We start from the raw sequence: 53,983 nt of genomic DNA on the forward strand, positions 1-53,983 counted from the left end.
CGCCGGGGGGCAGGGCGAAAAGGCATTCGATCTTGTTGCCATGGGGGTAGGCACTGCCGAAGTGGTCGGAGGCGAAGGGCAGGATCTCTGCCCCGAGGGTCTGAAGCAAGTCCCGCACCGCGGGGTTGGACATGCGCGGATCGTCCTGCCAGCGGGCGCCGGGCTGCGGTTCGGCCACGAAGAGGCGACCCGAGAAGGCCGGACTGCGGGCCCGCAGGGAGGCGGCGAAGAGCGCGGCCTCGTACTGCAGGCGGCCGGATTGACCGACGATGACGATGTTGAACTTCTGCGGGCTGGTCATGGATGGGTTCGCCTGGGATCAGCGTGGGACAGCGGGTTGCGGGCGGGCGCACCCCGGGGGGACTATAGCGTTCGGCGTGCCCGGCAGAAAGGCCGAGCCGTGGTGCGGGGCGCTGCGGGCCGGCGCCCGCCGGCAGGTTGCCGCAGGGCATCGTTGCGTGAAGTTGACGCATTCGCAAGCAGTTACGGGCGGTGCCCGGGCCGTGGGCGAAAGATGCCCCGGGGCGGCAGTATCCTGCGGTCGCCACCTTTTTGAGCCTGCGGGCCCGGATGGTCCGATCCCGACCGGGTCTTCCGCCCGCGTGATGCTGCCGAGGCATGCCGTTCCGGCGTCTTCTTGCGCCTCTTCCGGGTTGCAAGCGCTTCGGGACTGCCGATATAGTTACAGTATAACATATCAGGAGTGCGAAAATGCCGGCGAAAGACGACAGATTGCCCGTCACCGTTCTCTCGGGGTTCCTTGGTGCCGGGAAGACCACGCTTTTGAACGCGGTGCTGAACAACCGCGAGGGGCGCCGGGTCGCCGTGATCGTGAACGACATGTCCGAGGTGAACATCGACGCGGACCTGGTGCGCGACGGTGGTGCGGACCTGAGCCAGACGGAAGAGAAGCTGGTCGAGATGACCAACGGCTGCATCTGCTGCACCCTGCGCGACGACCTGCTGATCGAGGTGCGGCGCCTGGCGGCGGAAGGGCGGTTCGACTACCTGCTGATCGAGGGCACCGGGATCGCCGAGCCCCTGCCGGTGGCCGCGACCTTCGAGTTCCGCGACGAGCGCGGGCAGAGCCTTTCGGACGTGGCGCGGCTGGACACGATGGTGACGGTGGTCGATACGGCGAACCTGCTGAACGACTACGCCAGCCATGATTTCATCGCCGACCGCGGTGAAAGCCTGGGGGCGGAGGATGAGCGGACGCTGGTGGACCTGCTGGTCGATCAGATCGAGTTCGCCGATATCGTCATCCTGAACAAGGTGAGCGATGCGGGGCCCGAGAAGCTGGACGCTGCGCGCAAGATCGTGGTGTCGCTGAACCCCGATGCCCAGATCATCGAAACCGATTATGGCCAGGTGGCGCCGGGGCGGATCCTGGATACCGGGCTGTTCGATTTCGACACCGCCCATGAACACCCGCTCTGGGCAAAGGAGCTTTACGGGTTCGAGGATCACGTGCCGGAAACCGAGGAATACGGTGTTTCCTCCTTCGTCTACCGCGCCCGCAAGCCGTTCCATCCGCAGCGCATCCACGATGTGCTGAACGGGGCGCTGCCGGGGGTGATCCGCGCCAAGGGGCATTTCTGGATCGCGACGCGCCCGGAATGGCTGGCCGAATTCTCCCTCGCCGGTGCGATCAGCAGTGTGCGTCCGCTGGGCATGTGGTGGGCCACCGTGCCCGAGGACCGTCGCCCGACCCATCCGGAGGCGCTGGCCTACCTGGATGCGCATTGGGAGGCACCCTACGGGGACCGTCGCCAGGAAATCGTCTTCATCGGCACCGGAATGGACCGAGAGGCGATCACCCGGGCGCTGGATGGCGCGCTTGTGCAGGGCGATACCGGCTTCACGCCCGAAGCCTGGGAAGACCTTCCCGATCCCTTCCCGCTGTGGCGACGTGCACCTCAGGCGGCATGATGCTGTCCGCTGCACTCACGGACATAGATGCGGTCAGCATCGTTGAAGGGACCGGCGCGGAGATCCTTGGATCTGTTCGCGACCGGGGGTGCGCTGCCGTCTTTTGGCAGGGCATCCCCGGTGAGGGCGTGATGGAACAGGGGGCTCCGGCGGCTGGCCGGGCCCTTGGTTGGGCCGTCGGAGGGCGTGCCCGGCAAAGGGGGACGGCATGAACGCAGGGGCAAAGGCGCCGGGCCAGGGGGGGCGGAATGCGCGCAGCAGCCTGAAACGGCGCGTCCGGCAGGGCGACCCGATGGCGAAATACGACCGGTTGCCCTGTGAATTGCGCCGCTGGCTGGCCCAGGCGGCCCTGCCGTGGTCGCCGCGTTCGGCCCTGCGCGCCTGGGAAAAGTCGCTGGAGCGCAGTAATGGCGACAGCGCCCTGGCGCAGGATCTGCTGTCGCGCATCGAGGCACGGCAGTTGCAGCGGGATGCGCAGCGGATGTGGGGTCAGGGCCACCCTTCGGCCTGAGCCTGCCCGGGACGGCTTGCCTTCCGGCGGCACAAGCTGTCAGCCTGTGGGCAGCACGCATCCCGGAGCAGACCCTTGCTGATACATGTCGGGCAGGACCGCAGTGCCGCGGTCGACCTCAAGCTTGCGATCTGGCTGTCGCTGGTCGCGGGGGCCGTCAACGCGGCCTCGTTCCGGGCGCTTGGCTATTTCTCTGCCAACATGACCGGCAACCTGTCCTCGCTTTCGGATTTCCTGGCGCTTGGCCGGCTGCGGCTTGCCCTCGGCTTCCTGGTGCTGATCACGGGCTTCGTCCTGGGCGCCTTCGTGTCCGGCCTGCTGATCGAGGTGGGGCGGCGCCTGCGCGTTCGGGGCATCTATTCGCTGAGCATCCTGCTGGAAGCCTGCCTGCTGCTCTTGCTGGCGGGGGCCGAGCTGGCCTGGCCCGACGTCCTTGGCGCGGGCCTGCTGATGACGGGGCTGAGCTTTCTGATGGGGTTGCAGAATGGCGCCTCCACCCGGATTTCGGACGGGCGGGTGCGCACCACCCATGTGTCCGGCATTGCCACGGATATCGGGCTGGGCGCGGCGCAGTTGCTGGCGCGGGGCGGCGATGAGCAGCGGCAGGTCCTGACCTCCCGCATGCTGCTGCATGTCACCACGCTCGGGGGTTTCTTCCTGGGCGGGGTGCTTGGCGTCTGGTGCTACGAATGGGCCGGCGCGGTGATCTACGCGGTGGTGGCGCTGGTGCTGTTTTCCATCGCCTTGCCGGGGCTGCGCCGGGCAAGGCGCGGCGAGGTCTGAGCGCGGCCGGGCCTGTTGCCCCGGCCGCGCCCCGGTTCCCGGGTCAGAGGATGTTGCCCTGAAGCGTGTAGCAGATCGCGCCCAGCAGGTCGTCGGGCATGCGCGCGCCCCGGCCTGCGGGGTTGCCTGCCAGCAGGTTGGCGATCTTTTCCTCCGCCACGGCGGGATCGGACTGGTAGGGGATGGTTTCCACGAAAAGGCCGTTCTCGTCGAAGAGCATCACGTAGGAGGTATGGGCCATGGTGTATTCCCCCCCGGCGAGCGGCATCCGGACGGCGTAGATGTTGAAGGCATCCACCGCCTTTGCGGCCTCGGCAAAGCTGCCGGTGACGCCCACCACGCCCGGCACCCAGGAGGTGTAGTCGGTCAGCAGGTCCAGGGTGTCACGTTCCGGATCGACGGAGACGAAGTAGACCTTCAGCTTTTCCGCTTCCGGCAGGTCCTCTTTCCAGGTGGAGATGTCGCCCATCGTGGTGGGGCAGACGTCGGGGCAGTGGGTGAAGCCGAAGAAGACGGCAGAGGGGCCCTGTGCCAGGGTGTCCTGGGTGAAGGTGCCGCCATCGGTCATCTGCAGGGTGTAGTCGCCACGGCCCAGCAGGGCGGCCCGGTTGGCCTGCAGTTTCGGATCGATGACGAAGGCCCCGAAGACGGCGAGGATGGTCAGGATGGTGAGGCCCAGGGCGACGGTCTTGCCGGTAAGTTTCATCGCCGGCCCTCCGATGCGCAGAGGCCCGTCACGCAGGCTGCGGGCTGGGGGATGGTGTGGGGGAAGCTGGGCACCTTGAGCCCGGGGAAGCGGGTCTGGTGGAAATGGGAAGGCATGTCTGTACTCCGATAGGAACGGCGCGGGGCGCGTCGGGGAAGGCTGGGGTCAGGCAAACCGTGGCGGAGCGCGGGGCGCGAAGGCGTGATCGAAGGCCGCCGGGCGGCGTGGGGTGGGGCCGGCAGGGCGGGCGGGCAGACGGGTCAGCAGCCGCCCGATCGTCAGCGGACGTTTCGGGGCCGGGCTGCCGGGCATCTGGTGGCAGAAGGGGCAGTGGTGGCGGGCATGACCCGAGGGTGGCGTCGTGTCGTCCGTGCCTGAGTGGGGGCCGTGGCTCAGGTGGCGCGCGCCCGGGTGGGTGGCCGCCATCTGCATCGCGGCCCCGGCTGCCGCCATTGTCCGGCCCGGGGCCCGGTCCGGTGCCATGTGCATGGCCGACACGACGCTGGCCAGGATCAGCAGCAGCGACAGGACCAGCGGACGGAGAGCGCGGGACGGCGAGGAAAACATGCGCCTGCTATCGCAGGGATGGCCCGCTGCGGAAAGGCGGGCTGGGCGGTGCAATTTGTCGCATCAGCGCGCTGTGCGGGGCGGATCGGGGCGGATAGTGCGCCCTCAGGATCCGCCCTGTTCCAGCAGGTCGCGCACCGCCGCGTTCTGCGTGGCGTAAAGGGCGTTGATCCCGTCCTGGCGTTCGCGAACCTCTGCCGGCCAGGTCGACTTGATGTAGGAGAGCACATCGAGGATTTCCCGGTCGGAGAGGTCCTGGCCGAACTGCGGCATGTCGCTGCCTTCGAGGCTGCGGCAGAGGGCTGCGACCTCCCCCGACTTGGTGAGTTCGAACAGGGCGAAGTCGGGATGCTGCCAGGTGTGTCCGCTGCCGTCATGGGGCGGTGCGATCTGATCGGCCCGGGCGGTGGGGGGCGCGGCATCGGCGCCCAGACCACCATGACAGGCGGCGCAATCGCTTTGGTACAGGGCATGGCCACGGGCGACGGTGGCCGCATCATCCCAGCTGAGAAGCTGCGGCGCGTCCCCGGTGCTGCGCAGCGCCAGGGTCACGCCGGTGGCGACGCCGATTGCCACCACGCCGGTCACGATCAGGGCCACTCTTGCCTTGCTGTTCATCTGGTCACTCCCGCAGTCGGCCCGAAGGTAGAGCGGGGCAGGGGCTCCCGCAATGTTGCGGTGCAAACAATCCCTGGCCCGGGGCCGTGGCGCGGCGCGAACGCCCGGCGTTTCGGCAGGTGCGGGCGGAAATACGGGGGGAATGCGGGGCGGAATTATGGGGACGGAAAACGGTCAGGCCCGTCAGTTGGCGGCAAGGACCGGAGCGCAGGATGGCGCCAGGCCGAGGCGACCTTTCAAATGCCTGCAAAAGACGAAGCGTTTGCCGCGCTTCGGCCCCAATTTCGGTCCGGATCGGGCGCCTGTGTCCGGCACCCCGGGGCAATCGGAGGTGCCCATGATGCCGGTGCAGATTTCTCTTTCTTCCACGCCCACGGATCACGTCGTCAGCACGGATCATTTCGGGACGAATTACCTGGCGAACCGCCAGAACCATGACCAGTCGATCGAAGGCGAGGGCGTCTTCGACGAGGCGGCGGCATGGACCGAGGTCAGCGACCTGCGCTATCCCGGCGGGACCCTGGCCGAGAAGTTCCTGGACCTGTCGGACATGCGCCATTTCGAACCGGGGGCGACCTCTGCCATCGAGGCGCGCAATTTCGCCGACAGCGGCGAGACGACGATGCTGACCCGGCTGGGCACGCTGATGGATTACGCCGCGGCCGAGGGCAACACCGTCACGGTGGTCCTGCCGACGATCCGCTACATCGAGGCGCTGACCAGCGGCGATCCGGCCGCCGTGGCGGCGGTGGAGGCAGAGGTGAAGGCCTTTATCGCAGAGGCCATGGCCCATCCCAACGGGGACGTGATTTCCGCTTTCGAGATCGGCAACGAGTTCCCCTCCTGGATGGAGGGGCACAACGGGGGCGAACTGGAAAGCGTGCGCGACTTCGCCATGCTGGTGCGAAACTTCTCCGTCTGGATCGACGAGGCACTGACGGAGCAGGGGGTTACGGGCGGTGAGGCCCCGGACATCCTGGCCCAGTCGGCCTTCTTCAAGTACGGCGAAAAGGGCAACGACCCCTACCTGCGCAGCCTCTTCGACGAGGACCTGGGCGAGGATTACGCCCATGTCGAAAGCGTGGCCGACTTCGTTTCGGCCATCGACGGCGTGGCGAACCATTTCTACCCCGACACCCCCTGGGACGATACCTCCAACGGGCAGGAGAACATCGAGAACGACCTTCGCGTCCTGCAGGACTGGCAGGAGGCCTTCGACGATTACGCCGCCACCCACGGGGGGCAGGCCGTCGACCTGCGCCTGCTGGCGTCCGAATGGAACCTGAAGAACGGGGCCTTCAACGACGGAGAGGTCGCGGGCGTGCAGGCGGCGGTCGGGGTGGTGTCGATGTTCCACCAGATGGTCTGTGGCGGGATCGACGGCATGCAGGCCTGGCCGATCCTGCAAAACAACAACAGCACCTTCGTGTCGGGCAACACGGTGGAGGAGATCGAGGTCAGCTTCACCGGTGCGGCCTTCACTCTGATGCGGTCGCTGCTGCCGGGTATGACGGCGGATGACGCCGTGACCGACTACGACACCGATGGTGACGGGGATCCGGATCTGTTCATCTATCGCTTCGTCCAGGACGGCAAGGTCCTGACATTCGCAAGCAGTTCCAGGAACATGGACGTCAGCCTGGACTTCGCGGACTACGGGCTGGACCGGGACACGACCCAGGTGCATATCGCGCGCCTGATTTCCGACAGCGGCGATGCCCTGGACGAGGACGGCAGCCCGATCCTGCGGATCGACGGCACGCAGGTTCTGTCGGGCAGCGACACTTCGGTCGAGCTGTCGATGAATGCCTGGGAGCTGGTCCTCTTGTCCATCGACGAGGAGGCCGCGCCCTGTGACGACATGCGCCAGGGCAATGTGACCTTCGAACTGGGGACGGCGGATTTCACCTTTTCCCCCTTCGACGACTACCTGCGTGCCGCCGGGGGTAGCGACCTGGACGGGGTGGAGGGGGGCAACGTCATGGTCGGGTCCGGCTATGCCGACAGTTTCCAGATGTTCCCCGGGCTGATCTTCGACGGGGGGCGCGGCGACGACCTGATCACCGGAACCGCGCAGGACGACCTGGCCTTCGGCAGCGACGGGGACGATGCGATCGCCAGTGAAACCGGCGCGGACAGCCTGTTCGGCGGTGACGGGGACGACCGCATCTTCGCGGGCAGCGGCGACGATCTTGTCCGGGGCGGCAACCAGGAGGATCGGATCTACGGCGATGACGGCAATGACGTGCTGCATGGCGATGCCGGCTTCGACCTTCTGAAGGGCGGCGACGGCAATGATGAGCTGTTCGGCGGGCACCAGGCCGACAACCTCTATGGCGGCAATGACAATGACCTGCTCTACGGTGAGGAGGGCAATGACCGCCTGTTCGGCGATGCCCATCAGGATCGTCTGTTCGGCGGGGATGGCAACGATGCGCTGTTCGGCGGGGCCGGCTTCGACCGGCTGGATGGCGGGCAGGGCAATGATGCGCTTTATGGCGGGGATCAGGCCGACAACCTTCTGGGGCGCGATGGCAACGACATGCTGGACGGCGGGCGCGGCTTTGACCGGCTGTTCGCCGGGGCGGGGGAGGACACGCTGTTCGGCGGTGGTCAGACTGACGCGCTTTTCGGGCAATCCGGGGATGACGTTCTGTCGGGCGATGGGGGCAATGACCGGCTCTATGCCTGTGTGGGCAACGATCAGCTTTTCGGTGGGGAGGGTGACGACCTGCTGCATGCGGGCGCGGGGTTCGACCGGCTGGAAGGCGGCGCGGGCAACGACACGCTGATCGGTGGGTTCAACGCGGATACCTTCGTCTTTTCCGGGGCGTTCGGGGATGACCGGATCAACGATTTCCAAGTGGGTAACCCCTACGAGATCATTGATCTGACGGGCATTCCCGCGCTTGGCTCCTTCGCGGAGATGATCGAGAACCACGCGACACAAACCCGGGACGGTGTGCTGCTGCAATTCGACGGATCGGGCAGCATCCTGCTTTGCGGTGTCAACGTCGACGAACTGAGCGCGGAAAACTTCCTCTGGTAAGGGCGGGCGCGGGCGGGTTTTACCAGGTTGTTGCGGGGGCCATTGCGCGCGGGGGCCTGGGTGGGGAAGGCTGCGGGGCGGTCTGTCTGGACACTAGATTTCAGCGCCGCGGCCTGCCGCAGCTTTGATTTCACACCGCTTTTGGGGAAGTGGTGGGCGACCCTGGAATCGAACCAGGCATGGGTCTCCCCGGCGGAGTTACAGTCCGCTGCCGCACCTTGCAGCTCGTCGCCCTGATCTTCCGAGGCAGCGCCCCGTTCGACCGTGAGCGGGTGATTACCGGGGCAGCCGGGGGGCGTCAACAGGAAAATCCCACTTCGTGAGCTTGCGATGTCGATGGGGGCAGCGTAGGAGGCCGGGACCCTGTAGAAAGGGAAAACGGCCACGCTGCACCCTGTCGGTATCACGTCGGTATGACGTCGGTATTGCAGCGCAGAAACCGGGCCGGAAGATCGGTCGCGCCCCGGGCGCGGCGCACAGCCATGGCAGAGAGTCGGGAGATCGATGATGAAGAAACCGCAGTGGGTCATCGACAAGGAAAAGGCAAAACGCGCCGCTTCGGCGGAAACGGTGTGGCTGTTCGGCCTGCATGCCGTGCGCGATGCGCTGCTCAACCCCCGGCGGGAAAAGCTGCGCCTCGTGGTCACCCGAAATGCGCTGGACAAGCTGTCAGAGGCCGTGGCCGAGGCGGGCATCGAGCCCGAGATGAGCGATCCGCGCAAGTTCGCCGCCCCGATCGACCCGCAGTCCGTCCACCAGGGCGCCGCGCTGGAGGTCAAGGGCCTCGACTGGGGCAGCCTCGAAGATGTCGCGCTGAGCGGGGAGGGCAAGGGCGCCCCCCGGCTGGTCCTGCTGGACCGTGTCACCGACCCGCACAACGTGGGCGCGATCCTGCGCTCGGCCGAGGTATTCGGCGCCCGGGCTGTCGTGGCACCGCGCCACCACGCCGCGCCTGAAACCGGCGCCCTGGCCAAGACCGCTTCGGGCGCGCTGGAACGCCAGCCCTACCTGCGCATCCGCAACCTTGCGGACGGGATCATTGAGCTGAAGAAGATGGGCTACCTGGTCCTTGGCCTGGCGGGCGAGGCAGAGCAGACCATCGAAGAGGCGCTGGAAGGCCGCCGTGACCGTCCCGTGGCGCTTGTGCTGGGGGCAGAGGGCCCGGGCCTGCGCGAACGCACGCGGGAGGTCTGCGACGCCCTGGTGCGCATCGACTTCGCCTCCGACTTCGGATCGCTGAACGTCTCGAACGCGGCGGCGGTCGCGCTTTACGCCGCCCGCGGCTGACTGGGCCGGGGCATGATGGGGCCGATGAATGATTGGTCCGATGAATGATTGGTCCGGGGAATAAAACCTGAAGCGGGCGTTTGGCGCCTGCAATTTAGGGTTTTGTTCACATTCATATTACAGCCTCTTCATGTCCGGTACGGCCACCCTACGTATCGTACAGAGGCACCGGCCTGGAACGCTGGTGTTTCCTTTCACTGTCCCTCGTTCCGTACTGGCGCCCAGGTTCGTCCTGGGCGCCTTTTTCTTTCCGCCGGTCCCCACGGGCAGACGTACAGCCGCCTGGGGGGACTTGTGGCGGGCCGCGCGGGGCGGCAGTGTCGGCCGAACCGCAAGCGGGCGGACCAGAAGAGGAGCAGGAGAATGGAGATGACCGACGCGGAGCTGAAGCGGATCCTGTCGCAGGTGAAGGTGATCGCGCTGGTGGGCGCCTCTCCCAACCCGGCGCGGGCCAGTCATGACGTGGGGCTGTTCCTGACGATGGTGGGCTACCGGGTCATTCCGGTGAACCCGGGCCATGCCGGCAAGCAGATGTGGGGAGAGACGGTGCGCGCCGACCTGGCGGAGGTCGCGGAGGAGGTCGGGCAGATCGACATGATCGACATCTTCCGCCGGTCGGAGGCCGTGCCCGGAATCGTGGCGGAGGCCCTGCAGGCGCTGCCGGGGCTGAAGGTGGTCTGGATGCAACTGGGCGTGATCAGCGAAGAGGCCCGCAGCATGGCGCAGGACAGGGGCCTTGATGTGGTGATGGACCGCTGCCCGAAGATCGAATACCGGCGATTGATGAGCTGAAGCACCTGCGGGAATGGCCCGGGGCGCCAGGCCACCCGGGTCGCAGGCTCAGCCACTTGGGCTCAATCCTTCGGGTTCAATCCTTCGGGCGGCTCGCCTTTTCCGTCACGCCGGAGGTCCCTTCGCGGCCTTCCAGCACGGCCATCACGGCAGAGAGCGGCACATCGCGCGCCGCCAGCATGACCAGCATGTGATAGAGCACGTCGGCGCATTCGGAGGCCAGTTTCTCCGGATCGTTGCGCACCGCCTCGATGATCGCCTCGACCGCTTCCTCGCCGAACTTCTCGGCGCATTTTTCCGGACCCTTGGCAAAGAGCTTCGCCGTCCAGCTGCTTTCGGGATCGGCGCCCTTGCGGCTTTCGATGGTGGCGGAAAGGCGGGACAGGACGTCGGTCATTGCAGTCTCATGGGGATGCCCGCGGCGGCCATGTGTTCCTTGGCCTCGCGGATGGTGTGATCGCCGAAGTGGAAGATCGAGGCAGCCAGCACGGCAGAGGCGCCGCCCTCGGTCACGCCTTCGACAAGGTGGTCCAGGGTGCCGACGCCACCCGATGCGATGACCGGCACGGAAACCGCGTCGGAAATGGCCCGGGTCAGCGGCAGGTTGAACCCGGCGCGGGTGCCGTCGCGGTCCATCGAGGTCAGCAGGATTTCCCCCGCGCCCTTGGCGGCGACAAGCTTGGCGAATTCCACCGCGTCGATGCCCGTGGGCTTGCGCCCGCCGTGGGTGAAGATCTCCCACTTGCCGGGGGCCACGGTCTTGGCGTCGATGGCGCAGACGATGCACTGGCTGCCGAAGTGGTCGGCGGCGCGGGCCAGGACGTCGGGGTCGGCCACGGCGGCGGAGTTGAAGGACACCTTGTCGGCGCCCGCCAGCAGCAGGTTGCGCACGTCCTGCACGGTGCGGACGCCGCCGCCCACGGTCAGCGGGACGTAGCAGTTCTCGGCCGTGCGGGTGACCACGTCGAACATCGTGCCGCGGTTCTCATGGGTGGCATGGATGTCGAGGAAGGTGATCTCATCCGCGCCGGCCAGATCGTAGGCCTTCGCGGCATCGACGGGATCGCCGGCGTCGCGCAGGTCGACGAAGTTGACACCTTTCACCACGCGGCCGTCGGCCACGTCGAGGCAGGGAATGATGCGGGTCTTGAGCATGGCGGTCTCCCGGGTCGTCGTGGGCGGTTTAACCCGCGACGGGGCCGGGCGCCAGAGGAGAAGGCCGGCCCCGTCAGGCCGGGCGGCGCATGCGCGTGTAGCCTTCCATGCCGATGGCCGCCAGCAGCAGCACCGGTCCGAAGATCCCGTAGCTGGCCAGCGACAGCACCAGCACGGGCTTCAGCATGTTGAAGACCGATTGCAGCCCTCCGGCGCATTGATCGAAGCCGTTGACGAAATTGCCGATGCAGATGAACTGGGAGGTCATCATGAGAGAGTTGCAGGTGGCGAAGAACAGCCCCGCGATCCACAGCAATTTCGCGGCAAACCTGTTGCGCATCAGGTAGCTGAGGCCAAAGGCCGCCAGAGGCGGCAGGATCAGGACGAGGACCGAGTGCATGTTCAGTCTTCCTTGATTGCAATTTCGTTCTTCGATGTCTCGTCTTCGACGGTTGATGCCAGCCAGGCCGGTAGCTCGATATCCGGGGTGGGGCGCAGCATTGCAACCACGAAGAAGGCGAGCAGCAAAGTGGCGGAGAATGGCAGGATGGTCCAGTACCCGTTTTCCGCGATGAATTTGACCACGGTGGCGAGGCCCTGCGTGCTGAGGCCGAAGAAGTTGCAATCCGACAGGTCGTCGGTCTTGAGCTTGCAGTCGACATAGGAGCGGCCGGACTTCCCGTAGATCGCGCGGCAGACGAACCAGACTGCGAGGGGTGTCATCCAGAGATAGGTCATGGCCATCAGGACCGGGTCGTGGCGTGTCTTTCGGCGGGGTGCGGGGGCGTCGGCGGGGGTGTCGATCTGCGGGCCTTCGGGAATGGTCATGCGGGCGGTCCTGTTCTGAAATGGCGTGATGAAATGCGAAAAGGTGCTGAAATCGGGCGAAATGACCCTGTTCAAACCCTATCTGATCGCCTTTGCGACGCACGCGACTTTCCCGGCCCGGCCCTGAAATGCCGGCAGGCGCCCCGGCCTGCGGTGCAAAAGAATGCAGTTTTGCCCATGTCCGATATTGCCCAAGTCCGATCATGCCCGTGCACGACGCCTCCGGCAGGCCGAAAGCCACGCCCGAAACTTCAACGGGCGCGGCGTCTGCGGAGGAGCGTTTCAATGCAGAGGTAGATCAGCAGGCAGAGGCCCACGCCGGATATGGGAAGGCTGATCTGCATGAACCACCCCGAAACGAATGCGGAATAGAGCCGTTCGCCGTAGTCGATCCCGTCGACCACGCAAGGCTAGCTGGCCGCCTCGTCCAGGCGGCAGCCGTGCCGCTTCGCGAAATCCACCGACCAGAGCACCAGGGCCAGGGGCACCAGCCCAAGCCCGATCATGGCGGGGGCCCATGGCGGGGGCCAGGACCCGGAGGGCCCGGTCCCGCCAGCCGGCCTTCATGCCTTCATGACGTCCAGCGCCTGCGCCAGGTCGATGGCGCCGTCGTAAAGCGCACGGCCGGAAATCGCGCCGTTCAGCGGGGCGCCGCAGGCCTTCAGCGCCTTCAGATCCTCGATGGAGGAAACGCCGCCAGAGGCGATCACCGGGATCGACACGGCATTGGCCAGGTCCGCCGTGGCGGGGATGTTCGGGCCCTGCATGGCGCCGTCACGGTTGATGTCGGTGTAGATGATCGCGGCCACGCCCGCATCTTCGAAGCTGCGCGCAAGGTCGGTGACCATCACGTCGGTCTCCGTCGCCCAGCCCTTGGTCGCCACGCGGCCGTCGCGGGCGTCGATGCCAACGGCGACATGGCCCGGAAAGGCCTTTGCCGCCTCGCGCACCAGCGCGGGGTTTTCCACCGCCACGGTGCCCAGGATCACCCGCTGCAGGCCCTTCGACAGCCACATCTCGATCGTGGCCATGTCGCGGATGCCGCCGCCCAGCTGGGCCGGCACCTTGCAGCGCGAAAGGATCTGCTCGACCGGGGCGGCGTTCACCGGGCTGCCGGCGAAGGCGCCGTTCAGGTCCACCAGGTGCAGCCATTCGCAGCCCGCCGCGACAAAGCTTTCCGCCTGCGCGGCGGGATCTTCGTTGAACACGGTGGCCTTTTCCATGTCGCCCTTGAACAGGCGCACGGCGTTGCCGTCCTTGAGGTCGATGGCAGGGTAGAGGATCATCGGCGGGCCCTTTCTTGAGTTGCCTCAGGCTTATGCACGGGCCGGGCAGGAATGCAACGCGGCAGGCGGTTTCGCGGCGGCGCAGCGGATGCGGCAGCAGTCTTGACGTTTACGTCAAGTCACGGCGGCGGCCCCTTGCAAGGGCAGGGGACGGCGCACAGGATGGCGCCCAGGGAAGATGAGGAGAAAGGGAGGAAACCCCATGTGGAAAGCGATTGCGGCGGCCGCAGTTGTCACCTTCGGCGCGGGCACAGCCATGGCCGATCCGGTCGAAGGCATCTGGAAGACCCAGGTTGATGACGGCGCCTACGCCTATGTGACCTTTTCGCCCTGCGGCGGGGCCTATTGCGGCGTGATCAGCCGCACCTTCAACGGGTCCGGCGAATACGAGAGCGAGAACAAGGGAAAGCCCATCGTCTGGGACATGCAGGTCGAAGGCGGCGGCAAATACGACGACGGCAAGATCTGGCAGCCCTCGACCGGCAAGGTCTACCGTTCGAAGATGCAGCTGGAGGGAGACGTGCTGCGGGTTGCGGGCTGCGTCGGGCCGATCTGCAAGAAGCAGACCTGGACGCGCGTGAAGTGATCGTTTCGGTGGCAGCAGGGCGGGCGCCTGCGCTGCCTGCCGCCGCAAACCTTCCCTGAAAAGGCAAGTTTCTGCTGGAACCGGGATGTCCCGGGATCTGTTCTGCATTTGGCAAGCATTTGTGCTTAGCTTGTCTCAGCCGACACCGGGATGGGAGTGGACCTTCCGGTCGCCGGTCATCCCGAAGGGGTGGCTTGGCCTGTCGGATGATCGCGAACGGGACCTTCCAGAAGGGAGAATGAACGGTGATCTGGGGATATCTGGGGCAGGTTGCGGAACGCAGCCGGGACCGCATTCGATTGTCACGCCGCATTGGCATGTCACGACGGCGGCTCGGGGGGATGGGCATCGGGATCGGGGGCGCGGCAACGGCGCTGGCCGTGCTGCTGCCGCTTCATCCGGTCTATTCTGCCAGCAGCGCGCAGGAACCCGTCGTCGGCACTTGGGCGTCGCCGCCGGATCGCAAGGGGCAGACGGGATATGTCGTCGTGCGCGACTGCGGCGCGGCCTATTGCGGTAGGCTCGAACGGGCGTTCAGCCCGGACGGGCAGGAAATCGTCACCAAGGCCGTGGGGCAGATGGTGCTGCGCGACATGGCCCCCGTCGCCGCGGGCGACTACCAGGGCCAGGTCTACGTGCCGCTTCTCGACAAGGTGGTCGAGGCGCGGGTGCAGGTGACGGGTGATCAGCTTTCGGTGCGGGGATGCGCCGGGATCATCTGCAACAGCCAGGTCTGGCACAGGGTCGACTGACCGGAGAACGGGCCGGACGACTGGCTGACCCCGGACCGCAAGGATGATCTGCGGTGAACAGGGTCGAACAAGGTTTCAGGGGCGCCCCGAAAGGGGTGCACGGGACGGAAGGCGGTGCTTCGGCGCCGCCTTCTTTTTCGCCGGGTGTCCCCTGTCATTTCGAACCGGGAACGGCGTGGGGACGCCCCGGTTTGGGGGCGGACAATCAGGACCCGAAGAACCGGACCTGAGGGTCAGGGTTTCCAGGTCAGAAAGTTGGCGATCATCCGCAGCCCATTGGCCTGGCTCTTTTCCGGGTGGAACTGGAAGCCGAGCATGGTGTCGCGCCCCACGATGGCCGTGACGGGCTGGCCGTAGTCGACATGGGCGATACGCTGCGCGGGGTCGGAAACACTCATGTGGTAGGAGTGGACGAAATAGGCGTGATGGCCCGTTTCGATCCCCTCCAGCACCGGGTGCGGCCGGTCGATGACCAGGTCGTTCCATCCCATGTGCGGCACCTTCAGCCCGGGATCGGTCGGGGCGATCTTCGTCACCTCGCCGTCGATCCAGCCAAGGCCGGGGGTTTCCTCGTACTCATGCCCCACCCGCGCCATCAGCTGCATGCCGACGCAGATGCCCAGGAAGGGGCGCGCCTTGTGCTCCACCGCCTCGGTCAGCGCTTCCAGGACGGAACCTTCGCCCGCCCCCGCCAGCGCGGCCCGGCAGGCCGGGAAGGCGCCATCGCCGGGCAGGACAATGCGATCCGCCCGCGCCACGTCCTCGGGCCGGGAGGAAACGATGACCTCCCCCGCGCCAACTTCCTGCGCCATGTGCTGAAACGCCTTCTCGGCGGAGTGCAGGTTGCCGCTTTCGTAGTCGATGAGAACGGTGAGCATGGGGAAGCCTTTCGTGATCGGGGCCGTTGGTGGCCCGGAACAGCGGTGGGGTCAAGTCCGGTCGGCACGTCCTGCCTGCAAGTCCTGCCTTCGGGGGCCGGGCGCCGCGACAGACCAGACAGGTCAGCCGCGGGTCAGAGCGTGCCCTTGGTCGAGGGGATGGCGTCGGACTTGCGCGGGTCGGGTTCCAGCGCCACGCGCAGGGCGCGGGCCACGGATTTGAACGCGGCTTCGGCGATGTGGTGCGAATTCAGCCCGTGCAGCTTGTCCACGTGCAGGGTGATCCCGCCGTGGGTGCTGAAGGCCTGGAAGAATTCCCGCACCAGTTCGGTGTCGAAGGTGCCGATCTTCTCGGTCGGGAAATCGACGTTCCACACCAGGTAGGGGCGGCCCGACAGGTCCAGTGCGGCGCGCACCAGGCTGTCGTCCATCGCCAGGTGGCAGTCGCCGTAGCGCCGGATGCCGCGCTTGTCGCCCATGGCCTTGGTCAGGGCCTGGCCAAGCGCGATGCCCACGTCTTCGACGCTGTGGTGGTCGTCGATGAAGGTATCGCCCTTGCAGGTGACGGTGATGTCGATCAGCGAATGCCGCGACAGCTGGTCCAGCATATGGTCGAAGAAGCCGACGCCGGTGTCACATTCGTACTGGCCGGTGCCGTCGAGCTCGATCACGACGTGGATATCGGTTTCCGCGGTGGACCGCGTCACTTTGGCGTTGCGCATGGAAGCCTCCGGGTTTTCGGGGGCTTATAGGCCGGTCCGGTACCCCTTGGGAAGAGCGCAGGTGCCGGTGAGGCGCCGCCGCGCTCAGTTCAGGCGACCCTGCGGCCCTGTCATGTTGCCAGCGTGGTGGCTGGAGAGGTCTGCGGTCAGGGTGTCGGCCTGGATGTGGGCCTGTGTGTCGGCCAGTGTGCCGGGCAGGGTGAACTCCACCGTGGTGCCGCGCTCGGCGCCGTTGTCGCGCAGGGCGATGGTGCCGCCCAGACGGGTGACGATGCGGCGCGAAAGGGACAGCCCCATGCCGGACCCTTCGCAGCTGTCACGCGGCTGCAGGGTGCGCAGCAGGTCGAAAACTGCCTCCCGGAATTTCTCGGGGATGCCGGGCCCGTCGTCGCGGACCGACAGCTGCAGCAGACCGGCAGCCCCGGGGGCGACCTCGATCGCTATGTGACCCTCCGCCCGGTCGTGATGCTTGATGGCGTTGGACAACAGCGCCGCCAGCAACAGCGCCAGCTCGTTGAGCGGGCCGATCACGCGTGCCGTGCCCGGGTCCCCCAGGGTCGGAAAGGTCAGGGTGAACCCCTCCGGCAGTGGCGCAAGGCGCAGCGCGCGGTCCAGCACCTCGTCCAGGCCGTGTTCGACCGACGGATCGGCCCGGCGCCCGATGCGGGAATAGTCGCGCAGGTCCAGCAGCATCCGGTCGCACCGCGCGGCCTGGGTCGTCAGCATCTGCAGGTGACCATCCAGCACGCCCTTCCGGTCGGCGGGCAGGGGGCCCAAGTCTTCCGCGATCCATTCCGGGATCGTCTGGAAGGCGCGGAAGGCCGCGCGCAGGTCATGGGTGACGATATACAGGAATTGCTCCAGCTCCGCCTCGGCATCGCGGGGGGGCGTGGGGGCTGTGCGCGGATCCGTGGCGTCGGGCGCGGGAAGGGGCTGGCTCTTCATCATGCGGACTGTCTAGCGCCCCGGGGCGAAGCGGCGGTTAACCGGCGGGCGCCCACAGGGCCGGAGCAGGGGGAAAGTCGCGAAAATTCAATGTGAATCCGCAGAAGGCGGCGATGGAGGATTAAGGGATTGGCAAGCCTGCCGCATCAGGCTGTGCGCGGGATGAGAACCGTTTCAGGAGGTCGGGTGATGGAGCTGCACGGGAACAAGGGAGAGCCGCTGCCGGAGCCGGTACCGCAACCGCCGAAGGATCCCCGGACATCGGTCTACGCCACCCCGCCGGAGCCGGAGCAGACGCTGATCGACGTGCTGGTGCTGGATGACAGCCGTTTCGACGCCATGCAGTTGCAGCGCGAATGCCGTTCCACCGAATTGCCGGTGCGCGTCACCATTGCCACGGGGATCGAGGAATTCCGCCGTCTGCTGCATGCGCGGCGCTATCACGTGGTCTTCATCGATTACATCCTGCCGGACGGTGACGGCCTGCTCGCCCAGGAAATCCTGACCTCCGAGGAAAAGAACGGGCTGGCGCCGGTGGTGATGATCAGCGGCGAGGCCCGCCATGACGTCGCGGTGGAGGCGATCCGCCGTGGCTGCATCGACTACCGGGCCAAGTCCGATCTGAACCGGGATGCGCTGAAGGCACTGATCCTGCGCGCGCTGGAGGAGGGCAGCAAGCTGGCCCAGGCCACCCTGCAACGCGCGCTGGAAGTGCAGCGCGACGAGATCGTCAGTTCCATCCGCGACATCCTGCGGGAGGAGCTGAACCTGGGCGCCACCGGGCACCACGACGCCGGTGCGACGACGCTGCAGATGCTGCGCGCCTATGGCCTGGTTCCGGAGGCTTCCCCGGGCGACTGGTCCGACCTGATGGAGGAAGAGCCCGATACCGCCTTTGTCTTCCGCAAGCACTGAACCACGGATCGGCATGACACGGGCCGAAATGACACGGGTCGAAATAACACAGGCTGAAATGACACGGGCCAACATGAAAAGACCCCGCCGCCTTCCGGCCGCGGGGTTTTCCGTATCTGCGCCGCGCCGGTCGCCCCGGCGCGGATCCGCCCCCGGGATCACAGGTAGCCGCGGGTGCGGTAGGTCTCCAGGATCTTCTCGATCGCCAGGTCGTTGATGGGCTTGGTGAAGAAATGCTCCACGATGCCGCTGGCCTGGGACCGTTCCAGGTCCCGCTCGTTGTCGGAGGAGGAAAACAGCGCGACGATCTGCGACGGCGGGTTGGCGCAGCGCCGCTTCAGCTCCTCGATGGTTTCGAAGCCGTTCAGCTCCGGCATGTTGATGTCGAGCAGGATGAGTTCCGGCGGCAGGGCGCAGTCGGTCGGCTCCGCCCGGTCGGCGGAAAAGTAGCGCGCGATGAACTCGGCGCCGTCGGCGGCCTCGTCCACGGGGCTGAAGTTGCCATTCTTGGCCAGGCGTCGCCGCGCGATGTAGCGGTCCGAGGCCACGTCGTCGACGATGTAGGTTCTGATCATTGGGGAGTCCTGTCAGGGATTTGAAGGGTGAAGCTCGTCCCCTGGGGAGAGCTTTCGAGCGTGATCTTCCCGTCGAGCCGCCGAACATGTTTCTGCACAAGGGCCAGCCCCAGCCCGTGGCCGCTGCTCTTGGAGGAGCGGCGAAACATGTCGAAGACGCGGGTTTGATCCGCCTGCGGAATGCCGATGCCGTTGTCGCTGACCGTCAGGGTCAGTCCCTTGGCATCGGTGGTGATGCGCAACGCGATCCAGGAATAGTCCTTCTCGGGATCCTGGAAGCGGCAGGCATTGGAAAGGAGGTTCTCGACCACCGTGACGAGGGTCGGACGTTCGACCGAGAGGACGGCGGACCCCCGGGCGGTGATGCAGAAGGCGGGCTTCGGCTTGCCGTCGCAGGACAGGTCGTCCCAGATGCTGCGGGCGACCTCGGTCAGGTCGATCTCTTCCTCCGGAATGGCATCAAGGCCGGCGCGGGCCAGGGTCAGCACCTGTTCGACCTTGCGGATATTGCGGCGGGAGGTGGCCAGGGCGTCGGCGATGTTGCGGCGGCATTCTTCGGTCTCGCCATCGGCCAGGTCTTCCAGGCACAGTTCCAGCAGGCCGGCGATGGTCGCAAGCGGCGCGCGCAGGTCATGGCTGGCGGAATAGGCGAACTGGGTCAGCTCCTCGTTCAGGGCCGACAGCCGCGCATTGCGCTTTTGCAGTTCCAGTTCCTGCGCCAGGATATCCGTCATGTCGACCAGGGTCGCCATGGTGCGGGGCGCATCGCCGCCGGTGATCGGGGTCAGCGCGATATGCACCGGCGTCTCCCGCCCATCGAGTCCCTGGATATATAGGGCGCGTCCCTCCGTCATTGTGCGGGGCCTTGGCGCGGCCAGGTAGCTTTGGCGATAGACCGAATGTTTCAGCCGGTGATCTGGCGGGACCAGGCTGTCGACGTTGCGGCCCACCAGCTCGGCCGACAGGCCGCCCAGCAGGCGGCAGGCCTCGGAATTGACCAGTTCGATCGTGCCGTCGGGCGCCACCAGCACCATCGCCGTGGCGGAGGCATCCAGCGCATCGCGCAGGCGCTTTTCGTTCAGGCGGCGGTCGGTGATGTCGGTGACGGTGGTAAAGACAAAGGTCTGCCCGCCCACGCTGACCGGGGACAGGGCGACCTCGACCGGAATGAAGCTGCCATCGGCGCGCTGGCCGAAGACATGGCGATCCGCGCCCATCCGGCGGCGCTGGGGCACCGACTGGTAGGCTTCGCGCAGGATCGGGTGCCGGTGCTGCGAAGACAGCGGCACCAGCCGTTCCACGGGGGACTGGGTCAGGGCGCCCGAAGGGTAGCCGAACAGCGATTCCAATGCGCCGTTGGTGATGCGGATATGGCCGCAGGGCCCCATCAGCAGGGCCGGCACCGGGCAGAGCTCAACCGCAAGCTTGTAGCGTTCCAGCTTGGCCAGGGGGACCTCCGCCGCGACCTGCGCGGCGTCCTCGCCCGGTCTGGCGGATGCCGTCAGGGGCATATGGTCCTGTTTCATTGCATGTCCCTCGGCTCGATCATCGGGGCGGTCAGGTTGGATCATTTGGTCGATTGGGATTCGACCTTGGGGGCGATCGGGGGCCGTTCAGGCGCCGATCTCGGGGGTGATCACAGGCCCGGCGCGATCCGCCCCATGCCCGGGGTCACTCAGCGGTATTTCCTGCCCGGGACGGCGACGCGGCCTGCGCCCGCTTCCGGCGCGGGATTCCCCGCGGTGACCGATGCATTCAGCAGACCGAAGGTACGGTTCGGGGCCTTTACTTTGCGTTAAAATGCACCGGCGAAATGACACTTTTTTCACACCTGTCGGCAGGCCCAGCTGAAGGGCCCAACTGAAGTGTCCTGCTGAAGGGAACGGCGCCACCACCGGCCTGACGCGGCGACAGGCCCCCGGGCCCGGGCGCGTTACAAAACTATAATAAATCCGATACAAATCCGTCTCCCTTCGCTCCTACGGCTGCTGCGTGGACCAAGGGGATGACGACTTGCTGCGTATCGAGCATCTGACAAAGAAATTCGGCCGGAACATCGCGGTGGATCGCGCCACGGTGACGGTGGAAAAGCCGATGATGATCGGCATCATCGGCCGCTCCGGCGCCGGGAAATCGACGCTTCTGCGCATGCTGAACCGGCTGGAAGATGCCTCCTCCGGCAGCATCAGCTACGACGACCGGGAGGTCAGCAGCCTGACCGGGGCCGACAAGCGCGCCTGGCAGGCCGACTGCGCGATGATCTTCCAGCAGTTCAACCTGGTGCCGCGGATGGACGTGGTCTCCAACGTGCTGCACGGCACGCTGAACCGCCGTTCCACCCTGACGACGCTGTTCAACCTCTACCCGGCAGAGGACATCCACCGCGCCATCGACATCCTCGACCGGCTGGGCATCGCCGAACATGCCCCCAAGCGGGCAGAGGCGCTTTCGGGCGGCCAGCAGCAGCGCGTGGCGATTGCCCGCGCCCTGATGCAGGACCCGAAGATCATCCTGGCGGATGAACCCATCGCCTCCCTCGACCCGATGAACGCCCAGGTGGTGATGGAGGCGCTGCGCCGCATCCACGAGGAGGACGGCCGCATGGTCATCGCCAACCTGCACACCCTCGATACCGCGCGCCGCTACTGCGACCGCGTCATCGGCATGCGCGCGGGGCGCATCGTCTTCGACGGCACCCCCGAACAGCTGACCACCTCCATGGCCCGAGAGATCTACGGCGCCGACGCGAGTTTCTCGGAAGAGGCGACCTCGACCGAGATCGACGCGATCGACCGACGGGCGGCGCAGGACGCCGCAGCCAAGGTGATCGCCTGACACGACCCCGAATTTCATCTGCCCCGGAGGATTAGGGACACCGGGGCCCATCCAAGGAGCTAGACAAGATGAAACACCTGATCGCGGCCGCCCTGGCCACCACCGCCCTGGTTTCCGCCGCCTCCGCAGAGGATATCACCGAGTTCCGCCTCGGCATCCTCGGCGGCGAGAACGCCCAGGACCGCATGACCTCCAACCAGTGCTTCGCCGACAAGATCGCCGATGCCCTGGGCGTCGAGGTGAAGGTCTTCACCCCGGCCGACTACAACGGCGTCATGCAGGGCCTGCTGGGCGGCACCATCGACGCGGCCTGGATGGGCGCCTCCTCCTACGCCGGCACCTACATCGCCGACCCCGACGCGGTTGAACCCGTCCTGGTCAAGCAGAACCTCGATGGCTCCATCGGCTACTACTCCATCGGCTTCGCCCGTGCAGACAGCGGCATCACCTCTCTCGAAGACCTGAAGGGCAAGAAGTTCGGCTTCGGTGATCCGAACTCCACCTCGGGTTACCTGATCCCCTCGATCGAGATCGCGGAAGCCGGTTTCGACATGACCCCCGGCACCTACTTCGGTGACGTCGTCTTCACCGGCGGCCACGAGCAGACCATCGTCGCGGTCAACAACGGTGACGTCGACGCGGGCGTGACCTGGGCCGACGGCCAGGGCAACTGGGAAGATGGCTTCAACTCCGGCGCGCTGCGCAAGGCGGTTGATGCGGGCCTCGTCGACATGAACGACCTGGTGCAGATCTGGCAATCCAAGATCATCCCCGAAGGTCCCTTCGTCATGCGCAAGGCCCTGCCGCAGGACGTCAAGGACAAGGTCACCCAGCTGACCGCCGACCTGTGGGAAACCGACCCCGATTGCGCCTACGGCGTGGCCGCCGGCGACGCGAAGGACTTCATCCCGGTGACCCATGCCGAGTATGAATCCATCGTCGCGGCCCGCCGCTCCAAGATCAACTGATCTTGACCGAAACGAGGGGCCCGTCACATGGCGGGCCCCTTCCACGTCCGGGACCTTCCATATCCGACCATGCCTGATTTCACCGCTTCGCCCCCGCCGGGCGCCTCCACCGCGGACATCCGCGAGAGCTACATGGCGCAGACCCGCCGCAAGCGCCTATACGGCGCCGTGCTGCTGGCGGTCTTCGTGGCGCTCATGGCGAGCGGCTTCATCACCGCAGACGACCGCAACGCCGGCGGCTTCTGGGATGGCCTGCACCAGATCGGCGACTTTCCCGCCGCCGTGCTTTCCGAAGCGGCCGAGAAGATCGCGGAGCTGCCCGCGAACCTCGTCACCTACTTTCCGGCCCTGATCGAAACGCTGAACATCGCCGCCGTGTCGACCCTGATCGGGGCGGCCGGCGGCATCGTCCTGTCGATGCTGGCCACACGGGGCCTCGCGCTCTGGCCGCGCATGATCCCGGTCTGGCGCCGCATCATGGACGTGATGCGCGCGGTGCCCGAAATCGTCATCGCCCTGATCCTGATCTTCATCCTCGGCGGCGGCCCGGTGCCCGCGATGATCGCCATCGCCTTCCACACCGTCGGCGCCCTGGGCAAGCTCTTCTCGGAAGTGAACGAGAACGCCTCGCTCAAGCCGGTCGAGGGGCTGACCTCCGTCGGCGCCAACTGGTCGCAGCGCATGATCCTCGGCGTCATGCCGCAGGTCGCGCCCAACTACCTCAGCTATGCCCTGCTGCGGTTCGAGATCAACATCCGCGCCTCCGCCATCCTGGGCTTCGTCGGCGCGGGCGGCATCGGTTACGAGCTGAAGAACGCCATGGCCTGGGGCATTGGCCGCTATGACGAGGCGGCGGCGATCTTCCTGCTGCTCTTCGTCACCATCGTCGCCGTCGACCAGCTGGGCAGCTATTTCCGCGACCGCCTGACCCATGGTCGCAAGGATGTCCGCAAGGGGGAGCTCCTGGCATGACCATGACCGCCGACGCCACCACTACCCCGGACCTGAAAACCCAGGCCGAGGCGCTCTTTCGCACCAAGCGGCTCTGGTCCTTCGGCCTGCCCGCGCTGGTGCTGGCCTATCTCCTCTACGCCTTCTTCGCCTTCGACGTCCCGGGCCTCATCGACCGCGCCCGCCCCGAAAACGGCGCCACCCTCGTGCGCGACATCTACAGCTACAAGACCCATGTCGAACGCGACAACCGCACCGGCGCCGTCAGCTTCGCCATCGAGGGGGAGCGTAAGGGCGAATACCCCGACGGCATGATGCCCGACTGGGCCAGCCAGTCCGGGGGCGTCACCCGGATCGAACTGCCCCAGGGGCAGGAGGTGCGCTACTACGCCGATCACGTCGAATACGACATCCCCGGCTATGGCACGATCACCGCAGCCCCCAGTGCAGGTGGCGCCAATGCCACCTTCCCGGCGGGTGATCTGCCCGACTACATCAGCGCCTCGAAGAACCGCGTCATGGTAACCTTCCCGCAAAGCCGCGTCACCATCACCCGCAACCGGACAGAGGTCTTCCGCTATTCCTACGGGTGGGAGCTCTTCTTCTTCACCCTCGACAGCCCCTTCCACGGCATGGGCCCTGGCCAGCTGATCCGCCAGGCCTTCAATGGACAGGCGGGGGCGATCTGGCATGACTTCTGGTACAACCCGATGTGGCACCATGCCGACGTGGCCTGGGCGCTCTTCGAAACCATCCTGATGGCCTTCCTCGGCACCTTCGGCGCCGCCGTCGTGGCCCTGCCGCTGGCCTTCCTGGCGGCGCGCAACTTCACCCCGCTGATGCTGGTGCGCCAGCTCTTCCGCCGCATCTTCGACCTCTGCCGCGGGGTGGATGCGCTGATCTGGACCATCATCCTGGCCCGCGCCTTCGGCCCCGGCCCGCTGACCGGTGCGCTGGCGATCCTGCTGACCGACACCGGCTCCTTCGGCAAGATGTTCTCCGAGGCGCTGGAAAACGTGGACGAGAAGCAGATCGAGGGCATCCGGTCCACCGGCGCGCGGCCCGTCCAGCGCTACCGCTTCGGGGTGATCCCGCAGGTGACGCCGGTGCTGATGTCCCAGGTCCTCTACTTCTTCGAAAGCAACACCCGCTCGGCCACGGTCATCGGTGCCATCACCGGCGGCGGCATCGGCCTCATGCTGACCCAGGCGATGATCACGCAGAAGGACTGGGAGGAAGTGACCTATTACATCCTCCTCGTCGTGCTGATGGTCTTCGCGATGGACAGCTTCTCCGGCTGGCTGCGCCGCAAGCTGATCAAGGGAGAGCCGGGCGGCCACTGACCCGCCCGCAGCCTGACCCGCAAGGCGCGGCGCTCCGGTCCGGGGCGCCGTTGCCTTTCCCCATCCGATGGCCCCAAATACTCCCGCCGGAGGCATCCCCGGCCCATCAAGGAGCACCGACATGCCCCGTCTGAGCGCAACCGCCCCCTTCCTCCACCCCGATGTGGAGCTGACCGAAACCACCCTCGGCGCCTATGTGGAGATCGGCCGCGGCAGCCGCATCGCCCATTCCACCTTCGGCGACTATTCCTATTGCGACCGCTATGCAGACGTGGCCAATGCCACCATCGGCAAGTTCGCCAATATCGCGGCCTTCACGCGCATAGGCGCCACCGATCACCCGCTGGACACCGCCGCCTGCCACCATTTCCTCTACCGCTCGGCGGATTACTGGGACGATGCGGAAAACGACGCGGCCTTCTTCGAACATCGCCGTTCGCGCCGGGCCTACGTGGGTCACGATACCTGGATCGGCAACGGTGCGATGGTGAAACCGGAGGTCAGCCTGGGCGACGGCGCCGTGGTGGCCTCGGGCGCGGTGGTGACGAAGGACGTGGCGCCCTACACCATCGTCGCGGGCACCCCCGCAAAGGTGCTGCGGCGGCGCCAGCCGGAGGCGGTGGCCGAACGGCTCATGGCGCTGGCCTGGTGGGACTGGGATCACGCCACCCTGCGCGACAGGCTGGGCGATTTTCGCCAGATGTCGGCAGAGGCCTTCCTGGAGAAATACGAGGGGTAGGGCGGATCCGGGTAAGGCGGGGTGATGTGGCGGGGTGAACCCCGCCCTACGGGTGGGATGCGACGTGACGGGGGGATGATCCCCGTCGAACGGGTGCGGTGCGATGTGACGGCGGGGTAACCCCGCCCGACGTATGTGATGCGACGTGATGGTAGGATGATCCCCGTCGGACGGGTGCTGTGCGACGTGACGGCGGGGTGAACCCCGCCCTACGGGTGGGATGCGATGTGGGCAGGATCCCCGTTGGACGGGGCGCGTAGGGCGGGGTTCACCCCGCCGCCCTGCCACCCGCCGCCCTGCCACCCGCCGCCCGGCCACTTGCCGGATCGCCCGCCCGGCCACCGGCAAAAGGGGGGCTTTGCCCCCCGTCTCCGTGCCGGAGCCTCCCCCCAGGATATTTCGAAGCCAGAAAATGTCAGGACCAGAAAATCGCAGGGGCGCCTGCGCCTGTTCTTCGCCTATTCCGCGGCGATGGCGGTGTTGCGCTGGCGGGTGGCGGCGAAACGGAAGGCCGCCTCTCCGGCCAGGTGGGTGATGCGGCCGCCGGAAATCGTCGCCTCGATGGCGCGGGTCCGCTCGTTCACGATCACCATGTCGGCGCGCAGCCCCGGGTCCAGCCGGCCCCGGTCCGCCAGCCGCAGGATCTCTGCCGGGCGGGAGGAGATCATCTCCCAGGCCGCCGCGAGCGGCAGGATGTTGCGGTCCGACAGGGCAAAGGCCGCCTGGTGCAGCGCGGGGTAGTAGTAATCCGACACCAGGGCATCGCAGAGCCCCGCGCGGATCAGCTCCACCGCCGCGATATTGCCCGCCTGGCTGCCGCCGCGCACCACGTTGGGCGCGCCCATCAGGATCGGATCGCCCACGGCCCGCGCCAGCGCGGCGGCGGAGCGCGCGGTGGGAAACTCGCAGATCTTCGCCCCGATCATCGAAAAAGTTTCCCGCGTCTCGCCATCGGGATCGTCGTGGGAGCCGTAGGTGACCCCCATGCGGTCGAATTCCTCCGCCAGGCGGCACAGGAAGCGCGGAACCTCGCGCGCCATGCGCTTGGCATCCTGCACGGTCTTCAGATGTTCCTGCGGCGTCCGCCCGGCCTTCTTCGCCCAGAGCAGCAGTTCCTCGGGGCGGCTCTCCATCATCAGGGAGGCCTCTTCGAGGTGGTTGTTGAAGACCACGTAGTCGACATCATGGCGGCGCACCGCCTCCAGCAGCCGGGCCTCGCTTTCGACCGTGTGGGTCTCGCAGCGGATCTGCACCCGCAGGTCGGTCAGGGCGTGGTCGGCGCGGTAGGCGGCCAGGGCCGCCAGCAGGCTTTCCGCGAAATCCGGGCCGCGGTGGCCGCCTTCCCAGGACCAGCTCTGCGCCAGCCAGGCGGTGGTGATGCCATTGGCGGCGGCATCGCGGTCGGTGGCGCGCAGCCCGGTGTCCAGCGGGAAGGGCGCAGAGGGGCGCGGCGCGATATGCCGTTCGAAGGCATCGCCGTGCAGGTCGATGATCCCCGGCAGGACAAGGTAGCCCGCAAGGTCGACCTCGGGCAGGGGGCCCCGGGTGATGCGGCCTTCGGCGAAGGCGATGGAACGGGGCTGCAAGGCGCCGTCCCGCAGGATCTTCGCGCCGGTCAGGCGCAGGCTGGGCATGGACACTGGTCTAACTCTGCTCGAACTCTTGTTCTGCTGTGGATAACCCCGGATTGTATCGGCGGCATGACGAAATGCCGTTCTAACCCCGTAAAATCAGGTGAATTTCGCGTTAACCGTGTGCCCTGGCCGGGGCGCCGTCGGCGGGCATGTCGTCGTCCGCGCCCAGGGTCAGGGTCACCCGGTCGCCGGAAAACCAGGTGCGGCCATATTCCACCGGCTGCCCGTCCAGGTCGACGTTCAGCGCCGTGGTGCGCAGGATCGGGTCGCCCTCGCGCAGCTGCAGCTGCACCGCCTGGTGGGCATTGGCCAGCTTCGCGGTGATCCGGGTCCAGGCGCGGGTGTAATCGGCCACGCCATTGTCGCGCAGCGCCAGGGTGATCGACGACAACCGGGCGAGGGAGCTTTCAAGCCCCGGCAGCCGGGTCACCGGAAAGACCGACCGGAAGAGCGCGACAGGCTGGTCATCGGCAAGCGACACGCCCTCGGTCGACAGCACCGGCGCGTCCGGGGGCAGGGCCAGCATCTCGGCCTCCTGCGGGTCGGCCTGTCGGGTTTCCGTCAGCAGGATGCGCCGGGCGGGCAGGCGGCCCGCCGCGCGGATGTTCTGGTGAAACCGCACCCTCCGGCCCAGCGGGTAATCCGTCGGGCTCTGCGCCACGAAGACGCCCGCGCCGCGCCGCGCATGGGTCAGCCCGGCCTCGGCCAGCGCCGCAAGCCCGCGCCGCACCGTGTGCCGGTTCACCCCGAACCGCGCCGAAAGCTCCGCCTCAGTCGGCAGGCGGTCGCCGGGGCGGTAGCGCCCGCTGGCGATGTCATTGGTTAGCGCATCGGCGATGGAGCGCCACAGCGGCGTCTTGCGCCCTGCATCTGTCAGGTCCGTCATCAAACTTTCATCCGGATCACCCGGTCCCGCCCTTGTGCGACTCGGGGGAGCTGTCTAAAGATTTGTCTAGTTGTATAGTGATCTAGACAAATCGGCAAGGTGTCTAATGGCGGAGCGGCAGGAAATGACGGAAGAGGCAGCGGCCCGGAGGGGCTGGATGTCGCTCCTGGCGAAGGCGCCGGCGGGGCGGCTCTGTGCGCTCTGGGAGGCGGCGGAGCAGGGGGGCGACTTCACCTGGCTTCGCGCACCGGAGGTCGGCGGCGTCATGGTGCGCGGCCGGGCAGGCGGCACCGGGGCCGCCTTCAACCTGGGCGAAATGACGGTGACGCGCTGTTCGCTGAAGACGGCGGGGGGCGCCGTGGGGCATGCGATGGTGCAGGGGCGCGACCGCCGCAAGGCCGAGGTCGCGGCGCTGGTCGATGCGGGCATGCAGGGGCCGCAGGCGGATCTGCTGCGCGCCCGCATCCTCGACCCGCTGGCGGCCGAAATGGCGGCGGGCAAGGCCGCCCGCGCCGCAAAGGCGGATGCGACGAAGGTCGATTTCTTCACCATGGTACGGGGAGAGGACTGATGGCGATGGCACTCGACGCCCTGACGGGCGGCTTCACCGATGCGCCGCGCCAGTCCGCGCGCGCCTTCCGCGCAGCGATGGAGGCGATGGCCCATCCCGGCGAAGCCCACCTGATCGCAGAGCCTGCCGCCGCGCCCGCCCCGGTCGGCCCGGCGGCCGCAACCCTGCTGCTGGTGCTCTGCGATCCCGAAACACCGGTGCACCTCGCCGGTGATCACGACCGGGCCGAGGTCCGCGACTGGATCACCTTCCACTGCGGCGCGCCGCTGGTCGGACCGGAGGCGGCAGAGTTCGCCCTGGGCACCTGGGACGCGCTCGGCGCTCCGGCGCGCTACCGGCAGGGGGATCCGGAATATCCCGACCGCTCCGCCACGCTGATCGTCGATGGCGCCTTCGCGGGCCAGCCCGTCACCCTGACCGGCCCCGGCATCCAGACCACCCGCGCGGCCAGCCTGCCCGCAATCGCCCCCTTCCGCGCCAATGCGGCGCAGTTCCCGCTGGGGGTGGATTTCTACTTCTGCGACGGCGCGACCCTCTGGGCGCTGCCGCGCACGACCAAGCTCTCCGAAGGGGGGGACGCCTGATGTATGTCGCGGTGAAAGGTGGCGAAAAGGCCATCGACAAGGCCCATGAGTGGCTGGACGAGGCGCGCCGGGGCGACCCTTCGGTCGCCGAGCTGACGGTTCCGCAGATCCGCGAACAGCTGGCCCTCGCGGTGAACCGGGTGATGGCCGAAGGCTCTCTCTACGATCCCGACCTCGCGGCGCTGGCGATCAAGCAGGCGCGCGGCGATCTGATCGAGGCGATCTTCCTGATCCGCGCCTATCGCACGACGCTGCCGCGCTTCGGCCATTCCGAGCCGGTGGACACCGGCGCCATGGCCTGCGACCGCCGCATCTCGGCCACGTTCAAGGACGTGCCCGGCGGGCAGGTGCTGGGCCCGACCTTCGACTACACCCACCGCCTGCTCGACTTCGCGCTGGAAGCCGAGGGGCTGGAACGGCCGGCGCCGGAGGCCGAGGCCGCTGAGCATCCGGTGATGCCGCGCGTGACGGAATTCCTGAACAAGGAAGGCCTGATCCAGCCCGAACTGCCGCCCGCGCCGGAAGTTGACCAACCCGACGACCTGACCCGCAAACCGCTGGAACTGCCTGCTTCCCGCCCCCTGCGCCTGCAGGCGCTGACGCGCGGCGACGAGGGCTTCGTGCTCTCCATGGCCTATTCGACCCAGCGGGGCTACGCCAAGAACCACCCCTTCGTGGGTGAGCTGCGCATCGGCACCGTCCCGGTAGAGGCAGAGATCCCCGAACTGGGCTTCGCCATCGAGATCGGCGAAATCACCCTCACCGAATGCGAGACGGTGAACCAGTTCCTCGGCTCGAAATCCGAACCGCCGCAGTTCACCCGGGGCTACGGCCTCGTCTTCGGCCAGACGGAGCGCAAGGCCATTTCCATGGCGCTGGTCGACCGGGCGCTGCGCTGGCAGGAACTGGGCGAGGACAACAAGGGCGCCCCCGCGCAGGATGAGGAATTCGTCCTCTACCACTGCGACAACATTCAGGCGACGGGCTTCCTCGAACACATCAAGCTGCCCCATTACGTCGACTTTCAGTCCGAACTTGAACTGGTCCGCAATATCCGCCGCGAGGTGGATGAAGCGCAGCGGCAGGAGGCGGCGGAATGACCGGCTTCGTCTTCTGCATAGTCCTTCTGGCGGCGGCGCTGCACGCCACCTGGAACGCTCTGGTCAAGGGCGGGGCGGACAAATCCGCCGCCATGGGCGCGGTGATCCTGGGCCAGGGCCTGCTGGGCGCGCTGCTGCTGCCCTTCGCCACGCTCCCCGACGCCGCGACCCTGCTGGCGGCGCTGCCCTGGCTGCTGGGCGGCGTTGTGCTGCATCTCGGCTACCAGGTCTTCCTGATCCAGTCCTACCGTTTCGGCGACCTGACGCAGGTCTATCCCATCGCGCGCGGCGTCTCGCCCCTGCTGGTGGCGGGCGGGTCGGTTCTGCTGCTGGGCACCACCTTCAGCCATGGCGAACTGCTGGCGCTCGGCATGATCTCCATCGGGATCGCCTCGATCAGCCTCGTGCGGCAGGGCGACGGGCTGCTGCAGGGCAGGGCCGCCGTGCTGGCACTGGTGACCGGCTGCTTCATTGCCGCCTATTCGCTGGTGGACGGGCAGGGCGCGCGGATCGCGGGGACCTCGCTTGGCTTCTACGGTATGCTCTCGTCGCTCAACGCGCTGGCCTTCGCGGCGGGCGCCCGGGCGCTGCGCCCCGGCCTGCTGACCCGCGCGGTGGCGCTGCGGCGCAACCTTCTGCTGGGCGGCGGCGCGTCTTTCACCGCCTATGCGCTGGTGGTCTGGGCCTTCACCCAGGCGCCGATCGCGCTGGTCACCGCCCTGCGCGAAACCTCGATTATCTTCGCCCTGCTGATCGGCGTCTTCATCCTGAAGGAACGCCTCAGCCTGGCCAAGGTCGTCTCCACCGTCATCACCCTGAGCGGCGCGATCCTCCTGCGCCTGAACCGGAGCTGAACCCATGCCCGATCCCATTCAGGACTACAATTTCGCCTACCTGGACGAACAGACCAAGCGGATGATCCGCCGCGCCCTGCTGAAGGCGCTGGCCATCCCCGGCTACCAGGTGCCCTTCGCCAGCCGCGAAATGCCCATGCCCTACGGCTGGGGCACCGGCGGGGTGCAGATCTCGGCCGCCATCATGACGCCCGAAGACCGCTTCAAGGTCATCGACCAGGGCGCCGACGACACCACCAACGCCGTCTCCATCCGCCGCTTCTTCGAACGGGTGGCGCAGGTCGAAACGACCGAGAAGACAGCAGAGGCCACCGTCATCCAGACCCGCCACCGGATCCCCGAACGCGACCTGCGCGAGGATCAGGTGCTGGTCTACCAGGTGCCGATCCCCGAACCCCTGCGCTTCCTCGAACCCTCGGAGGTCGAGACCCGCAAGATGCACGCGCTGGAGGAATACGGGCTGATGCACGTCAAGCTCTACGAAGACATCTCCCGCCATGGCGAGATCGCGACCTCCTACGCCTATCCGGTGAAGGTCGAAGGGCGCTACGTCATGGACCCGTCGCCGATCCCCAAGTTCGACAATCCGAAGCTCGAAATGGCTGGCATCCAGCTCTTTGGCGCGGGCCGGGAACAGCGGATCTACGCCATCCCGCCCTACACCCAGGTGGTCAGCCTCGATTTCGACGACTACCCTTTCACCCGGATGAAGGCGCCGCAATGCTGCGACCTCTGCGGGGCGGCGGAAAGCTACCTTGACGAGGTGATCACCGATGACGCGGGCGGGCGGATGTATGTCTGCTCCGACACCGACTTCTGCCGGGAACGGCGCGAGGCGGGCCATGTCGGGCGCCTGGGCGTGGCAACGGAGGATGCTGCATGAAAGACCTGACCCTCAGGCCGCCGGAGCCGCGCGACATCGACGCGCTGCACCAGATGGTGCTTCGTCAACCTGTCTACTTCGGCACCGGCCGCACGCCCTTCACCCGGCGCAGCTGGGTCGAGGAACGGGTCACCGGCACCAATCCCAACGTCCACTCCATCGTCGCGGAACGCGAGGGGCAGGTCATCGGCTGGGCGACCATCGTCCGCGGCATCGACCGCGAAGCCCATTGCGCCACCCTCGGCATCACCGTGCATGACGAATTTCACCGCCAGGGCGTGGGCCGGGCGCTGATGACCGGCCTGCTGGATCTGGCCGACAACTGGCTGGGCCTCCTGCGTGTGGACCTGGAGGTCAACGCCGACAACGCCGGTGCCATCGCGCTTTACGAAAGCTGCGGCTTCGAAGTGGAGGGCCGCAAGCGTGCGTGCCTCCTGCGCGACGGGGTCTATATCGACTGCCTGGTCATGGCCCGGCTGAAGCAGGCGCCGCCCTTCATGGCGGCCACCAAGGAAGGAAGCGGATCGTGAAGGACATGATCGCAGAGACGGGTCACGCAACCGATCACCCCCTGCTGCAGGTCGAGGGCGTGGCGAAGTACTACGGCGACCGCATCGGCTGCGCCGGGGTCAGCTTCGACCTCTACCCGGGGGAGGTGATGGGCATCGTGGGCGAAAGCGGCTCGGGCAAGACGACACTGCTGAACTGCCTGGCGGGCCACCTGGCGCCCGATGAGGGCCGGGTGCTCTTCGACCGGGACGGCGCCATGGTGGATACGGTGACCATGTCCGAGCCGGAGCGCCGCATGCTGGGCCGGACCGACTGGGCCTTCGTGCATCAGCATGCCCATGAAGGGCTGCGGATGAACGTCAGCGCGGGCGGCAACGTCGGCGAAAGGCTGATGGGGCTGGGCGCGCGGCACTACGGTGATATCCGCGACAAGGCGCTGGACTGGCTGGGCCGGGTGGAAATCCAGGGCGACCGCATCGACGACCGTCCGACGCAGTTTTCCGGGGGCATGCGGCAACGGCTGCAGATCGCCCGCAACCTCGTGACCGGGCCGCGGCTGGTCTTCATGGACGAACCGACGGGGGGGCTGGACGTCTCCGTTCAGGCGCGCCTGCTGGACCTCCTGCGCGGGCTGGTGCGCGAAATGGGGCTGTCGGCGATCATCGTCACCCATGACCTGGCCGTGGTGCGCCTGCTGGCGGACCGGCTGATGGTGATGAAATCGGGCCATGTGGTGGAAACCGGCCTGACCGATCAGGTGCTGGATGACCCGCAACATGCCTATACGCAGCTGTTGGTCTCTTCGGTGCTGCAGGTCTGACATTGGAGGAGAGGCCGGGGGCGCTGCCCCCGGACCCCCGGAGTATTTGGAGCCATCGAATGGAACAGGAACAGGGCGGCGCGATGATCTCTGTCGAGAACGTGTCGAAGACCTTCACGCTGCACAACCAGGGCGGCGCGGTGATCCCGGTGATGGAAGGGGCGTCCCTTTCGGTGCGCCCGGGCGAATGCGTGGCGCTGGTGGGCGCTTCGGGGGCGGGGAAATCCACCCTGATGCGGATGATCTACGGCAATTACCTTGCCGCTTCGGGCCGGATCGTGGTGGGGGGCGTCGACATCGCGGCGGCCCAGCCGCGTGAGGTGCTGCGCATCCGGCGGGAGGTGCTGGGCTATGTCAGCCAGTTCCTGCGCGTGGTGCCGCGCGTGCCGACGCTCGACGTCGTGGCGGAACCGCTGCTGGCCGTGGGCGTGCCGGGCGAGGAGGCGCGGGCGCGGGCCGAGGGCCTGCTGCGGCGGCTCAACATTCCCGAACGGCTCTGGCAGCTGTCGCCGCTGACCTTTTCGGGCGGCGAACAGCAGCGGGTGAACATCGCCCACGGCTTTGCCCGGGAATATCCGGCGATGCTGCTGGATGAACCCACCGCCAGCCTGGATGCCACCAACCGCGAAGAGGTGCTTGGCCTGATCGAGGAGGCCAAGGCGCGCGGGGCGGCCATCGTCGGCATCTTCCACGATGTCGAGGCGCGGGAGCGTGTCTGCGACCGCGTGGTCGACGTGACCGGCTTCACCCCGGCGAAGGTGGCCTGATATGGCGGGCCGGCTGCTGGGCGTCGTGGGGCCTTCGGGCGTTGGCAAGGACAGCGTGATGGAAGCCGTGGCCGCCGCGCGCCCGGGCATCGCGCTTGTCCGCCGGGTGATCACCCGAGCCACGGAGGCGGGGGGCGAGGATTTCGAAGGCGTCACCGAGGGCGAATTCGCCGCGCGGGAGGCGGCGGGGGAATTCCTGCTCTCCTGGCGCGCCCACGGGCTGCGCTACGGCGTGCCGGCCCGGGTGCTGCGGGATCTGGCGGCGGGGCAGGACCTGCTGGTCAACCTCTCTCGCGGGGTGCTGACGGAGGCGCAGGCGAAGGTGCCGGGCTTCACCTGCGTCCTGCTGACCGCGCCCGACGCGGTGCTGGCCGCCCGGCTGGCGCAGCGGGGCCGCGAAACGGCGGCGGACATCGAACGGCGGCTGGCCCGGGCAGGATTTGCCCTGCCCGCAGGCATCACGCCCGCCGTCCTGGACAATTCCGGCGCACTGGAAAAGACGGTCGCCGCCGTCCTTCAGCTGCTGGACAAGATGCCGCGCAGAGCGGAAAGCGAAACGGGAACGGTTCTATGAAAGACGAGATCAGGGCGCAGGACACGGCAGAGCTGGTCCTGGGCAACGCGAAACTGGTGCTGCCGGATGAGGTCGTGGACGGCCATGTCGTGCTGCGCGATGGCGTGATCGCCGAGGTCGGCACCGGCGCCACCCCGGCAGGCGCCGTGGATTGCGACGGCGATTACCTGTCCCCCGGGCTGGTGGAGCTGCACACCGACAACCTCGAACGCCACATCACCCCCCGGCCCAAGGCGCACTGGCCGCATCACGCCGCCATCGTCGCCCATGATGCGGAGCTTTGCGGGGTGGGCATCACCACCGTCTTCGACGCGATCCGCGTGGGCTCCATCGTCGAAGGCTCCAAGGGCGATTACCGCCGCTACGCCCGGCCCATGGCGGACGAGATCGCGCACATGCGCGAGGCGGGCGCGCTGAAGATTTCCCACATGCTGCACCTGCGGGCCGAAACCTGCTCCGAGACGCTGATCGAGGAACTGTCGGAATTCGGCCCCGCCGACAACGTCGGCATCGTCTCCCTGATGGATCACACCCCGGGCCAGCGCCAGTTCAGCGACATTTCGAAGTTCGAAGACTACGTCTGCGGCAAGCACGGCCTGTCCAAGGAAGGTTTCGACGACTACTGCCAGTTCCTCTTCGATCTGCACGGCCGCCTCGGCGCCCGGCACGAGGCCGCCACGGTCGAGGCCGCGAACCGCTACGGCGCCGTGCTGGCCAGCCATGATGACACCACCCGCCCGCAGGTCGATACCTCGGCCCGCCACGGGATCCGGCTGGCGGAATTCCCCACCACGGTGGAGGCCGCGCGCGCCTGCCACGACCATGGCATCAAGGTGATCATGGGCGCGCCGAACCTGATCCGGGGCGGGTCCCATTCCGGCAATGTCTCGGCGCTGGAACTGGCGGATCTGGGGCTGCTGGACATCATCAGCTCCGACTACGTGCCGGCGGCGCTGCTGCAGGCGGCGGTGATGCTGGGGGAACACTGGGGCGACATGGCGCGCGGGTTGGCCACCGTCACCCTGGCGCCGGCGCGCGCCTCGGGGCTGACGGATCGCGGAGCCCTTGCCACAGGGCAGCGCGCCGACCTGATCCGCTTCGCCAAGCGGGGCGGCGTGCCGGTGGTGCGTGGCGTCTTCGTCGAAGGCCGGCGGGTCGGCTGATCCGCCCGGCGCGCCGCGCGCCTCCCCCCCGGACCGGCCGTTACCGGCCGCTCCCGGCAGTTGGCCCGGGATTTGCAAGGCCGCCTGCGAATGTGAATTTCGGCGGGCGGCCCCTGACCTTCCCCCTGGGGCTTGACCCTCCCCCTGGGGGAGGCCCCATGTATCCGCCAGAAAGGTGGTGCGACATGGCAGAGATCCTCGAAGAGACCCGCAAGGACCCCGGGGCCGACCTCCAACAGGCGGCGCCGGATCTGGGCGCGCTCTCTCCCCATACCCTCACGGTGGAGGTGACGGGCATGCATTGCGGGGCCTGTGTCCGCCGGGCCGAAACCGCGCTCAACGACCTGCCGGGCACCACGACGGCCCGCGTCAACCTGGCCACCCGCAAGGCGGAGATCGACCACGACGGCAGCCTGACCCCCGATGCCGTGGCCGCAAGGCTGCAGGAAGCGGGCTACCCGGCCTCCGAAACCACCCTGGTGCTGGATGTCGAAGGCGCCACCTGCGGCTCCTGCGCGGCCCGGATCGAGGGCGCGATGAAATCCGTGGCGGGCGTGGAAGAGGCGGGGTTCAACCTGGCCAACGGCACCGCGCGGGCGCGCGTGCTGACCGGCACCGTGACCCCGGGCGACCTGGCCCGCGCGATCGAAGCGGCGGGCTACCACGCGCAGGAGGCGACCTCCGGCGCCACGGCGGCCGAACAGGCAGAGGCGCGCCAGGCGGCCGAACAGGCCGGGCTGAAACGGGACACGCTGATCGCCCTGGTCCTGACCCTGCCGGTGGTGGTGCTGGCCATGGGCGGCCACCTGGTGCCCGCCTTCCATGCCTGGATCGCCGGAACCATCGGCATGACGGCCTCCAACCTGGTGCAATGCCTGCTGACGACCCTGGTGCTGGCCTGGCCCGGTGCGCGGTTCTTCCGCCAGGGCTGGCCGACGATCCGCCACCTGGCCCCCGACATGAACGCGCTGGTGGTGCTGGGCACCTCCGCCGCCTGGGCCTATTCCACCGTGGCGACCTTCGCGCCCGGCCTGCTGCCCGAAGGGGCGGCCAATGTCTATTTCGAAGCGGCGGCGGTGATCGTGACGCTGATCCTCGCCGGGCGCTGGATGGAAGCCCGCGCGCGCGGCCAGGCCTCCGCCGCGATCCGCCGCCTGGCCGGGCTTCAGGTCCGCGAGGCCCGGATGCGGGCGCCGGATGGCACCGTTTCCTCCATTCCCGTCAGTGCCTTGCAGGTCGGAGATGAAGTGATGCTGAACCCCGGCGATCGCCTGCCGGTGGATGGCGTGGTGGCGGAAGGCACCTCTGACATCGACGAAAGCATGGTGACGGGCGAACCCATCCCCGTGACCCGCCGCCCCGGTGACGCGGTCATCGGCGGCACCGTCAACGGCGCCGGTGCGCTGGTGATGCGTGCCACCGCAACGGGCGGCGACACCATGCTGGCGCGCATCATGCAAGCCGTGGACGAGGCGCAGGGATCGAAACTGCCGATCCAGAACCTGGTCGACCGCATCGCCCAGGTCTTCGTCCCGGCGGTGATCCTGGCGGCGCTGGTGACGCTGGGCCTCTGGCTCGCCTTCGGCGGGGGCTTCGGCAATGGCGTCGTGGCGGCGGTCTCGGTACTGGTGGTGGCCTGCCCCTGCGCCATGGGGCTGGCGGTGCCGGTCTCGATCATGGTGGGCACCGGGCGCGCCTCCGAACTGGGGGTGCTGTTCCGCCGGGGCGACGCCCTGCAGCGGATGCGCGATGCCCGCGTGGTGGCCTTCGACAAGACCGGCACCCTGACGCTGGGCAAGCCCGCCCTGCGCGGCCTGCGCACCGCCGAAGGGCAGGAGGATGCGACCCTCGCCGCCCTCGCGGCGCTGGAACAGCAGTCCGAACATCCCGTCGGCCGCGCCATCGTGGCAGAGGCAGAGGCCCGCGGCCTCACCCTGCCGCAGGCAGAGGGAGTCACCGCCGTCGCCGGCGAGGGGCTGACCGGCACGGTCGCGGGCGAGAGCCTGCGCATCGGCAATCGCGGTTTCCTCGATGCGACGGTTCCCCCCGCGCTGGAAGAGGCTGCCGAGGCTTGGGAAAAAGAAGGTGCCACGGTGCTTTACGCGGCGAAGTTCGATCAGTGCATCGCGGTGCTGGCGGTGGCCGATCAGCTGCGGCCGGAAGCTGCGGAGGTGATCGCGGCGCTGAAGGCCCAGGGCCTGCGCCCGGCCATGGTCACCGGCGACAGCCGCGCCGCGGCCGATCACGTCGCGGCCCGGCTGGGCATCGACCTAGTCCAGGCAGAGGTGAAACCCACGGGCAAGGCCGATGCGGTCAAGGCCCTGCGGGAGCAGGCCGGGCCGGTTGTCTTCGCCGGGGACGGCATCAACGATGCTCCCGCCCTTGCGGCGGCAGAGGTGGGCATTGCCATGGGCTCCGGCACCGATGTGGCGATGGAGGCGGCCGAGGTCGTTCTGATCAACGGCGACCTGCGCGGGGTGGTCACCGCCATGGCGCTGTCGCAGCGGACCATGGCCAATATCCGGCAGAACCTGTTCTGGGCCTTTGCCTATAACGTCGCGCTGATCCCTGTGGCGGCGGGGCTGCTGGCGCTCTGGGGCGGGCCGATGCTCTCTCCGATGCTGGCCTCCGCCGCCATGGCGGCCTCCTCCGTCATCGTGGTCAGCAACGCCCTGCGCCTGCGCCGCCTGCGCCCCGCCCTCACCTGACCCCGTAGGGTGGATGCCAATCCACCATTACACGCCCCCACCTCCACGCTCCCGTGACGGACCCTCCGTCACGGGATCATCGCATCACGCGGCCCCTCGCTGCGCAGCCGCCCCAGATCACCGCCCGCTCCGTTAACCCTGCCCATTTCCGCGCTGTCCCACCGTCGCGATACCGACGTAATACCGACGTGATACCGACGTGCCGATTTGGCCCCGAAACCCCTGTTAACCATGGGTTTCCCAGGCTGAGTCGCTGCACTGCAGTACCGACGTTGGATTCGGTGGGGTAAGGTTTCGGTCAGATCCTGGCCTGCGGTGCGTCCCGCCAGTCGCCCGGGCGCAGCCCGTCCAGGCGCCAGGGGCCGATCCCGGCGCGGATCAGGCGCAGGCAGGGATGGCCCACATGGGCGCACATCCGGCGCACCTGGCGGTTGCGCCCCTCGGTGATCTCCAGCCAGATCCAGCTGTCGGGCACCGACTTGCGCACCCGGATCGGCGGATCGCGGGGCCACAGGTCCTCCGGTTCGGCCATCCGGTCGGCCTTCGCGGGCCGGGTCGGCCCGTCCTTCAGGGTCACGCCGTCGCGCAGCGCCTCCAGCGCCGCCTCGGTCACCTCGCCCTCGACCTGGGCCCAGTACAGCTTGGCCAGCTTGTGCTTGGGATGGCTGATGCGCGCCTGCAGCCGCCCGTCGGAGGTCAGCACCATCAGCCCTTCGCTGTCCCGGTCCAGCCGTCCGGCGGGGTAGACCCCCTTGACGGAGACATGGTCCGACAGGGTCGCGCGGGGCGATCCCTCGGTGCCGCGATCGGTGAACTGCGGCAGTACGCCATAGGGCTTGTTGAAGAGAAGGGTCCGGGTCATGGCCCCGCTTACCGCGCCGCCGCGCACAGGTCCAGCCGGAGGCGCGGGCCGGGGGGAGCGGGGGGCCGTCACCACCTCTTCACGGCGGCGTCATCTGCCTGTCACCCGGGCGGATTAGATCAGGGGCATCCGGGTCATATCAGCATCGGGGATCGCCATGACCGAACTGTCCGCGCTTCGCTTCGTCCTGCATTGCCTCGTCGCCCCGCGCAAGGGCGGCATGACCGAATGGCTCCTCCTGCGCGCAGGCGTCCTGCGCGCCTGACCTCCCCGACCGGGGGGGCGGGCAAGGGGCAGCACGCACACACTGGGCGGCGATATTCGACGTCCTGTCAGCAGGTTGCGCCGCAGCCCATCGGCTCAGGCCGCGTCCGGCCCCAGGTCCAGCAGGCAGTTCTGCGGATGGCAGCCCAGTGTGGTCAGCCCGGTGGAACAGCTGAACAGGCGTTCCCCCCGGCGATGCGCGATCTCTTCCCCGGTCAGCAGGCCGCAGCCCCGTTCCATCGCCAGCCGGCTCAGCGGCGTCGATCCCTCTACCGCCGCCGTGTCGACGATCCACAGCGGGTCCTCCAGACCGGCAGAGGGCAGGACCTGCCCGGGCCGCCGTGCCGATCCCACCGGCGTCGCATTGACGATCCCATCAATCCAGCCACGGGTCACACCGGGGCGGGAAAACTCGTGGAACAGGCCTTCCGTCGCCGCCAGCAGGGTGGCCCGCGCGCGGGTCACCTCCGCCACCAGGTTGGCGAGGGAGGCCGCCCGGCTCATGTCCCGATCGTAGAAGGTCAGCCGCTCCACGCCCAGTTCGGCCAGGGCCATGGCGGCGGATTGTCCCTCGGTCCCCGCGCCAATGATCAGCACATGGCGCGCCGGACGCCCGCGCAGGAAGCTGGCCAGCAGATCACGCAGGGCAAGCGTCCCGGCATCGCAGGCAGAGGCGCCTTCCTCGTCGCCCAGGAAGATCGTGTCGATCAGCTGCAGGGGGGAGGTGCGCCGTTGTCGATCCCGGACGAATTCGGTGATGTCGCGGCGCAGCGGGTCCGAGAAATGCAGCGCATGAAAGCCGCCGCGCCTTGCACTGCGCAGCAGCCGTTCGGCCGCATCCGGGGTATCGAGGCCGACCAGGTCGAACCTGCGCAGGTCCAGTTGCACCCGCTGCGCGGCCGCCGCCGCATCAAGGGTTCGGGTCATGGGGCCCAGGGCCGCATCGTGACCGGCCAGGCCGATGACAACGGGACGCGGCATTGGGCGAAGTTTAATAGATTTCGCCATATCGGTAACTACAGACACTCAAACACAACGGGAGCCAGATTAACCTTCCGGCGATGAACCGAAATGCGACTATCGGATGGGTTGTGGGTGGGTGGCGGCCGATCAGGGCTGGCTGGCTTCCTGGCTGGCAGTTCGGAAAGAACGGCGGGCTGGGGCGCGGGCGGGCGTGTCGCGGCATCCGGCGGCATCAGGGCGCGTGTCATGCTGCCGGGGACGCGTATCTGGCTGCCGGGCGCGCGGCGGATCCGGGGGGCGGGGCCCGCCAGATCGCGCCTGCAGGCGCCGGACAGAGAAAGGTCCGGTGCTCGGTAGCTGATCGCTATGGAGGAAGGAGGCTGGATCCGGCTGGCTGGCGTCTGAGGCTGCGGTGCAGGTTTCTGCGTCCGTGGCGGCTTGCAGTCCGGGATCTGGCTTGGGTGGGTTAGCTGGCTGGCAATGAGCTGGCTTGCTGTCCTGAGGAGGATGTAACAACTCCCGCCGGGGGCTGCAAGGAAAAAGTTAGCAAAATCAAATAGTTGAGTAATTTACTCGGGTGTTCGCCGGCAAGTGTTTCTGTCAGGTTTGGCTCCCGGGCGTGCCCGCTGCCGGGGCGGTTTGCGGCAAGTTGTGGCTGGAAAAGGGTTTTCCGGCGGATCAGCCTTTCGACACCGCCAGGGCATGCCGGGCCAGCTCGGCCACGCCGGCGCTGCACGCCAGCTGGTCAAGCGCATCCACGGCCACCCAGGCGGCCTCCAGCGCGTCATCGGCGGCCTGGGGTGGCGGGGCATCCGCGGGCAGGTGGCAGGGAATGGCGACCAGGAGGTAGTGAAACCGCAGCGTCCCGTCGGCGGCACGGTCGATCACCTCGGTCGTGCCCAGAACGGGCCCGGTGGCGGTGCCTGTCAGCCCGGTCTCTTCCTTCAGCTCCCGCAGGGCGGCATGGGCCATGGTCTCGCCGGGGTCGATCTTGCCCCCGGGAAAGCCCCAGAGCCCGGCATCGGGCGGGTTGGCCCGCCGTACGAGAAGCAGGTCATTGCCCCGCAGGGCAACGGAAAGGACGGCGGGGGTCGGGCGGGCTGTCATGCCCGCACCTTAGGCGTGTCCCGCCCGGGCGAAAAGGCCAGGCTGGGGGGATCACCGCCGGGCCAGGCTATGCGGTGTCACTTCCTTGATAACCCGGGAAAAGGCGGGGGTACTGAGCAAGAGCGCTGCGACCGCGAGCATGGCGGCCAGGGCGGCGATACGGTCTGAGGGCTTCATGGGGGACCTCTGCTGTGTCGTCGTTTCTCCGCAACCTAGGGAGGATTCTGCAAGTATCCAGTCCCGTACGGCATAATGTTCGCAAACGCGAGGCGCCCGGCCGGATCCCGCCGACCCCTGACCAGATCCCAGAGCAGAGCCCGAAAGTTCTGTCAGGCCAGATCGTCACCTCTCCCGAACCACTCCGAAGCGCCCCATGGCCGATCTCTCGATTGCGCGTTGCGCAGCGATCCGGCAGGTTGTTGCATGTTCCGCATGGGAGAGCGGAGATGGAAGAGCGGGCAGGGGAGGATGTTCATGAACCTGAAGGGGTTGCGCCTGTTTCGCGCCGTGGTGGCCACCGGCGCCCTGTCGGAGGCCGCGGATCGCATGGGCCTTTCGCCCTCTGCCGCCAGTCGCCTGCTGGCCCAGCTCGAAGAGCAGCTGTCATTGCAGCTCTTCTCGCGGGAGCGGCGCAACCTCGAACTGACGGAGGAGGGCGCGCTTTTCTACCAGCAGATATCCAATACCCTCGACGGCTTGGAAGAGATCCCGGCGGTGGCCCGCGACATCGGGGTGCGCAGCCGCAACTGGCTGTCGGTGGTGACCGCGCCGCCCATGGCCAACGGGCTGGTGGTGCCCACGATCGCGCGGCTGCAGGATCAGGGAGTGGCCCTGAATTGCACGGTCCACGTCCAGACCCGGTTCGAGATCGAAAGCAAGGTCGCCGCGCGGGGCTACAACATCGGGCTCATCTCGCTGCCCGTGGAAAACGAGATCATCCCGATCGACATCATGCCCCTGCTGCGCGCGCGTCTCTGTGTGCTGATGCCCGAAGGGCACCCGCTTGCGGCCAAAGAGGAGGTGCCGGTCGCCCTGCTGGCGCAGGAACCCCTGGTGACCCTGGCCACGGGGCAGCGCTGGCGCTACCGGCTGGAAGAGCTGATGGGCGCCGCCGGGCTGCGGCCCAGGGTGTCCTTTGAAACGGGTTCCACCCTGGTGACGGTGGAAATGGTGCGCCTCGGTCTGGGGCTGACGCTGATCGACCCGGTTGTTCTTCCGCCCTCCGCCCTGCAGGGTCTGGCGATGCGCCCGTTGCAGCAGGAGGAGTGGATCACCTATGCCAGCATTCACGCCAAGGGCCCGCGCACGGAACTGTCGGAAGTCTTCCTGGATGCCCTGTCCGCCCATGTCGAAGACCGCCGCGCCAGGGAACCCGGCACGGCGGATCTCGTCTACCTGATCTGACCCGGCCTGATGTGGCTGGCTCAACGAGGCTGGCCTAACGAGGTTGTCCTGTCGGGCCGGTCAGCCGCAGCGACAGTTCCGTCGCCATGGCGGCCGCGGCGTGGGCCATGCGGGCGCTGTCTCCGGTGTAGCCGGCTGGATCGAGGGCAGAGAGGATCTCGGCCTCGGACAGATGCGCGCGCAGGGCCGGATCGGCAGAGAGGCCCTCTGCGGGGCTGCTGCCCGGGGCGCGGTGATCCAGCGCGTGGTGGATCAGGTCGTGTGCCTCGGCCCGGCCGGTCAGCGGAGCCAGGCGCATCATCAGCCCTTCGGTCGCGATGGCCCCGCCCGACAGGCCAGCGTTGCCGGCCATGCGGGGCACGTCGACCTCCACCCGGGCGAGCAGGGCGTCGAAACCCTCGGTCATCTCCCAGGCCAGCGGCACCGCCCGGTCAAGCAGCGCCGACAGAAGCTGGTTCGGCACTGAATCCCCCTCGTGGCTCGACCGTCCGGTTTCCAGCGCAGGCCCGGCCAGCCCCCGCAGTTCCGCGGTCTGCGCCAGCAGCTTGACCACGTATTTCGGGTTCACCTTGTGCGGCATGGTGGAGGATCCGACGGTGCCCGCGTCCAGCCGTTCGGACACCTCGCCGATCTCCTGCGTCATCAGCAGGTAAAGCTCCGACCCGATCCGTTCGAGGGTCATCGCCAGCAGCGTCAGCTGCAGGATGTAGTCGGCGAAGATGTCGTTGGTGGCGCGGCCCGGCACCAGAAGCGTGCCCAGCCCCATGCGGGTGGCAAGACGGCGGTTCAGCTCCTCCCCGCTTTCGCCGAAGGCATGCATGGCGCCGACCGCCCCGCCGAAGGGCAGCACGAAGAGGCGGCGCCCCCCGTCGGACAGCCTGTCGGCGGCGCGGGACAGTTCCTCGATCCAGCCGGCGATCTTGAAACCCCAGGTGATCGGCAGCGCATGCTGGCGGTTGGTGCGCCCGGCCATCAGGGTTTCGGCGTGCTCCTCGGCCATCCGGCCCAGCTTCGACAGCGACTGGCCAAGCGCCCGACGGATCGCCGCGTCGGCCTCCCGCATCAGCAGGATCCGACCGGTCTGCATGACGTTTTGCGTCGTGGCACCCCAGTGGACCCAGGCCCCGGCCTCGCCCGCGGCGCGCGCCAGCAGCCGGGTGAGGGAGAGGATCGGCGCATGGGTCACGCGGATGTCTGCCTGAAGGTCCTCGATGCCGATCCGGGCCAGCGTGGCCGCCTCGCGGATGCCGGGGGCGGCTTCGGTGGGGATGATGCCCATCTCCGCCTGGGTTTCTGCAAGGGCCGCTTCGACGTCCAGCCAGCTTTGCCACAGGGTTTCGCGGGCGAAGAGGGTGGCAGGGGTCAGCGCCAGGGTGGAAAGTTTCATTGCGCGGCCTCCAGCGGGGTACCCGCGTCGAAGCGGGGGGCGGCGGCCAGCAGGCGGGCCGTGTAGTCGTTTTCGGGGGAGGAGAGGACGGCACGCGCTGCACCTTCCTCGACGATGCGGCCCTGGTACATCACCGCGACCCGGTCGGCGGTCTGGTGCACCACGGCCATGTCATGGGTGATCAGCAGCACGGTCAGGTCCATCTCCGCCCTGAGGTCATCGAGCAGGTTCAGGATCTGCGCCTGGACCGAGACATCGAGCGCCGATGTCGGCTCGTCACAGACCAGGGCGCGGGGTTTCGTCACCAGCGCCCGGGCGATGGCCACGCGCTGCCGTTGCCCGCCCGAAAGCTGGCTGGGATAGGCGTGGATCAGGCGCGAGGGCAGGCGGACCAGCTCCATCGCGTCCTTGGCGGCCTGCAGACGGGAGGCTGTATCGCCCTCGTCCCGCAGCACGAGCGGGCGGGAGATGATCTCCGACAACCTGCGGCGCGGGTTGAGGGAGCTGTAGGGGTCCTGGAACACCGGTTGCACGAAGGCGGCGCGTTCGGTCGGGGTCAGGTCATGGACCGGGCGGCCCAGCATCCTGACCTCTCCCTCTCCGGGCAGGTCGAGGCCCAGCAGGATGCGCGCCAGCGTCGACTTGCCGGAGCCGCTCTCGCCGATCAGCGCCAGGGTTTCGCCCTGCCTGACCGACAGCGACACGCCATCCAGCGCGCGGATTTCCCGCTTCGGACCAAAGAGACCCCTGCGGGTGTGGAAGATCTGCCGGACGTCCTGGGCCTCGATCACCGGGGTGGCGTCGGGGGCGGGACCTGCGGCCTGCAGCGGTTCGGCATGGGCGGTCGTGGCGGGGGGCGTTTCCAGCAGGCAGAGGCAGGCGTGATCGGCGCCGGGATGGCGTTCGGGCGGGCGGGCCTCGGTACAGCCGGGGATCCGGTGGGCGCAGCGGGCCGCGAAGATGCATCCGGTGGGCGCCGACATCAGCGAGGGCACGGTGCCGGGGATCGCGCCCAGGCGGCCGGGCGCCGCGCCCAGTTGCGGGATCGCCTGTAGGAGGGACTGGGTGTAGGGGTGCGCCGGGGCATGCAGCACGGCATCGGCCTTGCCCTGTTCGATGATCTCGCCCCCGTACATGACCGCCACGCGGTCCGTGCGTTCGGCCACCACCGCCAGGTCGTGGGAGATCAGGATCAGCCCCATCTGCCTTTCGCGCCGCAGGTCATCCAGCAGGTCGAGGATCTGCGCCTGCACCGTCACGTCGAGCGCGGTTGTGGGCTCATCCGCGATCAGCAGCTCGGGATCCAGCATCAGGGTCATGGCGATCATGACACGCTGACGCTGGCCGCCCGAAAGCTGGTGCGGGAACTGGCCCATGCGGGTTTCCGGGTCCGGGATGCCGGTGCGGTCCAGCAGGTCCACGGCCTTGGCGCGGGCCTCCTTTTCCGACAGCAGGCCCCGGGCCACGGCGGCTTCGGTCATCTGGCGGCCGATGGTGTAGACCGGGTTGAGAGAGGTCATCGGCTCCTGGAAGATCATGCCGATGCGGGGGCCGGGGACCTTCTGCGCGAAGTCCGGGTCGGAGAGCGCCGGAAGGTCCGTGCCATCGAAGCTCAGCCTGTCGGCGGTGACGGTGGCCGACCGGGGCAGCAGCCGCATCAGCGCCAGGGCGGTCAGCGACTTGCCGGACCCGCTTTCGCCCACGATGCCGAGCGCTTCGCCCGGGGCGAGGGAGAGCGAGACGTCGCGCACCGCGTGGAGCGTACCGCCGGGCAGGCGGAGCGAGATGGAAAAGGATCGGATATCGAGCAGGGTCATTCGTTGCGGCCCTCCGGGGAAGTGATGTCACGCAGGCCGTCGCCCATCAGGTTGGCGCCGATGACCAGCAGGAACAGGCAGATGCCGGGCAGGATGACGAGCCAGGGGCGGTAGAACATCGCCTGCTTGCCCTCGGCGATCATCAGGCCCCAGCTGGGCGTTGGCGGCTGGATGCCGACACCAAGGAACGACAGGGAGCTTTCGGCCAGGATCGCGATACCCAGTTCGAAGGTGAAGATCACGATGATCGCCGAGGCGAGGTTGGGCAGGATCTCGTGCCAGATGATCTGGCGGGGGGAGGCGCCGGCGGCCTTGGCGGCGGCCACGAAGTCCAGCCCCCGGATGCGCTGCGTGGCGGCGCGGGTGACGACCAGGTAGTAGGTCCAGTGCAGCACGCCGATGATGCCGATCACCACCCAGATCGAGGGGCCGATGATGAACACCAGCGCCATGGCCAGCAGCAGGCCCGGCAGGGCCAGTTGCGCGGTCAGCAGGAAGCTGATGGCATGGTCGATCCAGCCGCCGAAATAGCCCGCCGTGACCCCCAGCGTCACGCCGATCAGCAGGCCCACGGTGGCCGCGCCGATGCCGATGGTGATGGAGACGCGGGTGCCGTAGATCAGCCGGCTGAGGTAGTCGCGCCCGTTCTGATCGGTGCCCAGGATGTGATCCCAGGTGCCGCCGTCGGACCAGACGGGCGGCAGCATGCGGGAACTGAGCGACTGTGCATAGGGATCATGCGGCGCGATCAGCGGGGCGAAGATCGCGATCACGACGATGGCCAGGATGATGGACGCGCCAATCAGGAAGCCGGTATGGCCGAAGAGACGCTGGCGGAAGATCTGGCCCGGGGTGATGGGCGTGCTCTCACGCTCCTCCACGGCGGAAAGGGTGATGTCTGTTGCGGTCATCCGATGCGGATCCTCGGGTCGAGCGCCGCATTCAGGATGTCGGCGAGCAGGTTCATGGCGACGAAGACGATGGCGAAGACGAAGATCAGCATCTGCACGGTGGGGATATCCATGCCGAGGATGCTTTCCAGTGCCAGCCGTCCCAGGCCGTTGATGGCAAAGATGCTTTCGGTGATGACGGAGCCGCCGAACTTCTGCCCCAGCTGGACCGCCAGGACCGAGATCACCGGCAGCAGCGCGTTGCGCAGCGCGTGGCGGCGCAGCAGGGACCAGCCGCGAAAGCCCTTCGACCGGGCGGTGCGGATGTAGTCGGCGCCCATGACCTCGATCAGGCCGGTGCGGGTCAGGCGCATGACGGCAGGCACCGAAGAGGCGCCAAGCACGAAGGCGGGCAGCACGAAGTGTTTCCATGTGCTGTCGCCCGAGACAGGGAAGATCGGCATCATCACCCCGAAGAGGATGATCATGATCAGCCCCAGCCAGAAGTTCGGCACCGCCTGGGCCGAGACGGCAACGCCGAGCGCGAAGCGGTCGATCCAGCTGTTGGGGTTGAGCGCGGCCAGAGCCCCCAGCGGGATGGCGATGAGGATGGTGACCGAGAGGGCCGAAAGCGCAAGCGTGATGGTTTCATCGGCGCGGTCGGCGACCAGTTCCGCCACCGGCTTGTGCCAGTAGTAGCTTTCGCCGAAATCACCGTGCATCACGCCACCCAGCCATTCGAAGTAGCGGACGGGCAGGGGGGCATCGAGGCCATAGCGGGCGCGGATCGCCTCCACCACGTCGGGGGTGGCATCTTCGCCGGCGATGGCCTGTGCGGGGTCCCCCGCGACGTTGAGCAGGAGGAAGGCGGCGAGGGAGACGGTGAAGGCCACGGCGAGCGCGAGGGCGGCACGCAGGGCAATGTATCTGAGCATGGGAGATCCTCCGGTCGGCGGGGCGGGGACCCATGGAAGGGCCCCCGCCAGCACTCATTTCCAGCTGGAATTCTGCAGTCGCGGCAGCCCGTCGGGATCGAGCGGGAAGTCGAGGTGCGGAGAGACCAGGTAGTTGGCCGAGTAGGTGAAGAGCGGCGCCCAGAGGGCCTCGTCCGCGATCTCGCCCAGGGCGGCGGAATAGATCGCCTTGCGCTCCTCCTGGTCGTTGGTCTGCTCTGCCGAAAGGATCTCGTTCGCCAGCTCCTGATCGCCGGACATGTTGCGGTCGCTGTCCATGTCGAAGTGGATGCGGACGATGGCCGCGGTATCTGCCGTGCCGCCGGACCCCCAGGTGCCGAAGTAGGCAGGGATTTCCCGCGCGGCCCGTGCCTGGTTGAGCGACTGCAGCTTCACGTAGCGCAGGTCCACGTCGATGCCGACGGCGGTCAGGTCGGCCGCGATCGCCTCTGCCACCGCCTTGTCGCGATAGGCCCAGAGAGGCAGGGTGAAGCCATCGGGATAGCCTGCCTCGGCCAGCAGCGCCTTCGCCTTTTCAGGGTCATATGGGTAGTCGGTGACCGAGGTGTCGCAACCGAACTGCGCCGGGTGGCAGGCGGTGTGGATCGCCTCGGCCGAGCCGCCGATCAGGTATTCGGCCATCTCGGGCTTGTTCAGCGCGTAGTTGATCGCCTGCCGGACCTTGACGTTGGTCAGCGGGCCTTCCGGGTCGGTGTAGCCGTGGCTGTCCAGCACCAGGAAGCCCACGCGCAGGTCGGCGCCGGACAGATGCGTCGCCATGGGCGTGGCGCCCAGGCTCTCGGCCAGGTCAAGCGGCACCTTGAACATCCAGTCGATGCCGCCCGACATCAGCTCTGCCTGCTGGGTGCCGATATCGGGGATGTTGCGCACCACGATATGTTCGATCTCGGGCTTTTTGCCGAAATAGTCCTCGTTCCGCTCCAGCACCAGCTCGGTGCCCGGTTCAAAGGACGCGACCTTGTAGGGGCCCGTTGCAATGAGCTGTTGGGCCATCGCATCGCGGTTGACCTCTCCGCCGGCGTCATAGGTGCCGTCCTTGCGGATCATGATGCGCGCGGCCATGTCGCGGATCACCAGCGGGTAGATCGAGGCGAGGTGGAAGCGCACAGTGTTCGGCCCGGTCACCTCGGCATTGGCGAGCCAGCGGCGCACGACGCCTGCCGCGTTGCTCTCGCTGCGTTCGTCCTTGATCCAGTTGTAGGTGTAGGCGACGTCGGCGGGGGTCAGCAGGCTGCCATCGTGGAACTTCACGTCATCGCGCAGAGTGACATCGAGCGTGGTTTCATCGATGAATTCGTAGCCCGTCGCGATGGAGGGGTTCACCTCCTGCGTCTCGGGATCGATGTCGAACAGGGTCGCATCGGTCAGCTGCGCCAGGATGATATACTCGCGCTTGGTGGTGTAGTTGTAGTCGAGGTTCAGGATCTCCTCGGCCATGGCGACGCGCAGGGTGTCGTCGTCCGGCCCGGCGTAGGCCGGGGCGGTGGCGGTCGCGGCGGCAAGCGCAAGCGCGCTCGCGGCGCAGAAGCTGCGCCAGCGGTTGATTGTCATGGTTTCCTCCCTTGAACGTGCTGCAGCTTAGGCGCCGACGGCCCAGAACAAAAATTGCAAAGATCGGAATGTTTGCTGCAAATTTCGCAACTGATGACGCTGCAGGTGCAGAAACCGGAAGGAATGGTGCCTGGCACGTGTTTTGCGGGGTCGAACTGTGCCCGGAGATCAGGCGGATTGTGATGTTTCTGCGAATGGTTCTCAGGAATGTTGACGTAAACTTGTCGCGCCCTTTATATGAGAATAATTCTCAACAAGAGGCGGAAGGACATTTCATGCGAGTTGGATCATGCGCACTTCTGGCGGGCACTGCCCTGACACTCCTGCTTGCAGGAGAGGGGAGCGCGGCCGACCGGATGAAGGTCGTGACAACCTTCACCGTGCTTGCCGACATGGCGAGCGAGGTTGCCGGGGACGCCGCTGAGGTCGTTTCGATCACCAAGCCCGGGGCCGAGATCCACGGCTATGAGCCGACCCCGCGCGATATCGTTCGCGCCCAGGGGGCGGATCTTGTTCTTTGGAACGGTCTGAACCTGGAACTCTGGTTCGAGCAGTTCCTGGCCAACCTTCGCGATGTCCCCTCGGTCACGCTGTCGGAAGGGATCGATCCGATCCCGATCGCCGCCGGTGCCTACGAGGGGCTGCCCAATCCGCATGCCTGGATGGGGCTGGATAACGCTCTGGTCTATATCGACAATATCGAGGCCGCCTTTTCGGCGCAGGATCCCGGAAATGCAGAGGTCTACGCGGCCAACGCCGACGCGTACAAGCACCGGCTGCGCGACACGTTGGAGCCGTTGAAAGAGGAAATCGCCCAGATCCCGGAAGCGCAGCGTTGGTTGGTGACTTGCGAAGGGGCCTTCAGCTACCTCGCACGGGACCTCGGGATGAAGGAGCTGTACCTCTGGCCGATGAATGCAGACCAGATGGGAACGCCACAGCAGGTGCGTGCCGTGATCGACGGGGTGAAGGACAACGACATCCCGGTCGTCTTCTGCGAAAGCACGGTGAACACCGGACCGGCGGAGCAGGTCGCGCGGGAAACCGGCGCCGCCTATGGCGGTGTCCTCTACGTCGACAGCCTGTCCGAGGCAGGAGGCCCGGTGCCCAGCTATCTCGATCTGCTTCAGGTGACGGTGCAGACAATCGCGGACGGCCTGGAAGCAGGCGCGCAATGATCGGTGCCGCGAATGGCACAAAGCGTTCTGGCCCATGGGTGGGGCGCGTGCCGGCCAAGCGGCGGAAAGAGCGGAAATGACACAGAGCCAGATCAGCGACACCGGGACGGAGAGCGCGGAAGACGCCCGGGGCGGCGGCATCCATGCGCATGATGTCACCGTGACCTACAGGAACGGGCATACCGCGCTGCGTCATGCCAGTTTCGAGATCCCCCGCGGGACCGTCACGGCGCTGGTGGGGGTGAATGGGGCCGGAAAGTCCACCCTTTTCAAGGCTATCATGGGATTCGTGCCCGTCGCGGGCGGAGAGATCCGCCTGTTGGGCATGTCCGTGAAGGAGGCGCTCAAGAAGAACCTGGTTGCCTATGTCCCCCAGTCGGAGGAGGTCGACTGGTCCTTCCCGGTGCTGGTGGAAGACGTCGTGATGATGGGCCGTTACGGCCACATGGGTGTGCTGCGCAGACCGCGCAGGGCAGACCACGATGCGGTGGCCGAAGCGCTGGCCCGGGTCAACATGGGCGACTACCGTAAACGCCAGATCGGGGAGCTTTCGGGCGGTCAGAAAAAGCGCGTCTTCCTGGCACGCGCCCTGGCCCAGGAGGGGCAGGTGATCCTGCTGGATGAGCCCTTCACCGGTGTCGACGTCAAGACGGAGGAACAGATCATCGCCCTGCTGCGGGAGCTGCGTTCAGAGGGGCGGGTCATGCTGGTCTCCACCCACAACCTGGGCACCGTGCCCGAGTTCTGTGATCGGACGGTCCTGGTGAAGGGAACGGTCCTTGGCTATGGCCCGACGGAGACGACCTTTACCCACGAAAACCTGGCGAAGACCTTTGGGGGCGTCCTGCGGCATTTCACCCTGGGCGGGACCGACCTTCATGATGACGAGGATGAGCGCCAGATCTCCATCCTGACAGACGATGAACGCCCCTTCGTCCAGTACGGAGAGCAGACGAGGATCCGGGAGGGCGGAGAGTGAGCGTGCTGCTCGAACCTTTCGGGTACGGCTACATGGTGAACGCCATGTGGGTTTCGGCGCTGGTCGGGGGCGTCTGCGCCTTTCTTGCCGCTTTCCTGATGCTGAAGGGGTGGTCGCTGATCGGGGATGCGCTGTCCCATTCGGTCGTGCCGGGTGTCGCGGGCGCCTACATGCTGGGGCTGCCATTTGCACTTGGCGCCTTTCTGGCCGGGGGGCTGGCGGCCAGTGCGATGCTGTTCCTGTCCGACCGCAGCGGTTTGAAGACGGATGTGATCATCGGGCTGATCTTTACCAGCTTCTTCGGGCTGGGCCTGTTCATGGCCTCGGTCAACCCGATGGCGATTTCTCTGCAGACGATCACGATGGGCAACATCCTTGCGATCACGCCGGGCGATACCCTGCAACTGGCGATCATCGGTGTGGTGTCCCTGGCGGTGCTGCTGCTCAAGTGGAAGGACCTCGTGGTTGTCTTCTTCGACGAAAGCCATGCGAGGTCCATCGGCCTGCGTCCCGGACTGCTGAAAGGGGTTTTCTTCGTGCTTCTGGCCGCGTCGGTCGTGGCCGCGATGCAGACCGTTGGGGCCTTCCTGGTGATCGCCATGGTGGTGACGCCGGGGGCCACGGCCTATCTTCTGTGTGATCGCTTCCCGCGCCTCATCATGACCTCCGTCGCACTTGGCACGGGGACCAGTTTCGCAGGGGCCTATATCAGCTACTTCCTGGATGGGGCGACCGGCGGGGTGATCGTTCTGTTGCAGACCGGCCTGTTCCTGGCTGCCTTTGTGTGGGCACCGAAACATGGGATTCTTGCGGCACGGAGACGTGCGGCGGCGGCCCTGGCCGAGGAACCCGGCGCATGATCGAGACGATCCTTCTGCCCTTCCAGTTCCCCTTCATGCAGCAGGCCTTCCTGATCTGTGCCATCGTCGCCCTGCCGACGGCGCTGCTGTCCTGCTTCCTGGTTCTGAAGGGCTGGGCACTAATGGGGGATGCGATCAGCCACGCGATCCTTCCCGGCGTTGTTCTGGCCTATGTCGCGGGGTTGCCGCTGGTGCTTGGGGCCTTTGCGGCGGGCATGGTCACGGCATTGGCGACAGGGGCGCTGTCGGAAAACTCCCGCGTGAAGCAGGACACGGTTATGGGCGTTGTCTTTTCCGGCATGTTCGGGCTGGGGATCGTGCTCTACACCTCGATCCACACCAATGTGCACCTCGATCACATTCTCTATGGCAACATGCTGGGCGTCGGGCGCGAAGACCTGTGGACGGCGGGTTCGATTTCCCTCGTGGTCACGCTCTGCGTCGGGCTGAAGTGGCGGGATCTGCTCCTGCATGCCTTCGATCCTGCACAGGCGAGGGCTTCGGGGCTGCCGGTCAGGGTGCTTCACTACGGGTTGCTGACAGCGCTGTCGCTGACGATCGTGGCGACACTTACCGCGACGGGGCTGATCCTGGCGGTGGCACTTCTCATCGCGCCTGGGGCCATCGCCTTTCTTCTGGTGCGGCGCTTCGGACAGATGATGGTCGCTTCCGTCGTGATCTGCCTGGCATCCATGATGGCCGGTACCTATGCGAGCTTCTGGCTCGACAGTTCGCCCGCCGCGACCATCGTGCTCGTCCTCACGGCGGGCTTTGTGCTGGCCTTTGCAAACCGTTTGCGTGTCACGCGGGCAAGATCGCGGCGCGCCGGGTGATCACGCATCTGGCGTGTCACAGCGCCCGAGCGGAACCTGTTGCCGACTGCAGGGTGCGCGTCGCGCCCTTTCGGGCGTCACCGAGGATGAGGGCCGCCGGTCGTAAGGCTGAGATGCCGAACGGATCGCATGGGCAC

At 67.3% G+C, this 53,983-nt stretch carries 55 protein-coding genes and 1 tRNA gene (2 of these 56 only partly in view); 30 read left to right on the plus strand and 26 right to left on the minus strand.

What is annotated here, in order from left to right:
* On the minus strand, nucleotides 1-301 hold the 5' portion of the coding sequence (locus AC2IR1_RS09110; protein ID WP_486475966.1) for a hypothetical protein. It extends 692 nt beyond the left edge of the window; the window shows 301 of its 993 coding nt (coding positions 1-301); its start codon is at nucleotides 299-301; its stop codon lies beyond the left edge, outside the window.
* Nucleotides 302-711: 410 nt separating this feature from the next.
* On the opposite strand from AC2IR1_RS09110, the gene AC2IR1_RS09115 reads away from it, so the two are divergent.
* From AC2IR1_RS09115 to AC2IR1_RS09125, 3 genes are all read left to right on the plus strand, one after another.
* Nucleotides 712-1,932, plus strand: coding sequence for a GTP-binding protein (locus AC2IR1_RS09115; protein WP_486475967.1), 1,221 nt, complete (start codon nucleotides 712-714; stop codon nucleotides 1,930-1,932).
* Between the two features lie 208 nt (nucleotides 1,933-2,140).
* Entirely contained in the window at nucleotides 2,141-2,443 is a 303-nt protein-coding gene (locus AC2IR1_RS09120; protein ID WP_486475968.1) for a DUF6525 family protein, read from the plus strand.
* Between the two features lie 75 nt (nucleotides 2,444-2,518).
* A complete protein-coding gene (locus AC2IR1_RS09125) occupies nucleotides 2,519-3,226 on the plus strand; it encodes a YoaK family protein (RefSeq protein WP_486475969.1) in 708 nt (235 codons plus the stop codon).
* A gap of 43 nt (nucleotides 3,227-3,269) precedes the next feature.
* Here AC2IR1_RS09125 and AC2IR1_RS09130 read toward each other — a convergent pair whose 3' ends face one another.
* The 3 genes from AC2IR1_RS09130 to AC2IR1_RS09140 form a co-directional block, all read right to left on the minus strand.
* Nucleotides 3,270-3,932 (minus strand): SCO family protein, encoded by a 663-nt coding sequence (locus tag AC2IR1_RS09130; protein WP_486475970.1) that lies wholly within the window; start codon nucleotides 3,930-3,932, stop codon nucleotides 3,270-3,272.
* Between the two features lie 165 nt (nucleotides 3,933-4,097).
* Nucleotides 4,098-4,499 carry a DUF2946 family protein gene (locus AC2IR1_RS09135; protein ID WP_486475971.1) on the minus strand — a complete coding sequence of 134 codons (402 nt, stop codon included), beginning with the start codon at nucleotides 4,497-4,499 and terminating at the stop codon, nucleotides 4,098-4,100.
* A gap of 105 nt (nucleotides 4,500-4,604) precedes the next feature.
* Nucleotides 4,605-5,117: a c-type cytochrome gene (locus tag AC2IR1_RS09140; RefSeq protein WP_486475972.1), complete on the minus strand. Its 513-nt coding sequence runs from the start codon at nucleotides 5,115-5,117 to the stop codon at nucleotides 4,605-4,607.
* 337 nt (nucleotides 5,118-5,454) lie between these two features.
* On the opposite strand from AC2IR1_RS09140, the gene AC2IR1_RS09145 reads away from it, so the two are divergent.
* On the plus strand, nucleotides 5,455-8,166 hold the full coding sequence (locus AC2IR1_RS09145) for a calcium-binding protein (protein WP_486475973.1): 2,712 nt from the start codon (nucleotides 5,455-5,457) through the stop codon (nucleotides 8,164-8,166).
* A gap of 150 nt (nucleotides 8,167-8,316) precedes the next feature.
* On the opposite strand, the gene AC2IR1_RS09150 is transcribed toward AC2IR1_RS09145, so the two are convergent.
* Nucleotides 8,317-8,400: transfer RNA gene (locus AC2IR1_RS09150), tRNA-Tyr, on the minus strand.
* Between the two features lie 273 nt (nucleotides 8,401-8,673).
* Here AC2IR1_RS09150 and rlmB point away from each other — a divergent pair.
* Together rlmB and AC2IR1_RS09160 are read left to right on the plus strand one after the other, a co-directional pair.
* The gene (rlmB, locus tag AC2IR1_RS09155; protein WP_486475974.1) at nucleotides 8,674-9,453 is read left to right on the plus strand and encodes a 23S rRNA (guanosine(2251)-2'-O)-methyltransferase RlmB; all 780 of its coding nucleotides are present in this window, start codon (nucleotides 8,674-8,676) and stop codon (nucleotides 9,451-9,453) included.
* Between the two features lie 363 nt (nucleotides 9,454-9,816).
* A complete protein-coding gene (locus AC2IR1_RS09160) occupies nucleotides 9,817-10,245 on the plus strand; it encodes a CoA-binding protein (protein WP_486475975.1) in 429 nt (142 codons plus the stop codon).
* 76 nt (nucleotides 10,246-10,321) lie between these two features.
* On the opposite strand, the gene AC2IR1_RS09165 is transcribed toward AC2IR1_RS09160, so the two are convergent.
* The 5 genes from AC2IR1_RS09165 to hisA all read right to left on the minus strand — a co-directional run bounded on the left by AC2IR1_RS09165 (nucleotide 10,322) and on the right by hisA (nucleotide 13,514).
* Nucleotides 10,322-10,642 (minus strand): phosphoribosyl-ATP diphosphatase, encoded by a 321-nt coding sequence (locus tag AC2IR1_RS09165; RefSeq protein WP_486475976.1) that lies wholly within the window; start codon nucleotides 10,640-10,642, stop codon nucleotides 10,322-10,324.
* Nucleotides 10,639-11,400 carry an imidazole glycerol phosphate synthase subunit HisF gene (hisF, locus tag AC2IR1_RS09170; RefSeq protein WP_486475977.1) on the minus strand — a complete coding sequence of 254 codons (762 nt, stop codon included), beginning with the start codon at nucleotides 11,398-11,400 and terminating at the stop codon, nucleotides 10,639-10,641. The genes AC2IR1_RS09165 and hisF overlap by 4 nt, the downstream gene beginning before the upstream one ends.
* 73 nt (nucleotides 11,401-11,473) lie before the next feature.
* On the minus strand, nucleotides 11,474-11,800 hold the full coding sequence (locus AC2IR1_RS09175; protein WP_486475978.1) for a hypothetical protein: 327 nt from the start codon (nucleotides 11,798-11,800) through the stop codon (nucleotides 11,474-11,476).
* A 2-nt stretch (nucleotides 11,801-11,802) separates the two neighbouring features.
* Entirely contained in the window at nucleotides 11,803-12,228 is a 426-nt protein-coding gene (locus AC2IR1_RS09180; protein ID WP_486475979.1) for a hypothetical protein, read from the minus strand.
* Nucleotides 12,229-12,791: 563 nt separating this feature from the next.
* Nucleotides 12,792-13,514, minus strand: a complete 723-nt coding sequence (gene hisA / locus AC2IR1_RS09185; protein ID WP_486475980.1) for a 1-(5-phosphoribosyl)-5-[(5-phosphoribosylamino)methylideneamino]imidazole-4-carboxamide isomerase — start codon at nucleotides 13,512-13,514, stop codon at nucleotides 12,792-12,794.
* Between the two features lie 202 nt (nucleotides 13,515-13,716).
* Between hisA and AC2IR1_RS09190 the strand changes: the two genes are divergently transcribed.
* On the plus strand, nucleotides 13,717-14,100 hold the full coding sequence (locus AC2IR1_RS09190) for a DUF2147 domain-containing protein (protein ID WP_486475981.1): 384 nt from the start codon (nucleotides 13,717-13,719) through the stop codon (nucleotides 14,098-14,100).
* 245 nt (nucleotides 14,101-14,345) lie between these two features.
* A complete protein-coding gene (locus AC2IR1_RS09195; protein ID WP_486475982.1) occupies nucleotides 14,346-14,852 on the plus strand; it encodes a DUF2147 domain-containing protein in 507 nt (168 codons plus the stop codon).
* 233 nt (nucleotides 14,853-15,085) lie between these two features.
* Here AC2IR1_RS09195 and hisH read toward each other — a convergent pair whose 3' ends face one another.
* The 3 genes from hisH to AC2IR1_RS09210 all read right to left on the minus strand — a co-directional run bounded on the left by hisH (nucleotide 15,086) and on the right by AC2IR1_RS09210 (nucleotide 17,400).
* Entirely contained in the window at nucleotides 15,086-15,730 is a 645-nt protein-coding gene (gene hisH / locus AC2IR1_RS09200; RefSeq protein WP_486475983.1) for an imidazole glycerol phosphate synthase subunit HisH, read from the minus strand.
* A gap of 134 nt (nucleotides 15,731-15,864) precedes the next feature.
* Entirely contained in the window at nucleotides 15,865-16,452 is a 588-nt protein-coding gene (hisB, locus tag AC2IR1_RS09205; RefSeq protein WP_486475984.1) for an imidazoleglycerol-phosphate dehydratase HisB, read from the minus strand.
* Between the two features lie 84 nt (nucleotides 16,453-16,536).
* A complete protein-coding gene (locus AC2IR1_RS09210) occupies nucleotides 16,537-17,400 on the minus strand; it encodes a sensor histidine kinase (RefSeq protein ID WP_486475985.1) in 864 nt (287 codons plus the stop codon).
* Nucleotides 17,401-17,586: 186 nt separating this feature from the next.
* Here AC2IR1_RS09210 and AC2IR1_RS09215 point away from each other — a divergent pair, with 186 nt between their 5' ends.
* Nucleotides 17,587-18,312, plus strand: a complete 726-nt coding sequence (locus tag AC2IR1_RS09215; protein WP_486475986.1) for a response regulator — start codon at nucleotides 17,587-17,589, stop codon at nucleotides 18,310-18,312.
* A gap of 158 nt (nucleotides 18,313-18,470) precedes the next feature.
* On the opposite strand, the gene AC2IR1_RS09220 is transcribed toward AC2IR1_RS09215, so the two are convergent.
* Both AC2IR1_RS09220 and AC2IR1_RS09225 read right to left on the minus strand, forming a co-directional pair.
* The gene (locus AC2IR1_RS09220; RefSeq protein ID WP_486475987.1) at nucleotides 18,471-18,887 is read right to left on the minus strand and encodes a response regulator; all 417 of its coding nucleotides are present in this window, start codon (nucleotides 18,885-18,887) and stop codon (nucleotides 18,471-18,473) included.
* A complete protein-coding gene (locus AC2IR1_RS09225) occupies nucleotides 18,884-20,413 on the minus strand; it encodes a sensor histidine kinase (RefSeq protein WP_486475988.1) in 1,530 nt (509 codons plus the stop codon). The genes AC2IR1_RS09220 and AC2IR1_RS09225 overlap by 4 nt, the downstream gene beginning before the upstream one ends.
* Before the next feature lie 487 nt (nucleotides 20,414-20,900).
* Between AC2IR1_RS09225 and phnC the strand changes: the two genes are divergently transcribed.
* From phnC to AC2IR1_RS09250, 5 genes are all read left to right on the plus strand, one after another.
* Entirely contained in the window at nucleotides 20,901-21,722 is an 822-nt protein-coding gene (gene phnC / locus AC2IR1_RS09230) for a phosphonate ABC transporter ATP-binding protein (protein WP_486475989.1), read from the plus strand.
* Nucleotides 21,723-21,790: 68 nt separating this feature from the next.
* Nucleotides 21,791-22,690, plus strand: a complete 900-nt coding sequence (gene phnD / locus AC2IR1_RS09235; RefSeq protein ID WP_486475990.1) for a phosphonate ABC transporter substrate-binding protein — start codon at nucleotides 21,791-21,793, stop codon at nucleotides 22,688-22,690.
* A gap of 69 nt (nucleotides 22,691-22,759) precedes the next feature.
* The gene (gene phnE / locus AC2IR1_RS09240) at nucleotides 22,760-23,662 is read left to right on the plus strand and encodes a phosphonate ABC transporter, permease protein PhnE (RefSeq protein ID WP_486476390.1); all 903 of its coding nucleotides are present in this window, start codon (nucleotides 22,760-22,762) and stop codon (nucleotides 23,660-23,662) included.
* Nucleotides 23,659-24,984: a phosphonate ABC transporter, permease protein PhnE gene (phnE, locus tag AC2IR1_RS09245; RefSeq protein ID WP_486475991.1), complete on the plus strand. Its 1,326-nt coding sequence runs from the start codon at nucleotides 23,659-23,661 to the stop codon at nucleotides 24,982-24,984. Before phnE (AC2IR1_RS09240) ends, phnE (AC2IR1_RS09245) begins: the two co-directional genes overlap by 4 nt.
* Nucleotides 24,985-25,105: 121 nt before the next feature.
* Nucleotides 25,106-25,723 carry an LbetaH domain-containing protein gene (locus tag AC2IR1_RS09250; protein ID WP_486475992.1) on the plus strand — a complete coding sequence of 206 codons (618 nt, stop codon included), beginning with the start codon at nucleotides 25,106-25,108 and terminating at the stop codon, nucleotides 25,721-25,723.
* A 458-nt stretch (nucleotides 25,724-26,181) separates the two neighbouring features.
* Here the strand turns inward: AC2IR1_RS09250 and AC2IR1_RS09255 are convergent, their stop codons facing one another.
* Both AC2IR1_RS09255 and phnF read right to left on the minus strand, forming a co-directional pair.
* Complete coding sequence (locus tag AC2IR1_RS09255) at nucleotides 26,182-27,363, minus strand: alpha-D-ribose 1-methylphosphonate 5-triphosphate diphosphatase (RefSeq protein ID WP_486475993.1); 1,182 nt, start codon at nucleotides 27,361-27,363, stop codon at nucleotides 26,182-26,184.
* A 106-nt stretch (nucleotides 27,364-27,469) separates the two neighbouring features.
* Entirely contained in the window at nucleotides 27,470-28,243 is a 774-nt protein-coding gene (gene phnF, locus AC2IR1_RS09260) for a phosphonate metabolism transcriptional regulator PhnF (protein ID WP_486475994.1), read from the minus strand.
* Between the two features lie 157 nt (nucleotides 28,244-28,400).
* Between phnF and phnG the strand changes: the two genes are divergently transcribed.
* The 11 genes from phnG to AC2IR1_RS09315 all read left to right on the plus strand — a co-directional run bounded on the left by phnG (nucleotide 28,401) and on the right by AC2IR1_RS09315 (nucleotide 38,777).
* The gene (gene phnG, locus AC2IR1_RS09265; protein WP_486475995.1) at nucleotides 28,401-28,814 is read left to right on the plus strand and encodes a phosphonate C-P lyase system protein PhnG; all 414 of its coding nucleotides are present in this window, start codon (nucleotides 28,401-28,403) and stop codon (nucleotides 28,812-28,814) included.
* A 5-nt stretch (nucleotides 28,815-28,819) separates the two neighbouring features.
* A complete protein-coding gene (phnH, locus tag AC2IR1_RS09270) occupies nucleotides 28,820-29,398 on the plus strand; it encodes a phosphonate C-P lyase system protein PhnH (protein ID WP_486476391.1) in 579 nt (192 codons plus the stop codon).
* Nucleotides 29,398-30,498: a carbon-phosphorus lyase complex subunit gene (locus AC2IR1_RS09275; RefSeq protein WP_486475996.1), complete on the plus strand. Its 1,101-nt coding sequence runs from the start codon at nucleotides 29,398-29,400 to the stop codon at nucleotides 30,496-30,498. The genes phnH and AC2IR1_RS09275 overlap by 1 nt, the downstream gene beginning before the upstream one ends.
* Nucleotides 30,495-31,352 (plus strand): EamA family transporter, encoded by an 858-nt coding sequence (locus tag AC2IR1_RS09280; protein WP_486475997.1) that lies wholly within the window; start codon nucleotides 30,495-30,497, stop codon nucleotides 31,350-31,352. Before AC2IR1_RS09275 ends, AC2IR1_RS09280 begins: the two co-directional genes overlap by 4 nt.
* Nucleotides 31,353-31,368: 16 nt before the next feature.
* Nucleotides 31,369-32,235, plus strand: coding sequence for an alpha-D-ribose 1-methylphosphonate 5-phosphate C-P-lyase PhnJ (locus AC2IR1_RS09285; protein WP_486476392.1), 867 nt, complete (start codon nucleotides 31,369-31,371; stop codon nucleotides 32,233-32,235).
* Nucleotides 32,232-32,765 carry a GNAT family N-acetyltransferase gene (locus AC2IR1_RS09290; protein WP_486475998.1) on the plus strand — a complete coding sequence of 178 codons (534 nt, stop codon included), beginning with the start codon at nucleotides 32,232-32,234 and terminating at the stop codon, nucleotides 32,763-32,765. Before AC2IR1_RS09285 ends, AC2IR1_RS09290 begins: the two co-directional genes overlap by 4 nt.
* A gap of 5 nt (nucleotides 32,766-32,770) precedes the next feature.
* A complete protein-coding gene (gene phnK, locus AC2IR1_RS09295) occupies nucleotides 32,771-33,565 on the plus strand; it encodes a phosphonate C-P lyase system protein PhnK (protein WP_486476393.1) in 795 nt (264 codons plus the stop codon).
* A gap of 83 nt (nucleotides 33,566-33,648) precedes the next feature.
* Nucleotides 33,649-34,332: a phosphonate C-P lyase system protein PhnL gene (gene phnL / locus AC2IR1_RS09300; protein ID WP_486476394.1), complete on the plus strand. Its 684-nt coding sequence runs from the start codon at nucleotides 33,649-33,651 to the stop codon at nucleotides 34,330-34,332.
* Between the two features lies 1 nt (nucleotide 34,333).
* Nucleotides 34,334-34,906, plus strand: a complete 573-nt coding sequence (gene phnN, locus AC2IR1_RS09305) for a phosphonate metabolism protein/1,5-bisphosphokinase (PRPP-forming) PhnN (protein WP_486475999.1) — start codon at nucleotides 34,334-34,336, stop codon at nucleotides 34,904-34,906.
* Nucleotides 34,903-36,069 (plus strand): alpha-D-ribose 1-methylphosphonate 5-triphosphate diphosphatase, encoded by a 1,167-nt coding sequence (locus AC2IR1_RS09310; RefSeq protein ID WP_486476000.1) that lies wholly within the window; start codon nucleotides 34,903-34,905, stop codon nucleotides 36,067-36,069. Before phnN ends, AC2IR1_RS09310 begins: the two co-directional genes overlap by 4 nt.
* Nucleotides 36,070-36,254: 185 nt before the next feature.
* On the plus strand, nucleotides 36,255-38,777 hold the full coding sequence (locus tag AC2IR1_RS09315; protein ID WP_486476001.1) for a heavy metal translocating P-type ATPase: 2,523 nt from the start codon (nucleotides 36,255-36,257) through the stop codon (nucleotides 38,775-38,777).
* Nucleotides 38,778-39,075: 298 nt separating this feature from the next.
* On the opposite strand, the gene AC2IR1_RS09320 is transcribed toward AC2IR1_RS09315, so the two are convergent.
* From AC2IR1_RS09320 to AC2IR1_RS09330, 3 genes are all read right to left on the minus strand, one after another.
* Nucleotides 39,076-39,639, minus strand: a complete 564-nt coding sequence (locus AC2IR1_RS09320) for a pseudouridine synthase (RefSeq protein WP_486476002.1) — start codon at nucleotides 39,637-39,639, stop codon at nucleotides 39,076-39,078.
* Between the two features lie 360 nt (nucleotides 39,640-39,999).
* The gene (locus AC2IR1_RS09325) at nucleotides 40,000-40,884 is read right to left on the minus strand and encodes a hypothetical protein (RefSeq protein WP_486476003.1); all 885 of its coding nucleotides are present in this window, start codon (nucleotides 40,882-40,884) and stop codon (nucleotides 40,000-40,002) included.
* 660 nt (nucleotides 40,885-41,544) lie between these two features.
* The gene (locus AC2IR1_RS09330) at nucleotides 41,545-41,973 is read right to left on the minus strand and encodes an NUDIX hydrolase (RefSeq protein WP_486476004.1); all 429 of its coding nucleotides are present in this window, start codon (nucleotides 41,971-41,973) and stop codon (nucleotides 41,545-41,547) included.
* Between the two features lie 474 nt (nucleotides 41,974-42,447).
* Here AC2IR1_RS09330 and AC2IR1_RS09335 point away from each other — a divergent pair, with 474 nt between their 5' ends.
* On the plus strand, nucleotides 42,448-43,377 hold the full coding sequence (locus AC2IR1_RS09335) for a LysR family transcriptional regulator (RefSeq protein WP_486476005.1): 930 nt from the start codon (nucleotides 42,448-42,450) through the stop codon (nucleotides 43,375-43,377).
* Between the two features lie 34 nt (nucleotides 43,378-43,411).
* On the opposite strand, the gene AC2IR1_RS09340 is transcribed toward AC2IR1_RS09335, so the two are convergent.
* Genes AC2IR1_RS09340 through AC2IR1_RS09360 form a run of 5 tightly spaced genes read right to left on the minus strand, consistent with a single transcriptional unit; the run spans nucleotide 43,412 to nucleotide 49,996 of the window.
* Nucleotides 43,412-44,764 carry a lyase family protein gene (locus tag AC2IR1_RS09340; RefSeq protein WP_486476006.1) on the minus strand — a complete coding sequence of 451 codons (1,353 nt, stop codon included), beginning with the start codon at nucleotides 44,762-44,764 and terminating at the stop codon, nucleotides 43,412-43,414.
* Nucleotides 44,761-46,581 carry an ABC transporter ATP-binding protein gene (locus AC2IR1_RS09345; RefSeq protein ID WP_486476007.1) on the minus strand — a complete coding sequence of 607 codons (1,821 nt, stop codon included), beginning with the start codon at nucleotides 46,579-46,581 and terminating at the stop codon, nucleotides 44,761-44,763. The genes AC2IR1_RS09340 and AC2IR1_RS09345 overlap by 4 nt, the downstream gene beginning before the upstream one ends.
* Nucleotides 46,578-47,492: an ABC transporter permease gene (locus AC2IR1_RS09350; protein WP_486476008.1), complete on the minus strand. Its 915-nt coding sequence runs from the start codon at nucleotides 47,490-47,492 to the stop codon at nucleotides 46,578-46,580. The genes AC2IR1_RS09345 and AC2IR1_RS09350 overlap by 4 nt, the downstream gene beginning before the upstream one ends.
* Nucleotides 47,489-48,406 (minus strand): ABC transporter permease, encoded by a 918-nt coding sequence (locus tag AC2IR1_RS09355; protein WP_486476009.1) that lies wholly within the window; start codon nucleotides 48,404-48,406, stop codon nucleotides 47,489-47,491. Before AC2IR1_RS09355 ends, AC2IR1_RS09350 begins: the two co-directional genes overlap by 4 nt.
* 54 nt (nucleotides 48,407-48,460) lie before the next feature.
* Nucleotides 48,461-49,996, minus strand: coding sequence for an ABC transporter substrate-binding protein (locus AC2IR1_RS09360; RefSeq protein WP_486476010.1), 1,536 nt, complete (start codon nucleotides 49,994-49,996; stop codon nucleotides 48,461-48,463).
* Nucleotides 49,997-50,271: 275 nt separating this feature from the next.
* Here AC2IR1_RS09360 and AC2IR1_RS09365 point away from each other — a divergent pair, with 275 nt between their 5' ends.
* The 4 genes from AC2IR1_RS09365 (at nucleotide 50,272) to AC2IR1_RS09380 (ending at nucleotide 53,846) form a co-directional block, all read left to right on the plus strand.
* The gene (locus AC2IR1_RS09365; RefSeq protein WP_486476011.1) at nucleotides 50,272-51,174 is read left to right on the plus strand and encodes a metal ABC transporter substrate-binding protein; all 903 of its coding nucleotides are present in this window, start codon (nucleotides 50,272-50,274) and stop codon (nucleotides 51,172-51,174) included.
* Nucleotides 51,175-51,250: 76 nt separating this feature from the next.
* The gene (locus AC2IR1_RS09370; RefSeq protein WP_486476012.1) at nucleotides 51,251-52,153 is read left to right on the plus strand and encodes a manganese/iron ABC transporter ATP-binding protein; all 903 of its coding nucleotides are present in this window, start codon (nucleotides 51,251-51,253) and stop codon (nucleotides 52,151-52,153) included.
* Complete coding sequence (locus AC2IR1_RS09375; protein ID WP_486476013.1) at nucleotides 52,150-53,013, plus strand: metal ABC transporter permease; 864 nt, start codon at nucleotides 52,150-52,152, stop codon at nucleotides 53,011-53,013. Before AC2IR1_RS09370 ends, AC2IR1_RS09375 begins: the two co-directional genes overlap by 4 nt.
* Nucleotides 53,010-53,846 carry a metal ABC transporter permease gene (locus AC2IR1_RS09380; RefSeq protein WP_486476014.1) on the plus strand — a complete coding sequence of 279 codons (837 nt, stop codon included), beginning with the start codon at nucleotides 53,010-53,012 and terminating at the stop codon, nucleotides 53,844-53,846. The genes AC2IR1_RS09375 and AC2IR1_RS09380 overlap by 4 nt, the downstream gene beginning before the upstream one ends.
* Nucleotides 53,847-53,862: 16 nt before the next feature.
* Here the strand turns inward: AC2IR1_RS09380 and AC2IR1_RS09385 are convergent, their stop codons facing one another.
* Nucleotides 53,863-53,983 carry the 3' portion of an FAD-dependent oxidoreductase gene (locus AC2IR1_RS09385; RefSeq protein WP_486476015.1) on the minus strand. The gene runs 881 nt beyond the window's last position, so the window shows 121 of its 1,002 coding nt (coding positions 882-1,002); its start codon lies beyond the right edge, outside the window — the gene reads right to left on this strand; it ends in the stop codon at nucleotides 53,863-53,865.

It is taken from the genome of Pseudooceanicola sp. NS-SX8, assembly GCF_057380755.1.

Excerpts from the sequence above, each read along its gene's own strand:
- AC2IR1_RS09340 (WP_486476006.1), bottom strand. The coding sequence starts at position 44,764 with ATGAAACTTTCCACCCTGGCGCTGACCCCTGCCACCCTCTTCGCCCGC.
- AC2IR1_RS09310 (WP_486476000.1), top strand. The coding sequence starts at position 34,903 with ATGAAAGACGAGATCAGGGCGCAGGACACGGCAGAGCTGGTCCTGGGC.
- AC2IR1_RS09130 (WP_486475970.1), bottom strand. The coding sequence starts at position 3,932 with ATGAAACTTACCGGCAAGACCGTCGCCCTGGGCCTCACCATCCTGACC.
- AC2IR1_RS09315 (WP_486476001.1), top strand. The coding sequence starts at position 36,255 with ATGGCAGAGATCCTCGAAGAGACCCGCAAGGACCCCGGGGCCGACCTC.
- AC2IR1_RS09320 (WP_486476002.1), bottom strand. The coding sequence starts at position 39,639 with ATGACCCGGACCCTTCTCTTCAACAAGCCCTATGGCGTACTGCCGCAG.
- AC2IR1_RS09370 (WP_486476012.1), top strand. The coding sequence starts at position 51,251 with ATGACACAGAGCCAGATCAGCGACACCGGGACGGAGAGCGCGGAAGAC.
- phnK (WP_486476393.1), top strand. The coding sequence starts at position 32,771 with ATGATCGCAGAGACGGGTCACGCAACCGATCACCCCCTGCTGCAGGTC.
- AC2IR1_RS09115 (WP_486475967.1), top strand. The coding sequence starts at position 712 with ATGCCGGCGAAAGACGACAGATTGCCCGTCACCGTTCTCTCGGGGTTC.
- AC2IR1_RS09225 (WP_486475988.1), bottom strand. The coding sequence starts at position 20,413 with ATGAAACAGGACCATATGCCCCTGACGGCATCCGCCAGACCGGGCGAG.
- AC2IR1_RS09355 (WP_486476009.1), bottom strand. The coding sequence starts at position 48,406 with ATGCTCAGATACATTGCCCTGCGTGCCGCCCTCGCGCTCGCCGTGGCC.
- AC2IR1_RS09135 (WP_486475971.1), bottom strand. The coding sequence starts at position 4,499 with ATGTTTTCCTCGCCGTCCCGCGCTCTCCGTCCGCTGGTCCTGTCGCTG.
- phnG (WP_486475995.1), top strand. The coding sequence starts at position 28,401 with ATGTCGCTCCTGGCGAAGGCGCCGGCGGGGCGGCTCTGTGCGCTCTGG.
- AC2IR1_RS09160 (WP_486475975.1), top strand. The coding sequence starts at position 9,817 with ATGGAGATGACCGACGCGGAGCTGAAGCGGATCCTGTCGCAGGTGAAG.
- hisH (WP_486475983.1), bottom strand. The coding sequence starts at position 15,730 with ATGCTCACCGTTCTCATCGACTACGAAAGCGGCAACCTGCACTCCGCC.
- AC2IR1_RS09190 (WP_486475981.1), top strand. The coding sequence starts at position 13,717 with ATGTGGAAAGCGATTGCGGCGGCCGCAGTTGTCACCTTCGGCGCGGGC.
- AC2IR1_RS09120 (WP_486475968.1), top strand. The coding sequence starts at position 2,141 with ATGAACGCAGGGGCAAAGGCGCCGGGCCAGGGGGGGCGGAATGCGCGC.
- AC2IR1_RS09365 (WP_486476011.1), top strand. The coding sequence starts at position 50,272 with ATGCGAGTTGGATCATGCGCACTTCTGGCGGGCACTGCCCTGACACTC.
- AC2IR1_RS09215 (WP_486475986.1), top strand. The coding sequence starts at position 17,587 with ATGGAGCTGCACGGGAACAAGGGAGAGCCGCTGCCGGAGCCGGTACCG.
- phnN (WP_486475999.1), top strand. The coding sequence starts at position 34,334 with ATGGCGGGCCGGCTGCTGGGCGTCGTGGGGCCTTCGGGCGTTGGCAAG.
- AC2IR1_RS09275 (WP_486475996.1), top strand. The coding sequence starts at position 29,398 with ATGTATGTCGCGGTGAAAGGTGGCGAAAAGGCCATCGACAAGGCCCAT.
- AC2IR1_RS09210 (WP_486475985.1), bottom strand. The coding sequence starts at position 17,400 with ATGATGAAGAGCCAGCCCCTTCCCGCGCCCGACGCCACGGATCCGCGC.
- hisF (WP_486475977.1), bottom strand. The coding sequence starts at position 11,400 with ATGCTCAAGACCCGCATCATTCCCTGCCTCGACGTGGCCGACGGCCGC.
- AC2IR1_RS09350 (WP_486476008.1), bottom strand. The coding sequence starts at position 47,492 with ATGACCGCAACAGACATCACCCTTTCCGCCGTGGAGGAGCGTGAGAGC.
- phnE (WP_486475991.1), top strand. The coding sequence starts at position 23,659 with ATGACCATGACCGCCGACGCCACCACTACCCCGGACCTGAAAACCCAG.
- AC2IR1_RS09360 (WP_486476010.1), bottom strand. The coding sequence starts at position 49,996 with ATGACAATCAACCGCTGGCGCAGCTTCTGCGCCGCGAGCGCGCTTGCG.
- AC2IR1_RS09175 (WP_486475978.1), bottom strand. The coding sequence starts at position 11,800 with ATGCACTCGGTCCTCGTCCTGATCCTGCCGCCTCTGGCGGCCTTTGGC.
- hisA (WP_486475980.1), bottom strand. The coding sequence starts at position 13,514 with ATGATCCTCTACCCTGCCATCGACCTCAAGGACGGCAACGCCGTGCGC.
- phnD (WP_486475990.1), top strand. The coding sequence starts at position 21,791 with ATGAAACACCTGATCGCGGCCGCCCTGGCCACCACCGCCCTGGTTTCC.
- AC2IR1_RS09145 (WP_486475973.1), top strand. The coding sequence starts at position 5,455 with ATGATGCCGGTGCAGATTTCTCTTTCTTCCACGCCCACGGATCACGTC.
- AC2IR1_RS09165 (WP_486475976.1), bottom strand. The coding sequence starts at position 10,642 with ATGACCGACGTCCTGTCCCGCCTTTCCGCCACCATCGAAAGCCGCAAG.
- phnE (WP_486476390.1), top strand. The coding sequence starts at position 22,760 with ATGCCTGATTTCACCGCTTCGCCCCCGCCGGGCGCCTCCACCGCGGAC.
- AC2IR1_RS09330 (WP_486476004.1), bottom strand. The coding sequence starts at position 41,973 with ATGACAGCCCGCCCGACCCCCGCCGTCCTTTCCGTTGCCCTGCGGGGC.
- AC2IR1_RS09335 (WP_486476005.1), top strand. The coding sequence starts at position 42,448 with ATGAACCTGAAGGGGTTGCGCCTGTTTCGCGCCGTGGTGGCCACCGGC.
- AC2IR1_RS09345 (WP_486476007.1), bottom strand. The coding sequence starts at position 46,581 with ATGACCCTGCTCGATATCCGATCCTTTTCCATCTCGCTCCGCCTGCCC.
- AC2IR1_RS09140 (WP_486475972.1), bottom strand. The coding sequence starts at position 5,117 with ATGAACAGCAAGGCAAGAGTGGCCCTGATCGTGACCGGCGTGGTGGCA.
- AC2IR1_RS09220 (WP_486475987.1), bottom strand. The coding sequence starts at position 18,887 with ATGATCAGAACCTACATCGTCGACGACGTGGCCTCGGACCGCTACATC.
- phnL (WP_486476394.1), top strand. The coding sequence starts at position 33,649 with ATGATCTCTGTCGAGAACGTGTCGAAGACCTTCACGCTGCACAACCAG.
- hisB (WP_486475984.1), bottom strand. The coding sequence starts at position 16,452 with ATGCGCAACGCCAAAGTGACGCGGTCCACCGCGGAAACCGATATCCAC.
- rlmB (WP_486475974.1), top strand. The coding sequence starts at position 8,674 with ATGAAGAAACCGCAGTGGGTCATCGACAAGGAAAAGGCAAAACGCGCC.
- AC2IR1_RS09250 (WP_486475992.1), top strand. The coding sequence starts at position 25,106 with ATGCCCCGTCTGAGCGCAACCGCCCCCTTCCTCCACCCCGATGTGGAG.
- AC2IR1_RS09280 (WP_486475997.1), top strand. The coding sequence starts at position 30,495 with ATGACCGGCTTCGTCTTCTGCATAGTCCTTCTGGCGGCGGCGCTGCAC.
- AC2IR1_RS09180 (WP_486475979.1), bottom strand. The coding sequence starts at position 12,228 with ATGACCATTCCCGAAGGCCCGCAGATCGACACCCCCGCCGACGCCCCC.
- phnH (WP_486476391.1), top strand. The coding sequence starts at position 28,820 with ATGGCACTCGACGCCCTGACGGGCGGCTTCACCGATGCGCCGCGCCAG.
- phnF (WP_486475994.1), bottom strand. The coding sequence starts at position 28,243 with ATGACGGACCTGACAGATGCAGGGCGCAAGACGCCGCTGTGGCGCTCC.
- AC2IR1_RS09380 (WP_486476014.1), top strand. The coding sequence starts at position 53,010 with ATGATCGAGACGATCCTTCTGCCCTTCCAGTTCCCCTTCATGCAGCAG.
- AC2IR1_RS09325 (WP_486476003.1), bottom strand. The coding sequence starts at position 40,884 with ATGCCGCGTCCCGTTGTCATCGGCCTGGCCGGTCACGATGCGGCCCTG.
- AC2IR1_RS09290 (WP_486475998.1), top strand. The coding sequence starts at position 32,232 with ATGAAAGACCTGACCCTCAGGCCGCCGGAGCCGCGCGACATCGACGCG.